The sequence below is a fragment of the Filomicrobium insigne genome (assembly GCF_900104305.1).
Lineage (GTDB): Bacteria > Pseudomonadota > Alphaproteobacteria > Rhizobiales > Hyphomicrobiaceae > Filomicrobium > Filomicrobium insigne.
The window spans coordinates 113,320-169,346 of the sequence record NZ_FNJC01000005.1 but is presented as its reverse complement, the minus strand read 5'-3'; the positions used below and the strand labels follow the sequence as shown (position 1 = coordinate 169,346).

Here is a 56,027-nt window from a genome sequence, read left to right as displayed (position 1 = left end):
GACGGGACATATCGGTGAGGCGATCCAGACCTATGCCGAAGGTGAGCGGTGCAGCGTGGTCCGCGATTTCTGTGGTCACGGTTTGGGGCGGCAGTTCCACGAGCGGCCGAACATTCTGCATTATGGCGAGGCGGGTGAAGGCCCTGTACTTGAGCCGGGCATGCTCTTCACCATCGAACCGATGATCAATCTCGGGCGGGCGAATGTGAAGGTTCTAAATGACGGCTGGACTGCCGTGACCCGAGACCGGGAATTGTCTGCTCAGTTCGAGCACACCATCGGTGTGACCCAAGATGGATGCGAGGTCTTTACGCGGTCGCCCGGTGGATATGATTGCCCGCCTTATGTCACCGCAGGCTAGCATCACGCCTTAAACGCAGCCTTCCGCCTCTTCAGCGGCAGTACGGTGCCCATGACCGATCGACGTAAGGCCGAACGGCCAGAAGCACCCGAGACGGCTTCAGCGCAGGATGGCGGACAGGGGGCTTTTTTCGAATCTTCGACCCCGTCGCACGTTGGCCACCGCAGCAGGCTGCGGGAACGCTTCCGCAAAGGTGGGCCCGAGGCGTTGCCCGATTACGAATTGCTCGAACTGGTTCTGTTCCGTGCCATTCCGCGGCGGGATACCAAGGAGCTGGCAAAGCGGCTGATCGCGCATTTCGGTTCGTTCGCGGAGGTGCTCAACGCGCCGGAGCACCGTCTGAAAGAAGTGAAGGACGTGGGCGATTCTGTTGTAACCGAGTTCAAGCTCATTCGGGCAGCGGCGGTCCGGTTGGTGAAATCGGAGATCGTTGAGCGTCCTGTTTTGTCTTCGTGGAGCCAGGTTCTCGATTACGTTAAAGCCGCGCAGGCTTACGGACACCGTGAACAGTTCCGTATCCTGTTCCTAGATAAGAAGAACCGCTTATTGGGGGATGAAGTCCAGGGGGAAGGAACGGTCGACCATACACCTGTCTATGTGCGGGAGGTCGTAAAGCGCGCTCTTGAGCTATCCGCTACAGCGCTGATACTGGTCCACAATCACCCGTCGGGAGACCCCACGCCGTCGCGCGCGGATATTGACATGACGCGGCTGATACAACAGGCGGCGCGTCCCTTGGGGGTTAGTGTTCACGATCATATTATCGTTGGGCGGGAGGGGCATACGAGCCTGCGCGGGCTAAAGCTGATTTAGTCTGGCTTGTTCTGCCGTGCACTGACTGCTCCACAACCGGGCCTCTGACGTAGATCACTGGCTATCGCATGACGGAACGTTTCGCCTTATATGAGGAAGCGTTTTTGAGGGGTCGAGATATGCCCGGCGAATTCGGAATTTCGGGTTCGTCCAATGGAAAGGAACACCAATGGCAGCAACACGGCACGTAAAGGTCTTGATTCTGGGTTCTGGGCCGGCCGGCTATACCGCAGCCATTTACGCCTCGCGCGCGATGCTGAAGCCGCTCGTTCTCCAGGGCATTCAACCCGGCGGACAATTGACCATTACGACGGATGTCGAGAACTATCCGGGTTTTGCTGAGCCGATCCAGGGGCCATGGCTGATGGAGCAGTTGCAGGCCCAGGCAGAGAACGTCGGAACTGAAATTGTGATGGATCATGTGAATTCCGTAGATCTCAGCAAGCGGCCGTTCCGGCTCGTCTGTGAATCGGAAGATATCTACACATGTGACGTGTTGATTATTGCCACTGGTGCTCAGGCGCGCTGGCTCGGTATTCCTTCCGAAGAGAAATTCAAAGGCTACGGCGTTTCGGCATGCGCCACCTGCGATGGCTTTTTCTATCGTGACAAAGAGGTGGTCGTGATTGGTGGTGGCAACACGGCTGTCGAAGAGGCGATATTCCTGACTAATTTCGCAAAGCGGGTGACGGTAGTGCATCGCCGCGACTCCTTCCGCGCCGAAAAGATTTTGCAGGATCGATTGTTCAAAAATCCAAAGGTCGAGGTCGTATGGGACAGCGCGCTGGAGGAGATAATCGGAACGGAAGAGCCGAAATCGGTGACCGGTGTCCGTCTCAAGAACGTTAAGACGGGTGCGATCGTGGAGCGACCTGCGGATGGTGTGTTCGTTGCCATCGGGCATGCGCCTGCGACGGAGATGTTCAAAGGACAGCTCGAGATGAAGGGCTCAGGTTATTTGATCACGAAGCCAGATTCGACGGCGACCTCGATCCCCGGCGTTTTCGCTGCTGGCGATGTTACGGATGATATCTTCCGGCAGGCCGTGACCGCTGCTGGGATGGGGTGCATGGCCGCTCTTGAGGCTGAGCGCTACCTCGCAGGTCTCGAGGTGGCTGCTGAGGCTGCGGAATAGGCGTTCGTTGAAACGAAGCAGCAGCCCGTTTTGCGTCTGCTCTTACTTGGACAGGCTTGAGCATGGACTGGGATAAGCTGCGCATTTTCCACGCTGCCGCCGAAGCGGGAAGCTTTACTCACGCCAGCGAGGCGCTGCAAATGAGCCAGTCGGCGGTAAGCCGGCAGGTCTCATCGCTGGAAAAGGACCTCGGCATCCCGCTGTTTCACCGGCACGCACGCGGGCTGGTGCTTACGGAACAGGGGGAGCTGCTCTACACGACCGTTGCGGAAGTGATGAACAAGCTGCAAACGGCGGAGGCGCAGCTTTCCGAGACGACGACAAAGCCGGCTGGCGAGTTGCGGATCACCGCACCTGTTGGGTTTGGAACCGTATGGGTTACCCAGAGGATAAGGGAATTCCTTGAGCTTTATCCGGAGATAAATATCGAGCTCATTTTGAATGATGAGCAGATGGATATTGCGATGCGCGAGGCCGATGTGGGCTTGTTTGTGCAGGAGCCTGGGCATGTTGAGCTCATCCGGCGCCCGCTTTTTTCAATGACGGTGCGGGCCTACGCCTCAGTGCAGTACATACGGAAATTTGGGGCGCCGCAAAACCTCGCCGGACTGGGAAAGCACCGGATCGTTTCTTACAGCGGTCCACCTGCTCAGCACCTCAGCGCGATTGCCTGGATTGAAACCGTGGGGTTGACGGGTAAAGAGGTTCGCCATCCGCACTTCCGGGTCAATAGCATTATGGCTATGAAGTACGCCATTCGCACCGGCGTCGGGATCGGTATGCTGCCTGACTATCTCGTGGAAGGTGAAACGGATCTCGTGCCAATTCTGACGGAGATAGATCCGCCAAAGTTGCCGGTCTATTTCGTTTATGCGGAAGAGATGAAGGGTTCGAAGCGCGTTCAGGTTTTTCGCGATTTTCTGGTCGGGAAGGCGCGTCAGTGGCGGCATTGACACCGCTTCTTCCATGGGCCGTTTCGAAAAGGATTGATCAAGTTTAAAATTTTGGAGATTTTACTGGACTTGAGCTCGCGTACATGGCCTTGATCCGCCTGCGCGCGAGTCATCGCGTCACTTTAGCCAACCGGCGTCGCGTGCGGTTTCTTGCCACCACCTCATTCGATACTGGAAGGCTACGACGTTTGCCTCAATGCGCCGGGTCGAGGTTTATTCGATCCGGCATTTTTCTTGCCCTGAGGCGTGTCGGCTGGAATAGCCTATTTGATGCGACGTTCGCAGCGTTTGCGCGCGGCGTTGCCAATCGCTATCTAGTGTGCTGCAAAGAACAAAGTGCCCCGCAAAGATTGGCGATCCTTCGGTGGCGCGACATTTCATATCCGAAAAGAAAGAACGGCAAACCGTTATGGCAAAGACGCTGTACGACAAGATTTTCGATGACCACATTGTAGACCGGCAAGAAGATGGCACGTGCCTGCTCTATATCGATCGTCATCTCGTGCACGAAGTAACGAGCCCGCAGGCGTTTGAAGGCCTGCGTATGAGCGGCCGTAAGGTCCGCGCTCCGGAGAAGACGCTTGCCGTCGTTGATCATAACGTGCCGACTTCTGAGCGTACGAACGGGATCGATGATCCTGAGAGCCGGCTGCAGGTTGAAACTCTAGCGAAGAACGCGGCTGACTTCGGCGTCGAGTACTACAATGAACTCGATATGCGTCAGGGCATTGTTCACGTTGTCGGACCGGAGCAGGGTTTTACGCTTCCTGGTACAACTATTGTTTGCGGTGACAGCCACACGTCCACCCACGGTGCTTTCGGAGCGTTGGCCCACGGCATCGGCACGAGCGAGGTGGAGCATGTTCTGGCGACGCAAACGCTGATCCAGAAGAAGGCCAAGAACATGCGGGTGCTGGTCGACGGCAAGCTGCCCGAGGGTGTGACGGCCAAGGACATCATCCTGGCGATCATCGGTGAGATCGGAACGGCCGGCGGTACGGGCCACGTCATTGAGTATGCCGGTGAGGCGATCCGTGCGCTTTCGATGGAAGGCCGGATGACTGTCTGCAACATGTCAATCGAGGGCGGTGCGCGCGCTGGCATGATCGCGCCGGATCAGGCAACCTTTGATTTTATCAAGGGCCGTCCCAAGGCACCAAAGGGTGCCGCCTGGGATATGGCTATGAAATATTGGGAAACGCTCACGACGGACGAGGGCGCGCATTTCGATACCGAAGTGAAGCTCGATGCCGCGTCGCTTCCGCCGATCATCACCTGGGGTACGTCTCCCGAGGATGTCGTGTCGGTATCCGGCGTCGTTCCTGATCCCAACGCCGTCGCGGATCCCAATAAGAAGGGTTCCATGGAGCGGGCCTTGTCTTACATGGGGCTGACGTCTGGTACGAAGATGACGGATATTCCGCTCGACGTCGTGTGGATCGGATCATGCACCAATGGACGTATCGAGGATCTGCGCGCTGTTGCGAAGATCGTCGAGGGGCGCAAGGTTTCGGAACGTCTGGACTATGCGATGATTGTTCCGGGATCAGGTCTTGTGAAGGCGCAGGCCGAAGCAGAAGGCTTGGATAAGATCTTTGTCGATGCTGGATTCCAGTGGCGCGAACCGGGTTGCTCGATGTGCCTGGGTATGAATCCGGATCAACTTAAGCCAGAACAGCGGTGTGCTTCGACGTCAAACCGTAACTTCGAAGGCCGCCAGGGCTATAAGGGCCGTACGCATCTTGTTTCGCCGGTTATGGCGGCCGCGGCGGCGCTCGAAGGCCATTTCGTCGATATCCGGTCTTGGGCACATTAATCCTGAGAGGACCGGAGATGGATTGATCGGCAAGGCCGCGCGGAATTCGATACGCGCGGCCTTGTTGTTTTTCGGGCTGCTATTTACGCGCGCTGCCCTTAGTTGGCCCCTCTCGTAGAGGAAAAGGCCTCATCCAAATGCGGAGGTTCGCCAATGTCTCAAACGCTTGTTCAGCAGCAGTTCGGACCGAGCGCAAAGCATTATGCAGAGTGTGAAGTGCATCGCTCGGGAGCCAGTCTCAACCGTGTTGTTGAACTCGTCGGTCCGCACCGTAATTGGCGAGTGTTGGACGTGGCGACGGGTGCCGGGCATACGGCAGCGATTTTCGCACCTCACGTCGCTGAGGTTGTCGCCAGCGATATTACGGACGAGATGCTTGGGCAGACGGAAGCGTTGGCGCGAGAGAAGGGCCTCGGCAATTTACGGACGGCGAAAGCCGAAGCCGGAGAGCTGCCGTTTGATGCGGCGTCGTTCGACCTCGTAACATGCCGGTTGGCCGCGCATCATTTTCCCGACATTGCTCAATTCGTCGCCGCGGCACGCCGTGTGCTCAAGCCGGGCGGCCGCATTGCCGTGGTCGACAACGTTACGCCAGATGCGGAACGGCTTGCAGGTCTGACCGACGACCAAATCAGAGAAGCTGGTGTCGCCTACAATGCGTTTGAGAAACTGCGCGATCCCAGCCATGCCAGAGCGCTCTCCGTTGATGAGTGGGTTGGGATCTTGGACAAGGCTGGTTTTACCGTGTTAGCGCGGGAACAGATTGGCAAGGAGATGGGTTTCCAGCCGTGGGTAGACCGCATGCGCTGTGGGCCTCAGACGGTCGCAGAGTTAGAGCAATTGCTATGTGCGACGTCGCCGCTCTCGACGTTTCTGATGCCGCGTGAGATCGATGGGGATCTGCACTTTACGCTACAGGAATTCATCGTCGTGGCTGAGCTTAGCGATTAAGGGGCTTTATGTTGTTAGAAAATCGCAACGACTGACGCCTTATCAATCTAAACGGTATTTCTTGCCCCGCGTGGTTCGGAATCCGTGGGTCTTTGAAGTCCAGGGGTTGAAGACCGGGCTATTTCGGGCAAGGGTTGGATGTGCAGTCATCTCGCAACTGTCGGAGCGGGGATTTTAATGGGGCTTGGAAAAACGGCTGGTTGGATCGCGGTTGCCACTGCCACGTTCCTTTTTGCGGCGGCTGGCGCTAAGGCAGATGGCCCGCCGACACCGGAAGAGTACGTTTCGCACGTTGGCGGAACTGCCAGGATTCTGTCCCCGGGTGAGTTCAAGCTTGACGGCCAGACGCAGTGGTGCGGCCGCCGGCCCGTCGTGGTCGATCCGCAGTTGGATGACTACGGTGCGGCCTATCCGGGCTTTCTCATCATGAACCCGCGGTTGCTCGACAAGGTTTCCATCTCGGTGAAGCAGTGGATCTTTGCACACGAGTGCGGGCATCAGTTTCGCGGCCCAGATGAAGAGACCGCTGATTGTTTTGCGGTCCAACGCGGACGCCGCCAAGGTTGGTTGACCCCTGCCGGTTTGGATGAGGTTTGTACGTTCATTGCGCCGGCGAAGGGCGACATGATGCATTTGTCCGGCTCGCATCGCTGCGAGTACATGCGCAAATGTTACGCCGACCCTAAGGTCCATTAACGTTCATCTCGGCGTCGGGGCAGGAATCTTAGCGTCTGGTTTGTCCCCGCCCCCGCCCACAATTTTAGGATTTGTGGGAAGCGGCGAGGTGATGGGTGACGGCTTACGCAAACAAAATCCTGAATTTGGCGCTGGTTTTGCACCAATGGTTGGGCGATCTCGCCGGGCTAGAACCGGAACGTCGCGCCCGTGTCGCTGATTATGCCGAGGCAATTGCCGAGACGTTGAACCGCGCAGGAGATGCCTTGGCTCGGTTTGAGCGTCGGCGCGGCGATCGATCTGCTCGGCGTCAGGTCATTCGGGAATTCGGGCGGATGCGCGGATATGTCGAGACAATCGTCGACGTTCTGCAGCATCGGCTTGACGGACGTAAGCTGGCTGGCGTTAAAAGGCGTTTGGAAACCATCTGCGCCAGTGAATTGCGGGATTCTGAGGCTTTCGCGGTCAATTCCTTCCGAATCGACCGACTGGCTGATGCTGAAGGCTATTTCCGCGCTTTAGCCGATGGACTACGCGCCTAACGCGATGCATGGCCGTAGGCCAGAACGAGGATTGAATGGATAAGTTCACGACTTTGACCGGTATTGCTGCTCCCTTGCCGCTGCGCAATATCGATACCGACATGATCATTCCCAAGCAGTTTCTTAAGACGATCAAGCGCACCGGGCTTGGTAAGTCGCTGTTTTATGAAATGCGCTATGGGCAAGGTGGCTCGGAAAATCCGGATTTCGTTCTCAACAAGCCTGCATACCGGAGTGCGCAGATCCTCGTTACGGGCGACAACTTCGGTTGCGGTTCGTCGCGCGAGCATGCCCCGTGGGCACTGTTGGACTTCGGTATCCGGTGCGTTATCGCTCCAGATTTCGCGGACATTTTTTATAACAACTGCTTCCAGAACGGGATCTTGCCGATCAAGCTGCCGCAGTCTGAGCTCGACAAGCTCATGGACGATGCATCGCGTGGAGCCAATGCGACGATTACCGTCGATTTGGAAGCCCAGGAAATTCGCGGACCGGATGGCGGTGTGATCCGCTTTGAAATCGACCCGTTCCGCAAGCATTGTCTACTCAACGGTCTCGATAATATTGGGCTCACGCTCGAAAAGGCGGATAAGATCGATTCCTTCGAGTCGCAGATGTCGCAGTCGCGTCCTTGGGCGTGACGCGCAATTAACATTGCCGTTGGCCCGTGCATTTGCCGTTTGCACCTTCGTGGCTACATATGGGGCCATACGCGTAACGCTGCAGGTGATTGATCTATGGTGCTCGTCGTCGACGCGCTTGACCCCAAGGACAAGGCGTCCGTAACCAGACCGGAACCGTTGCCTAGCCTCGCCGGGGCTGGGCGCGGTGAGCTGTGTGCGGCGCTGACGTCGGTTGGGGTGCCGGACAAGCAACTTCGGATGCGGGTCAATCAGCTCTGGAGTTGGATGTACGTACGCGGTGTTCCTTCGTTCGACGCTATGACGGATGTTTCGAAGGATCTGCGCGCGCGGCTGGCTGAACGCTACTCTCTCGACCGTCCGGAGATTGTTAGCGAACAGGTCTCGCAGGACGGCACACGCAAATGGCTTCTCCGTTTGCGGCGCAGTGGTACGGAAGTGGCGGCTCCAGAAATCGAAACCGTTTACATCCCAGAGTCCGATCGCGGTACGTTGTGTATTTCTAGCCAGGTAGGCTGCACGTTGACGTGTACCTTCTGTCATACAGGTACGCAGCGCTTGGTGCGCAATCTGAGCGCGGATGAGATTGTCGCTCAAATTCTAGTGGCGCGCGATAGGATCGGGGATTGGCCGGATGCCGTTGCTCCGGACGATGGGCGGTTGCTACCCTCCACAGAGCGCAAGATCACAAATATCGTGCTTATGGGCATGGGGGAGCCGCTCTACAATTTCGATAACGTCAAAGCGGCTATGGCCATTGCGTCTGATGGTGAAGGACTTTCCGTTTCGAAGCGCCGCATTACGCTCTCGACTTCTGGGGTCGTGCCGGAGATCGCGCGTTGGGGCGGCGAAGCGCAGACAATGCTGGCGATTTCTCTGCACGCAGTGCGCGACGACCTGAGGAACGAACTGGTTCCGATCAACAAAAAATACCCCATCAGCGAATTGCTCGATGCGTGCCGAAGCTATCCTGGTCTGTCCAACGCCCGGCGCATCACGTTCGAATATGTCATGCTGAAGGGCGTGAACGACAGCCTCGCCGATGCCAAAGCCCTGGTGCAGCTGCTCAAGGGCATTCCGGCGAAGATTAATCTTATTCCGTTTAATCCGTGGCCCGGGTCACAATATGAATGCTCGGATTGGGAGCAGATCGAGCGGTTTGCCGAGGTCGTCAACAAGGCGGGATACGCCAGTCCTGTGCGGACGCCGCGCGGACGGGACATTTTCGCAGCTTGTGGTCAGCTGAAATCTGAAAGTCTCAAGATCAGGGCTTCCGCGCGGGGGGGCTCTGTAACCCAATCCGGCACGGCCGGCTCCGGACAGGGAGCTTGACGGGGACGTGGGGCGCGCACTTGGGCGATTGCTGGTTGTACCCTTGTCGTTTCTCATCGCAGCGATGGTGACGATGGCCGTGCTGTTTACGCTAGGGCTAGAGCGCGTGACGCACGTGATGCACCGTTACGGCGATGTCGAGAACCCTGATGTCCTCTTTGGCCTGATGGAAGACGGCATCCTACTGGTCGCGGGAGCCACGATCATTCCGGCGCTTGCCGTTGTCGTGATCGGTGAGGTGGCCCGCATCAGGTCGGTGATTTACTACGTGGTCGGGGGCGGAATCGCGCTGGTCTCCATCCCGTTGTTCTCCGGATTTGCGTCAGGCTTTGGCGCGGCTGACGTCACCTTATGGCAGGTGTTCGCGACCGCAGGTTTTGCCGGGGGATTTGTTTATTGGCTGCTGGCCGGTCGATGGACCTGAAGCCATCTGCTCAATTTTGCGTCCTGCGCCTTTTGGCGTAGGGTCTTCCGCTACGGGTCCAAGAGTTATTTTGCCAGGCAGATTATGATCGCGTCGTTCTTGCGCATTCTATTGGGGTTTGTATTCGCCTGTCTGGCGGCAGCGATGACGAAGGTCGCTTTCGTTATAACGCCGGCCGACATTTTGGCTTTGGGTCCTGACGCTCAATTGGAGCGGCTCGCGCGTGCTGGTGCGTTAATCCTCGCAGTTGCCACTCAATCGGCGATATTTGCGCTCCCCTTCGCGGCGATTGCAATCGGTCTCGCCCATTGGCTCCGTATCCGTGGGTGGCCGTACTATGGTTTTGCTGGTCTGCTTATTTCTCTTTTGGGTTTTGCCGCTTTGTATGCGTCCGAGCCGTCAGGCATCCCGACGATTGCCAATGCGTATGCTGTTGCCGCCTACCTCTTTGCCGGAGTGATCGGTGGTTATGTTTATTGGGTGATTGCCGGCCGTGTTGCGGGACGGCGATCTCCTCCTCCTAAGCCCGATTTTGTGGCGCGCCGAGGCGAAGCTAGGGACGGAAACGGTGAGGGACGGGACGCGACCGGCGAGTCCGCACCTCAGGACGAGCGTTTGGCGCAGGTCAAACTGAATGCTCGGGTCAATGGTACCGGGTCTGCGCCTAGGAGCGGCAGGCAGCTACAAGCCTAAAGCGTGTATGCCGGAAGATCGGCCTCATTTGAGCTCTTGCTGCATTAAAATTCAGCTTCCGCGTCAAGTTCGCCTTGTTGCACTGCAAAAATTGAAGTACTTTTGGTGCGGCACTATTTCGCGATCGGCAAAAATACTCGCCAGGGCGAAGGCAGCCAGATTTATCCGTCGCCTTATTCCGCAGAGGAAAGTTTGATCGCCATGTTTGATGCACAGGCTCAAACCCGCATTAACAAGTGCTGCAGCGATGCGGCCTTTGGCTATCTGACAGCGACGGGGGCTGCTTATGCTGCTTTTGCGGAACAGGCAGCTGGCTATTGGACGGAAATGCTGAAGGCGGCTGTGCCTGCCCCGGCTCCGGAAAAGCCGAAGTCGTGGTATGTGCCGCCGCCTGAGGTTTCATCATCGACAAGCCGCGCGTCGACACCCGCTGGGCCATGGGCCTGCATGATGCCTTGGATGGGGGCCAGTCAGATGTCGGCAATGCCCGGTTCCGCGAATGACAGTCTTTTGGGGTTTCCGACGTGGATGTGGGGGCCCTTCGCTCCATGGGTGGCAATGTCTGATCCGCGCACGGCCATGGCTTGGCCGATGGCCTGCGGAATGATGGCTATAGGTGTTCCACAAACTGTGGCTTGGCCGACGGCGCAGGCCAATGTCGCGGCTATGGATGCGCTGAATACCGCGGCCAAGTCCGTTGAGTCGGCGGTGGTGAGCTACCGCTCGAGCGGTGGTCATGCCGTGGCTCGTATCGTCAACTCGGCTCCTGTTGCTGCGCCATTTGCTTTGCTGTTCTTGATAGCTCCGCTCTCTGCTGAGGGCTTAACGATGCTCTCCGACCTGGGGCGCGTGGGCTTCTGGTAAGGCATAGCGGCCGACGGGTCGGTACGAATCTCTCTTTGACGCAGCCAAATATCTTGGTGTCCCGCTTGTCGGCGTTCGCGCGATGCCTATAGTGCGGCGCGCGATGCGTCATGCGTCGCATGCTTTCATACACGCAGCACTGATGGACGGTGCGCGGTTCAGCGACGGGAAGACACATGGCCTCGGGCAATTCAAACGGCAGCGACAAGGCACAGGCAGGCAAGATCAAAAAGGTCGTGCTCGCTTATTCCGGTGGCCTTGACACCTCAATCATCCTCAAGTGGCTGCAGGAAACGTATGGCGCCGAGGTTGTTACCTTCACTGCTGATCTGGGACAGGGTGAAGAGCTGGAGCCCGCTCGCCGCAAGGCTGAACTGCTGGGCATTAAACCTGAGAACATCTTCATTGAGGATCTGCGCGAGGAATTCGTCGCGGATTATGTTTTCCCGATGCTGCGGGCCAACGCACTCTACGAGGGTATTTACCTGCTTGGAACGTCGATCGCGCGGCCGCTCATCTCCAAGAAGCAGATCGAAATTGCCCGGGCGACTGGGGCTGATGCTGTCTGTCACGGCGCAACCGGGAAGGGCAACGATCAGGTTCGGTTCGAACTTGGCTATTACGCGCTGGAGCCATCTATCCGCATTGTCGCGCCATGGCGGGAGTGGGATTTCAATTCCCGCGAAGACCTGATTGCGTTTGCGGAGAAGCATCAGATCCCCGTGGCGAAGGACAAGCGCGGAGAAGCTCCGTTCTCTGTCGACGCGAACCTTTTGCACTCGTCATCGGAAGGCAAGGTACTCGAAGACCCCAACGTCGAGCCACCAGACTATGTCTACCAGCGGACAATCGCGCCGGAGGATGCACCCGATAAACCGACCGTCATCACGATCGGATTTGCCAAGGGCGATGCCGCTTCCATCAATGGTGAGAAGCTTTCGCCGGCAACGATTTTGGCGCGGTTGAACGATCTCGGCCGCGATAACGGCATTGGGCGCGTCGATCTTGTCGAGAACCGGTTTGTGGGCATCAAATCGCGCGGTGTTTATGAAACGCCGGGTGGAACGATCCTGCTCGCGGCGCATCGGGCAATTGAAAGCCTGACGCTGGATCGCGGCGCAGCGCACTTAAAAGACGAGTTGATGCCGCGTTACGCTGAACTCATTTACAACGGCTTCTGGTTTTCACCCGAGCGGGAGATGCTGCAGGCTCTGATCGACAAGAGCCAAGAGCATGTCGAGGGTGAAGTGAGGCTGAAACTCTACAAGGGCAACGTGATCGTCATTGGACGCAGCAGTCCGCAATCGCTTTATTCGGAAACGCTGGTTACGTTCGAGGACGATAAAGGCGCTTATGATCAGAAGGATGCGGAAGGGTTCATCCGTCTGCAGGCGCTGAGATTGAGGACGCTGGGTTTGCGCAATCGTGGTGGGGCGTAAGACGCCTGTCCGGGGCTAGGCACAAGGCGTCGTCGCTCGAAGGAGTGTGATGCCCGTGCCGCGAGCCGCCCGATGACCCGGACCAGTCTCAATAAGAAGCTGTGGCTGGTTTACGTTTCGATACTCCTAGTGATCGGAGTGTCCTTTCTCGCGACGTTTGCCGATCTCGTTCCGGGGCTTCCTCCAGCATTTCTCGCCGCAGCCGGTAAGATCTACAAGCTCGTGAGTGATATGGCGCTTCTGATCGCCACGTTGGCTGCTGCCTATCTGGCCAACGTCTTTCAGAAGCGCGCCAGCTTCGTCACCGCATTGGAAGACGAATGGCGCAGCATTGTTCGGACGAAGTCGGCGTTGTTCACCTTCTGCGAAAAGCAGAACCCTTCGGCGGATGATTACATCGAGGCTTACTGCCGGGTGTCAGAAGTCATCGATACGATGCGGGTCGTTTATAAGAACGCCGGCGAGACGGATGATCTGATCGGGCTTTATCCTTACGCACCGCTCCACGATATGCGCCGTGCGCTACAATCGGTCGATCCACGCAAGCGTTCCAATATTACTGCAGAAGAGCGCAAACTCGCTGGCGATGCGATCATGCAGTCCTTTTTTGCGCTCCGCGAAAATTTCCTCGAAGAGCTGGATCTGGAAGAGCCGCGCCATCCTTTGCTAATCGCTGCCGGACGCCGCCTAAAACGGCCCGGCGCACGAAGTTATGCTCGCAAACGGCAAAATCGGCAAAGGCGACAACAGGACCGAGATGCGTCTCAGCGGCCGGATATCGATGCCTTCTTGTGGGGGCTTTACGCAGACGAGAACGGTGGTGCGGACAGCCAGGAGAGGTCCCGTGAAAGCGTTCCTCCGACCGTCGCCCGATGACACCGTCAATCGTGACGCGGGCGCTGGAGCTGGACAGGGTTCGAAGTTGTCTTAGTTGATCTGGCGCGTTCTCATTGCCATATAAGCGTCTCTCGTCGCCGCGTCACGAAACCTAGAGCCCCCTTTGCTGAAGCGGAGCAAAGGCGTGGTTAAGACCAACCGTGGCGGCAAATTGCTGAGATTGAGCTTTGGATCGCTCCGGGAGGTTGTGCGGCAAGCCGCTGGCGGTTCAGCCTGCAATATGCTACGTCCCGGCGACAAAATGGTGCGCTGCAAAATTGGGCGGCACCGTATCAATACATTATCCGATGTCGGAGTTTTCATGGAATTGCGAAACATTGCCATCATCGCTCACGTCGATCATGGCAAAACAACCCTCGTGGACGAACTGCTGAAACAGTCAGGTGTGTTCCGAGAAAATCAGCAGGTCGCCGAGCGGGCGATGGATTCTAACGATATTGAGCGCGAGCGCGGCATCACTATTCTTGCCAAGTGCACATCGGTGGTTTGGAAGGACACGCGGATCAACATTATCGATACGCCCGGCCACGCTGATTTCGGTGGTGAGGTTGAGCGTATTCTCAACATGGTTGATGGTGCCATCGTTCTTGTCGACGCTTCAGAAGGTCCTTTGCCTCAAACGAAATTCGTCGTGTCGAAAGCCCTGAAACAAGGGCTGCGGCCGATCGTTGCGATCAACAAGATCGACCGGCCGGACGAGCGTCATCAGGACGTTCTGAACGACATCTTTGATCTGTTCGCTAATTGTGACGCGAATGACGAACAGCTCGATTTTCCGGTTCTCTACGGTTCGGGCCGTAACGGCTGGATGGCTGAAGATCCGGCTGGGCCGCAGGAAAGTCTCGCGCCTCTGTTCGACTTGGTCCTGCGTCATGTGCCGCCCCCGAAGGTTGACACTGGTCCGACGCGGATGCTTGCCACAACGCTTACGGCTGATCCGTTTCTTGGCCGTATTCTGACGGGGCGCATTACGTCCGGGAGTATCAAGCCTAACCAGGCTCTCAAAGCGTTGCATCACGACGGCTCGTTGGTCGAGAATTTCCGGGTGTCGAAAGTGTTAGCCTTCCGCGGCCTTGAGATGACGTCGGTCGATCTGGCCGAGGCTGGTGATATCGTCGCGATTGCTGGGATGAGTGAAGCGACGGTTGCGGACACGCTTTGTGATCCAGAGGTTTCGGAGCCGCTAGCCGCTCAGCCAATCGATCCACCGACTCTCTCGATGCTGTTTCGCATCAACGACGGGCCATTCGCTGGTCAAGAAGGCGATAAGGTTCAGAGCCGCGTCATTCGCGATCGGTTGTTGAAGGAGGCAGAACGCAACATCGCCATTCGGATCACCGAAACGGCTGAGAAGGACTCTTTCGATGTTGCGGGGCGCGGAGAATTACAGCTCGCTATTCTGATCGAGAATATGCGGCGTGAGGGGTTTGAGCTTACGGTGTCGCGGCCGCGTGTTGTCTACAAGAGAGATGAGACAACGGGGCAGCGGCTTGAGCCCATCGAAGAGGTGATTATTGACGTCGATGAGGAACACTCCGGCGTCGTTGTTCAGAAGCTTTCCGAGCGTAAGGGCGAGTTGATTGAGATGCGCCCTTCCGGCGGCGGACGCACACGCATGGTACTTTATGTGCCTACGCGTGGTCTTCTTGGCTATCAGTCCGAGTTGCTTACTGATACGCGCGGTACGGCGGTGATGAACCGAATCTTCCACGAATACGCACCTTATAAGGGTGAGATCTCCGGGCGTCGTACAGGGGTTCTGATCTCAAATGGCAATGGCGAGGCTACGGCCTATTCGCTGTTCAACCTGCAGGATCGCGGGCCATCGATGATCGGACCGCAGACGCGCGTGTACGAAGGGATGATCGTCGGGGAACACACCCGCGACAATGACCTTATCGTCAATGTCATTCAGGGTAAGAAGCTGACCAACGTCCGAGCTTCCGGCAAGGACGATGCGCTGATTCTGACACCGCCGATGCGTTTGTCGCTTGAAAAGGCAATGAGCTACATCATGGACGATGAGCTTGTTGAGGTGACGCCGGAAAACATCAGGTTGCGCAAGCGCTGGCTTGACCCCAACGAACGCAAGAAGCAAGAGCGCAAGAAGGAAGCCGAGGCTGCTGACGCCAACGTCGCTTAAGCGACGTTGGCGCGTCCAACGCAACGACCTCGGCTGGACCTAATTTGCGGTGGTGTCTAACGCATAGGCCAGGCGCAACCCGCCCCAGTGCTTTCCATTGACGTAGATTGGCGACGACAGATCGACCATGGCGGCGAAGTGACCACCACCCATGTCGCGCTGATAGGTCTGAACAAGGCAAGGCTTCTGGTTGCGTCCTGCACCCAAACCTACGCGATCGTTGAAGAAGCGGCGGTTGCGGCTTCGTGCAGCGTTTTCGACGGGATCATCGCCCTGCGGCCGCGAGAACTTTGAATTGTGTGTCGGCAGGTAGCCGTTCTCGTCGATCGCGGCACAGAAGACGCAACGCGGATCGAAACTCAAGGCGCGATCGAAGATTGGCTGCAAGGTGTGGTCGAAGAAATCCAGATAGCGGGTGCGAAACTGCTCCGGGTTGGTGCCGGCGATGGCTTGGTAGCTGCGATCGAAGACCGTGCTGTGATCGAGGGTGCCAGAGTTGACAGCCTGGCTGAGGATTTCCGAGATTTGTGCCGCAACTCGCTGCGTTTCGGTGGCGAAGCGTGAGTCCGCGGTTTCGATACCGCAATCGATGGTGGTCTCAACCAAGGCTTCGGTCGAGATCTGTAGATCCGTCATTCGCTGCTTCGTGCGTACAAGGTTCTGTCCGGTCTTCTCGAAAACAGTGGCCAGCCCATCAATGGTTCCAGCTAAAGCAGCTCCGCGTGTGTCGATGGCGGTTGCCGCTTTCAAGATTCCGGAAGTTTCGTCGACAACTTGTTTCACGCTGGCTTCGACGCCATCGAGTGTGCTGCCAATCACGGACGACGCCGATCTTGTGGTCTCCGCGAGCTTTGAGCTGTTCTCTCCCTGACGCAGCAGTTGCTGGGACTTGCCTTCCAGGTCCGCAACGGTGCCCGCGATGGCTTTTGTGGCGCTCGCTGTCTGGCCTGCGAGCGTTTTCACTTCATTGGCCACTACAGCGAAGCCACGACCAGCTTCCCCGGCTCGTGCGGCTTCGATCGTTGCATTCAGTGCGAGCATGTTGGTTTGACGCGCGATGACTTCGATGCCTTGGGCGGCTCGCGCCACTTCGGTGAGGGCTTCGCGTAGCGAGGCGATCAAAGTCTGCCCCTCTGACACGGTCGTCGCTAGCGCTTCCATGCTGGAGATGGAAGCGCGGACCTGTTGGACAGACTGCGCTATGTTCTCTCTGGCTTGGTCAGCTACGGCCAGGCATTCCTGCGCGCTGGCCGCGATCAGAGAGTTCTCGCCCTGCAACTCCTTCATTTCACAACGCACTTCGTTCAGCAGCACATCCTGCTCGGTCATGTGCTTTGAGAGTTCCTCGATGTTGCATGATACGTGTGCGAGTCGATGAGCTGTCGTCGTGGCGTCCTGAGCAAAGCGATTCAGGAGCGCGTCAGTATTCTTGACCTCCGATGTTGTTGATGAGGATGGAACGAGTTGGGATGTATCTGATTGCAATTGCAGCATGGCTAATATCGCTTCCAAATTAAAATATAAATGCCCGTGCGGGGGTATTCTCTGTTACCTAGCTTGCATGAAGCTAAGCACTCATCTGTTGACAGTCCGGGGGGTGATTTTGACAATTGCCCGTGCACGTCCCAAGCGGAAGAAAGCTCTCGGTGGCGCCTATTTGGCGCTGCTTGCGCCGTTGATTTGCGGGATGTTTGTGTGCGTTGTCCACTCGCCGCGCGAGATCGCTGTTGTGAAGCCAATACCCTTGAAGCAGGCCCTATGACCAACGCCGTCGCCGTCTGGCCGGCCGGGTTGACTCCGACCGAAGAACACCAAGCGGCGCTTGACTACGCGCGGCATGGCGAGGGGCATCTGTTTGTTACGGGGCGCGCCGGTACAGGGAAATCGACCCTTCTTCAAAGCCTAAGGGACATGGTCGAGGGGGAAATGGTCGTGCTGGCGCCAACGGGGCTTGCCGCCGTGAACGTGGGTGGGCAGACGATCCATTCGTTTTTCGGTTTGCCGCCACGTCTGATCCGCACAGAAGACATTCGCAGGAGCCGCAATGGCCGCGTGATGCGACGCCTAAAGCTCGTCATCATCGACGAAGTTTCCATGGTCCGTTCCGATCTTATGGCAGCGATGGACCAATCTCTGCGCATCAATCGTGGTCGTCCGCGCGAACCCTTTGGCGGGTGCCGCCTTCTTATGTTTGGTGATTTACATCAGCTGCCCCCGGTCGTTCAGGAGGCAGAGGTTGCTGAGCATCTCGAGTCGAATTTTGGCGGTCCGTTCTTTTTCTCGGTGCCATCGCTACGGGAGGGTGCGGGTACAGCGCTTATTGAGCTCGCGCAGGTGTTCCGGCAGCGGGATGAAGCGCTTATTCGCGTGCTCAACCGCGTGCGCGACGGTGAGGCGGATGAGGATGATCTTAATGAGCTCAACGAGCGCGTTATGCCGATCCGGACGCTGAGCGAGGGTGATCCTTATGTGATCCTTACGCCGACTAATGCCGCGGCTCAGCGCATCAACATGGCCTATCTCGATGCGCTCCCCTCCCAGTCTCGTTGCTACGATGCGAATATTACGGGCGAGTTTAATCAGAACGCGCATCCGACCGACACTCGGCTTATTTTGAAGGTTGGCGCCAAGGTCATCTTGTTGCGCAACGATGCCGATCGTCGCTGGGTGAATGGTACCGTGGCGCGTATTTCGCGCTTGGAAGAACGCCAGGTGTGGGTCGAGATCGAGGGCAAGGAATACGAGATCGAGCCCGTGGCGTGGGAAGCGCGTCGGTATGCCTACGATCAGACGCAGGACAAGACTGTCGAAACGGTTTCGGGCACCTTCACCCAATTTCCCGTCCGTTTGGCCTGGGCACTGACGATCCATAAATCGCAGGGTCTCACGCTAGATCGCGTTTATATCGATCTCGGACGGGGAACCTTTGCCCACGGTCAAGCATACGTCGCATTGTCACGCTGTCGGACATTGGAAGGGCTCGCGTTAGCGCGTCCGCTCCGGCCAGGGGATATTCTCTTTGACCGTTCTGCTATGGGTTATCGCGATCTTTTCGATAACCTTGCCTGATCGCGGTTTTAACTTTTTGAATTACCTGTAGGATTTGTGAGCATATGCACAATCTCTATAGGACTTGCAATTGGTCGCAGATGCACCAAAATGCTTGGGAGCGGCTTAAACGCTTATGTCTGAGCATGGTGCAGCGCAAAATGTCGCGGCGCCTTTAGTTGCGGGAGTTTCTGTTGCGCCGCACAAAAAATCGCACTATATTGCTTTTCGTCGGATACAGAGAACCGACGAAAGTTTTCGCTGAAACGAGCTCTTATCAGTGCTGTTCAGGCCAGTTCTTACGTGCCGCCGCCCCAAAGCCACCTTCCCCAGGAGATTGTCATGACTGAGCAATTTACACGTCAAGCCCAAGACATGTTTGCCGCCGCCAAAGACGCCCGCATCCCTGAAAATGTTCAGGCCTTCGCTGAAGAAAGCGTCGCAAAGAGCCGCGAGGCCTATGCCAAGTTCAACGCGACCGCTCAAGATGGCGCGAAGGCTATGGAAGAAGTGATGTTGGCTGCGCAGGCTGGCGCCAAAGCTATTGGCGATAAGCTTGTGAACAATACTGCTGTTAACACCGAAGCTGTGTTTGACGCAGCGGAAGCCATCGCCCGCGCCAAGACCCTTCCGGAAGCGGCTCGCCTGCAAGCCAATTTCTTTCAGCAGCAATTTGCTGTTGCTGGTGCTCAGACAAAGGAATTGTTCGAGCTTTCGACGAAGGTCACGCGTCAGACTTTTGAGACGATGAATACGGCGGCCTCTAAGACGTTCGACCAGATCAAGAAGTCGGCTTAAGCCCCTCCGTTCGAGGTCGAAGTCAACGGTCAGAGGCGGTGTGCTCCTTCGGGGTACGCCGCCTTCGCTTTTTCATGGCAGCCAGATTATTTTCTCACGCAAGCGCGTTCACTCTGCTAGTCTTCTCAGTATGCTGGGGTCGAGTGCGACAGTAAGAATTAGGTATGCCGAGCCTAAGGATGCCGGGGCTCTGGAGAATGTCTATCAGCGTTCCTGGCGGCATGCTTACGCGGGCATTATTCCCTACGATAAACTCGACCGAGTCATTTCCCGACGGGGCAGTGGTTGGTGGCGCAGGACACTTAGATCAGGTGATCGTGTGCTGTTGCTCGAAGTGATGGAGCAGGTCGCCGGCTACGCTACGTTCGGCCCTTCGCGCCATGGTGGAGGCGAAGAGGGCGAGATCTATGAGCTTTATCTCGCTCCGCTTTATCAGGGCCTCGGTTTTGGAGAGATCCTGTTTGAGGCTTGCCGATGGCGGATGGACCGGCGCGGCCTTAAAGGGTTGATCATCTGGGTTTTGGCCGAGAACGATGTCGCGCGAGGGTTCTATGACCGTCGCGGTGGCCGGCCCGTTTATCAACGGCTCGACCGTAGTTCCGGATATCCGCTCGAGAAGATCGCGTATCTTTGGGAATAGGTGCGTCGCGCCCAGACTGTTCCAGTTGTTCGAGCCCATGGGAATTCTGTACGAGTGTCCATATGTCGCGTGCGGCTCGGATGCTGTGGCGGTTTAGTTCGTCGTCGGATACACGTCCGCCAAGCACTATTTTCATACGACAAGGAGAGAGAACCGATGCGTATTGAGGCGATCGCCATTGGCAAGAGCCCGCCGCATGACATCAACGTCGTGATCGAGGTGCCGCTCGGCGGTGAGCCGATCAAATACGAGATGGACAAGGCTGCGGGAACCCTCGTTGTCGACCGGTTCTTGTATACGCCGATGCTCTATCCTGGGAATTATGGCTTTGTCCCCCATACGCTATCCGCCGATGGCGATCCTATCGACGTGCTGGTGTGCAATACGCGGGCGATTTTCCCTGGTGCAGTGATGAACTGTCGCCCAATCGGCGTGCTCGTCATGGAAGATGACGGCGGTGGGGATGAGAAGATCATCGCGGTTCCAAGCGCTAAGCTCACGCGCCGCTATGATCGTATTAAGTCGTATACGGACCTCCCTGAGATCACGATGCGCCAGATCGAGCACTTCTTTGCCCATTACAAGGATCTAGAGCCTGGAAAATGGGTGAAAATCAAACATATGGGTGATGTCGACGAGGCTAAGCAACTCATCCTTGAGGCTATTGATCGTGCCGCCAAGGCGTAAGTAGTAACGGCATCGCGATGAGTAGACTTGCGGTGCCGCGTACGTTCAATGCAATCTGTATCGCGGTGATGGCTTCCCCCTAAGACTTTCGCTGGTCTCCGGGGGCTGCTATAGCCATGGCCTCCTCCTGAACAGCAACGGACTTAGCTAGGTTCATGAACGACCTCAGAATCGCGATAATGGGTGCTGAGGGGCGTATGGGCCAACAGCTCGTGCGCGCCGTTGCCGCGTCGGAAGGTTGTGTGGTGGCCGGGGCGACGGAACGCCCTGGATCTGTCGCGGTGGGCAAGGATATCGGCGTGCTGGCCGGCCTCGGACCGATGGGTGTCAATGTTAGTGACAACGCCGAGGCGGTCATTGCAGCGTCAGATGCTATTTTGGATTTTACGGCTCCGGCGGCGACGTTGAAGTTTGCCGATATGGCCGCATGTGGCGGCATTGTCCACGTGATTGGCACAACGGGTTTCAGTCAGGAAGACGAGGCCAAGATCCGCGCGGCCGCCGAGCGTGCGCGGATTATCAAGGCCGGCAACATGAGCCTGGGTGTCAATCTGCTTACTGCGGTTACGCGACGAGTTTCGGCGGCTCTCGACATGGATTTCGATATCGAGATCGTCGAGATGCATCATCGCCATAAAGTTGATGCTCCGTCTGGCACGGCGCTTATGCTCGCGCATGCGGCTGCTGATGGCCGTGGCGTTTCCCTCGAAGATACTGCAGTTCGGGTTCGCGATGGTCACACTGGGCCGCGCGCCAAGGGCGCAATCGGTATGCAGTCGTTACGCGGAGGGAGCGTCGTCGGCGATCATACAGTGATACTCGCTGGTGAGGGAGAACGGATTGAGCTCACTCACCGAGCCGAAGACCGTTCTATTTTTGCCCGCGGTGCCGTAAAAGCGGCGCTTTGGGGTCGTGATAAGGCCCCAGGTCTTTATTCAATGATCGACGTGCTGGGCCTTTAAGGTTGAGTTAGATCGTCGGCTGGGAGGTAAACTTCTCAAGATGGACAACGTCCTCGTGCTCGTCCGACACGGCCAAAGTGAGTGGAATCGCCGTAATCTGTTCACCGGGTGGTGTGACCCGGACTTGACCGAGCAGGGCGTTGCGGAGGCCGTACGCGCGGGGCGACTGCTCAAGGCGCAAGGGTTCCACTTTGATCTAGGGTTTACCAGCGCGCTCTTGCGCGCCAACCGCACGCTATCGCTCATCCTCGATGAGTTGGGACAGCAGGACCTCGAAACCATACGGGATCAGGCCCTTAACGAGCGCAATTACGGTGAACTTTCCGGCCTAAATAAAGATGAAGCGCGCGTGAAGTGGGGCGACGAGAAAGTACTTCTTTGGCGCCGCAGCTACGACATTCCACCGCCAGGCGGCGAGAGCTTGAAGGATACGGCGGCGCGTGTGCTGCCCTTTTACAAGACCCGTATCTGGCCCGCTGTGAAATCCGGCAAGAACGTTATTGTTACGGCTCATGGCAACTCAATCCGCGCGCTTATCATGTACCTTGAGGAATTGTCGGCGCAGCAGATCCTTGAACGTGAAGTCGCTACGGGTGTTCCAGCAGTTTACAGGCTGACGATGCACGGGCATGTCGAAGATCGCAGGGATCTCGTCGCCTAAGGGTACGCACTTTAAAATGCGGGGCGTTGGGGGGATATGTGATGGACGAAGTGGTTGGCGCCGTCGATGACGCGCGGCCGAGCCACCGTGATCGGTGGATCGGTGTTTATATCGGTGTGCTCGCCGTTGTCTTGGCCATCGCGGCTATGGGGGGCGACAATGCGGCGAAGACGGCCACGATCAAAAATATAGAAGCGTCCAACACCTGGGCCTTCTTTCAGGCCAAAAATCTTCGTCGACAGATCGTGCGCACACAGATCGAGAACCTTGAGCTGACGCTTCTTGCGTCGCCCGGTCTGGATGATGCGAGCAAAGCTCAATTGATGGCGCGCATGGCGGAACACAAAGCCAGCGACTCCAAGCTGACCACCGATCCGACAAGTGGCGAGGGGCTCGATGAGCTGTTCGTCAAAGGAAAGGTGCTGGAGCAGGAGCGGGACCGCGCTATGGCCCAAGATCCTTACTTTGACTACGGTCAAGCGCTTTTGCAGATCGCGATTGTGCTCGCCTCCATTGCTATTATTTCCGGAGGCAATGCTCTGCTCGGGTTGAGTGGCGTATTAGGGATTGCCGGCGCCCTGCTGACAATCAACGGATTTACGCTGGCCGTCAGTATTCCGGGCCTAAGCTGAGCTGCCGCTTGCCGGTGTCTACAGGGCGTGTCTCCAGATTCAGAGGCACGGCCCGTTGGCCTGCGTTTCGGTCCGGGCCCATTAATCGGATCGGGCACGCGCATTTACACAGCACAGGTTTCGATTGTGACTACGAGCGTGCGGCGCTTTCGATCGCTCGCGGCAATGGATAAGCTCAGCTTCAACTTTGGAGAAGAAGCATCATGCCCCGAGCATCAGCCCATCCGGACGACCCGCACTACGTGTCTCGCAGCGGCTGGCTGCGCGCTGCAGTCCTGGGCGCGAACGATGGGGTTGTGTCAGTCGCATCGTTGATCGTCGGCGTAGCCGCAGCCGATCCGAACCCAAGTACAGTGGTCATAGCGGGTATTGCGGGTCTCTCGGCGGGTGCAATGTCAATGGCGGCCGGTGAGTATGTATCCGTCTCTTCGCAATCTGATACGGAACGGGCTGACATCGCACGTGAAACCGAGGCACTGAAAGAGCTTCCAGAGGCGGAACTTGCCGAACTCGCCGCCATCTATCAAGAGAAGGGGCTTAGTAAAGAGACGGCGCTCATCGTTGCAAAAGAACTCACCGAGCACGATGCATTGGGCACCCATGTTCGAGACGAGCTTGGGTTGTCGGAGGTACACGCGGCCAATCCGCTTCAGGCCGCATTCACTTCGGGCCTGACGTTCAGTGTCGCCGCGGGAATCCCGTTGTTGGCTGCATTCGCAGCACCCGCAGGTTCGATCATTCCGGTTGTTCTTGTCGTCACGGTCATCACCTTGGCGGCTCTCGGCGCGCTAGGAGCAAAAGCAGGTGCTGCACCGGTATTACGCGCCACCTTTCGTGTGGTGAGTTGGGGAGTGTTCGCAATGGCTGTTACTGCCGGAGTGGGTTGGCTTTTTGGTGTCAGTGTCTGAGTGAATCCCGATAAGCCGGTTGGCGGCGAACTTCCTCGCCGCCGTGTGTATCGCGGCCGCCGTCAGCTCCTAGTTATGAGCCGACGCTAGGGCTTGATGTAGGTGTAGCCCTGTCCTTGCAGGTATGAGAGCTCTGCAACGCCTGAGGGGACGATGTCTTCGTCAAAGACCTCGAACAGATCATTGTCCTTGTCGATCTTGCGGCCCTTGAGGGTATTGTTGCAAACGGCGAAGGCGACATTCTGGAGCTTCAGGTTTGAGACTGTGCCCTGCAGCTGAAGATTATCCTTGGCGACACGTAGCAAGTTGACGCCATCGCCGTGCAGAACGACTTTGACGTCAATATTATCCTTACCTACGGCGTTGATGTGGTTCTGAATGTTGCCCAGGGCGCCTTTGTAGGCTTTTCCGTCTTCCCCACCATCATAGTTAATATGATAGACAACTTTCTGTTTGCTGTAGCGATCGCCTTCCGCCATTGCAATGGGGGCTGCGATGACAGCCAATGTGCCGAACGCTACAAGGCAAGATACTAATTTTCCTAGCATTTTTCTCACCCTTTAATTTGTGTGCGTATTCGTTTGACGGCTTGCTTTGCCGATTTCGCTCGTTGAGTTCGTAGCCCCGGGGTCAACAAGGCCCAACTTATTGTCGAATGCGTCGGGTTCAATCGCCGACTTTATGGCTCTCCATGCGCTGCAACCGCTTGCAAGCTCACGCGCCGGGGGCTAGCAGTACGCACTTCCAATCAGACGAAATCCAGAACAATTTCTTCACAAACTCATCAAATCGCGGGGGAACCCAGACTATGGCAACGCACAAGCTGCTCCTTTTGCCAGGCGATGGCATCGGCACGGAAATCATGGCTGAGGTCGAAAAGATCATTGACTTCCTTGGCTCGCAGGACAGCTCGGTGACATTCGAGGTCGAGCGCGATCTCGTTGGCGGCGCAGCTTACGACGCACATGGTGAAGCAATCACCGATGCTGCGATGGCGAAGGCTGATGCCGCTGATGCCGTGATCTTCGGTGCTGTTGGCGGGCAGAAGTGGGATGACGTTCCCTACGAACACCGTCCCGAGGCCGGTTTGCTACGTTTGCGCAAGGATCTTGATCTGTTTGCGAACCTGCGGCCCGCGATTTGCTATCCCGCTCTGGCGGACGCTTCGAGTCTTAAGCGCTCGCTCGTTGAAGGTCTCGATATTCTCATTGTGCGCGAGTTGACAGGCGGCACCTACTTTGGAGAGCCCAAAGAGATCGTGGACCTTGCCGACGGCGAGCAACGTGGTGTCGATACGACGGTCTACACGACGCGCGAAATTGATCGCGTTGTGCGCGTGGCGCTGGATCTTGCGAAGGTCCGCACCAACAAGCTGCACATGGCGGCCAAGTGGAACGTGATGAAGACCGGTGTGCTTTGGCAGAAGGTAACGACGGCTACGCATAAGGCGTATGCGCCGGATGTCGAACTCAACCTCATCCTCGCTGACAACTGCGCGATGCAGCTCATCCGTAACCCGCGGCAGTTCGACGTGATCGTGACCGACAATCTGTTCGGTGACATCCTGTCGGATGAAGCTGCGATGATGACCGGTTCGTTGGGTATGCTCCCATCTGCCTCGTTGGGTGCTCCTGATGGGTCAACTGGCCGGCGCAAGGCGCTCTATGAGCCGGTTCACGGCTCAGCGCCCGACATCTCCGGACAAGGTCTTGCGAACCCAATCGCGATGATCGCGAGCTTTGCCATGGCGTTGCGCTACTCCTTCGGCATGGGCCAGCAAGCCGATGCGATCGAGCAAGCGATTGCGAAGGTCTTGGACAGTGGGCTTCGCACGGCGGACATCATGCAGGACGGCAAGACGAAGGTCGGTACCGAGCAGATGGGCACGGCGATCCTGCAAGAGCTTCAAGCGACCCTATCGTAAAACTTCGTAGGGTCGTGGTGACAAGGTCGCTGCAGCCGGAGGTCCGATGGCCAGTAATTTTGACTGCATTGGGCTCGGTGTCACGAACGCCGCCGAACTCGGAGATCTTGTTGTCCGGTTGGCGGGAGAGGCTGGCGAGCGCCTTGTCACAGATGCTGGTGAGTACGCGATCTGGCGATCGCGTACCGGAGCCGAGCTTTGGATACATCTCGGGGCAGCAGAAGACGGAGAGCGCGAGATCATTGGTCTGACGCCCTTTTTTGAGGGGCGCTCAGAAATGTCGCTTGACGTTGAGCGAGCTATCACGCGTCCGCACGATAATGCCTATGAGGGTGCGTTCCTTGGCGCGGTTCGTACGCACGCGGGTGGGCAGTCTCCTCTGATTTTTGACGCGGTTGATTTTGCTGCCCACAGCACGCGGCCTCTGCCAGCACGCTGGCTCGTCCGGCTTACGGGATTTGCGCGTCGGGTGGACCTTCTGGAGGAGGTGGGCGATCACGCTCGAGGTGAGCTGGCGGCGACCGGTGCAGCCACGGAGGGTGAGGCCACTGCGCGCGTTGTGGGGCAGATCGCAGGCTGCGAGACGCTGATCAACGAAGCCACGGGACACTCATTTTGCTGGCTTTTCATCGATGGAGCTGATGTGTCTATCGATGTTGTCGCGCCTCTTGACCTCTTGCACGGCGACATCAAGTTGGGTGGGACGGTCAAGGTTGATTGCGCGTTGTTCGGCCGGATCATCGACTGACGGGGGCTCGCGTTAAGTAACCGGTTTCGTTTTTTTGCCAATTTCGTGTAAGGAAGGCCCGAATTGCCGACGGGCCATCACTAAGGATTGTCGCGAGACGCCTTGAAACGCGCGTCAACCCCGAGTATGGGACGCCGTCGCCATTTAATCGCGCCACCGGAAACATGCTTCCCGCCGTGGCGGCATGAACTTCGAGGATTCCTTTATGGGCTATAAGGTCGCCGTTGTCGGTGCCACGGGTAACGTGGGCCGCGAAATGCTGAATGTGCTTGCCGAGCGTGAGTTTCCTGCTGACGAAGTGATCGCTCTTGCCTCGCGGCGTTCGCTTGGCAAGGAAGTATCCTTTGGTGACAGCGTTTTGAAATGCCGCGACCTTGAGACTTACGATTTTTCCCAGACAGACCTTTGCCTAATGTCGGCTGGCTCTTCCGTTTCGAAGGAATGGAGCCCCAAGATTGGCGCGCAAGGCTGTGTCGTAATCGATAATTCGTCGTGCTGGCGCTACGACGTCGATGTTCCTCTGATCGTGCCGGAGGTCAATGCGGATGCCGTTGCCGGCTTCACGAAGAAGAACATCATCGCCAATCCCAACTGTTCGACGGCTCAGCTCGTTGTTGCGTTGAAGCCCCTTCATGATGTGGCCGGCATCAAGCGAGTGGTTGTTTCGACGTATCAGTCCGTTTCCGGTGCGGGCAAGGATGCGATGGACGAGCTTTGGGCGCAGACCAAGGGTAAGTTCGTTCCGGGGCAAGAAGTCGAACCGACCAAGTTTCCGAAGGAGATCGCTTTCAACTGCATTCCTCACATCGACGTCTTCATGGAAGACGGCTACACGAAAGAGGAATGGAAGATGATGGTTGAGACGAAGAAGATCATTGATAAGAAGATCAAGCTTACGGCGACGTGTGTGCGCGTGCCGGTCTTTGTCGGCCATTCGGAAGCGGTGAACATCGAGTTTGAACGCCCTATCACCGTTGAAGAGGCGCGGGAGATTCTGCGCACGAGCCCGGGGATCATGGTCGTCGATAAGCGCGAGCCTGGTGGCTATGTCACGCCGTGCGAAGCCGCGGGGGAGTACGCGACCTACGTTTCGCGTATCCGCGAGGATGCGACGGTCGAAAACGGTCTGGCGCTTTGGATCGTTTCAGACAATCTTCTCAAAGGTGCGGCGCTGAACACCGTTCAGATTGCAGAGACGCTCATCAATCGCGGGCTTCTGAAGGATCGTGCCGCCGCGTAAGGATTGCTTGCAAAAACCGGCCGCAAAACGTGCGGCCGGTTTTTTGTGTTTCGGGACGTAAGACGTGAAACGCTAGGTTTTGCGTTTTCCCTTTGGTGCCTCTGCGATCATCGTCGTTTCCATACTGCCCAGGGCAGAGACGATCGTCAGCAAGTCCGCTATGAACCGCTCCCGCTGTTCCTGGTTTGGAAGTGCGGTGAGAATCCGTTGGTCGACGCGACGGGCCAGCGGTTCGCATGCCTGCAGGGAGCGCCGCCCCAGCTCGGTGAGCTTTACGGCGTAAGCCCGCGCATCCTCCCGGGTCCGACGACGTTGTACGAGACCCTTCTTCAACATGCGGCGAATGACGTCGGCCAGGGTTGACCGATCAATTCCAGTACGTTGAACGAGATCGGTTTGGCTGAGCCCTTCATTCTGCGCGATTGCAACGAGCAGCGCATATTGGCGGGGGGTCAAATCTTCTGTACCCATCTCGGCCTGAAATATGTTGCCCGCACATTGGCTTGCACGATGCAGGAGATGGATGGGTGAACGTTCCAGTACGTCGCTTGGCGAGGAGCCGGAGGTGAGTTTAGGCGAAGCGCTTTTTGCTTTTTTGGCCATCTGAAGTCAGCTGTTGTTGGAAATAGGCGCAGAACAGAATGTCAACGCTGCAGAACGAGTTTCGTTTCATAAAAAATTAGCAATGACGTAGATATGCGGATGGTTCCATAGGTCTGCATAAATATTATATTAGGGCCGACCAATAATCGGCCTTACCCTGACAAGTCAGGTGTCTCGGAAATGATGAGTTTTTCCGTCAACAATTTGGCGAGCAGCTATGGTGTTTTCGGACTTGCATCATATTTCTTGAGTAATCCGACCTGAGACATCGCGAAGACGAGTGTCAAAGGCATGATGCCGAATAGCTTGAAGCTGATCCAGAACTCGTCGGAAAAGTTACGCCACACGATCTCGTTGAGAGCTGCGAGCAAAAAGAAAAACATAGCCCAGCGGATCGTCAGTAACTTCCACCCTTCATCCCTCAGACGGAAGACTTCTCCAAACACGTACTTCAGCAAATATTGATTGAAGAACAGGCCTGCTGCCAGGATCGACCCAAATAGGGTATTCACCAGGGTTGGTTTGATCTTGATGAAGAGATCGTCGTGCAGCCAAAGCGTCAATGCGCCGAATACAAGAATGAATACCCCCGAGATGAGGGGCATGATGGGAATTTTTTTATAGATTATGAAAGACAGGGACAGTGCGACGAGCGTTGCTGCCATAAAGCACCCCGTCCCCCAAAATATGCCGCCTTGCGAATTCGCAAAGAAAAAGACCCCAAGTGGGCCAACCTCAAGCAACATTTTTCCGAGTTGAGCTCCCCCTACCGCCGGTTCTGCGTCGCTTTGGACAGGCTTGGTATTGTTTCTGCTGTCCGGTGCGGCGGAATTGGTCATCGCGTCCTTCGTCCTTGCCGTTTTCTTGCGCAGAGATGGCGAGCTTCGGTTGATTATTTTGGCAGGCGCCTAGCCATTAGGGAACCCCTCATGGCCGGATCCGTGTGCACGTTTTCGACGACGTTTAAGGCTTGAGATCGGCGCCAGCTTGCCGCAGCGTTGAGGATGGTTTTTTTTGCTCGTTCGGCTTGGCGAACTCCATGCCCTTGCCTGCGGTCGCAACTCCGCCGGGACCGACTTCTGCGGGCGCCTTCTTATCCTCAATACGGTACTTTTGCATCAGGCGCGTCAGATACCAAGCATACAGACCCGACAACGGCATGATGAAAGCAACTTTGAACAGGATCCAGATGTTGACGCCGTCCATCTGAAAGCCCAGCACGTCATAGACGTGTGTGTCGATAAATGTTTGACGCACCACCTCATTCAGGATCGCAGTCAAAACGAAGAACCAAGCAAAGCTCCAGGTGAAGCGGTCCCAGCCTTCCTTTGTGTAGTGGAAGGTCTGTTCAAAAATGTACTTGAAGAAATTTTTTCCGGCCATCAAGCCGCCGAACAAGAACACGGCGAACATGATGTTGAAGATCGTTACCTTGATCTGAATCCACATCGGATCGCCAGTCAGCAGTGTCATGGCGCCAAAGGCGACGGTGACGCTTGAGGCTATAAGTGGAAAGATCGGCAGTCGCCCGAGGACTCGGAGCATGGCAACCATCGCCAAGCCGGTCGTGATCATCAGTGCCCATGTTCCGGCGTTGATGCCGGCAATGGCGTTGACGATAAACATCGCCACGAGGGGGCCGAACTCGCTCAAAATATTGACGGTTTGTTCGGCGGTGAACGGATAGAAACGCCGGCGCTGGGTCATCAGTCCCACAGTTCCTTTTTGTTCGGCATGGCCCTCGAGTTGAGCACCACTGTTTGCCCCCCAGGTCTTCTTCTCGTCACATGGACGCTATCGCTTTCGCGAACTGTGCGGCGTCGAAAGGTTGGAGGTCTTCAACTCCTTCCCCGACGCCAATGGCATATACGGGAATGGCGAATTTGGACGCGATCGAGACAAGAATTCCACCCCGGGCGGTCCCATCCAATTTCGTCATTATCAAGGCCGTAACACCGGCCCGTTCGCGGAATACTTCGACCTGCTGCATGGCGTTTTGACCTGTGGTCGCGTCAAGGACCAGCGTCACGTCATGGGGGGCGTCCGGGTCCAGCTTTCGGAGCACGCGAACAACCTTCACCAGTTCGTCCATTAAAGCTTGTTTATTCTGTAGTCGGCCAGCCGTATCGACAATAAGCACGTCATATTGGCCCTCGCGCGCCGCTTTCAAGGCATCGTAAGCCAAGCCTGAAGAATCGGCACCCACGTCACGGGCGATCACAGGCGAACCGGTGCGTTCACCCCAGATCTTGAGCTGGTCTATTGCAGCAGCGCGAAATGTATCTCCAGCCGCGAGCATCACCTTTTTGCCATCTGCAGCGAATTTTGCGGCGAGCTTGCCGATTGTCGTGGTTTTACCAGCTCCGTTGACTCCAACGACCAGGATGACGTGGGGGCGAGCTGAGGCGTTCAGCTCCAAAGTTTGGGCGACGGGGGCCAGAACACGTTCGACCTCCTCTGCGAGCACGCGGCGTACGTCTTCGGGGGCAATGCCTTTTTCGTAGCGCCCCTTTGAGAGTGTATCGGTAATGCGCATTGCCGTGTCGACGCCCAGGTCGGCTTGAATCAGCAGGTCTTCAAGATCCTCTAGCGTTGTCGCATCGAGTTTCTTTTTAGTGAAGATACCGGTGATTCCATCAGAAAGGCGTGATGACGTTTTCGTCAGGCCGGATCTGAGTTTTTGGAACCAGCTTTGCTGAGTGGGTTTTTCGGGCTCTGTTGGGGCTTCTGACGCGACAACGGGGGAGAACTCTTCCACCGCCGTCACGGCGACCTCTGTCCCGGACCGAGGATGCGTGTCCGTAACAGCGCCTTCGCTCAAGTCGTTAGTGACGGTGCCGGCTTCAACGTCAGACGTGTGTTCAGCGCTCTCGTGGCTTTGGATCTCATCCGGTGTTTTGGGCGCATCCTCGGGCCCTGTTTCTTCGACGCTTGTCTCGCGTCCGAAGAGGCGGCCAAACATCCCGCGCCGTTTGCCTTTTTGCTCGCTCAAACTACTGCCTCGCCAACGAGCCTGCGGCCGTCGTGGCCGATGACCTTTGCTTGCATCAGAACGCCAGGTTCGGCGTTTATATCCTCGATCAGGATCTCGGTGAATTGCTCGGTGCGCCCGAACGTCGGCTTTTCCATCAATGTCTCAAAGGTCCGGCCGGTCTGACTATTCAAATAAGTGGTCAGGAGCCGATCGCCCAGTTCGCGAAGCTGTGCTGCGCGCTGCTTGATAACGGGCTTGGCGACCTGCGGCATCCGCGCGGCGGGTGTGCCTGTTCGAGGGGAGAACGGAAACACGTGAAGATAGGTGAGGCCGCAAGCTTCGGCGATACGCATCGTGTTCGCGAACATCTCGTCTGTTTCAGTCGGGAAGCCTGCGATCAAGTCGGCGCCGAATGCAACATCGGGACGCATGGCGCGGACGCGTTCGCAGAACGCAATGGCGTCCGAACTCGTGTGCCGCCGCTTCATACGCTTCAGGATCATGTCGTCGCCCGCCTGCATGGACAAATGTAGGTGCGGCATGAGCCGGTCTTCTTCAGCGATTGCATCCATCAAATCCGGATCGGCTTCCACTTGATCGATGGAGGACAGGCGTAGACGTCGGAGTTCTGGAACGAGATTTAAGACCTTGCGTACGAGCTTGCCCAGAGTCATCTGGCCCGGCAGATCGCGGCCGTAGGCCGTCATGTCGACGCCGGTCAGAACGATTTCGGGATAACCGTTTTCTACGAGCCTGCGAATTTCGTTCACGACCTCTCCGGCCGGGACGGATCGCGACGGTCCGCGGCCGTAAGGGATGATGCAGAACGTGCAGCGATGATCGCAGCCGTTTTGGACTTGAACGTAAGCCCGTGTTCGCGATCCGAAGCTATCGATCATGTGCGCGGCTGTTTCGGTGACGCTCATGATGTCGTTGACGACAACGCGTTCGCTCTCGTCGAGCGACAGCCCTTTGAAGGTGTCTGCTTGCAGTTTTTCGGCGTTGCCGATCACGTGGTCGACCTCCGCCAATTCAGCAAATTTTTCCGGTTCGATCTGCGCTGCGCAGCCCGTGACAATGATGCGCGCGTTGGGCCGATCGCGCCGCATTTTGCGTATGGTCTGCTTGGCTTGGCGCACGGCTTCGGCTGTCACCGCGCATGTATTGATGATGACCGTATCCTCAAGGCCGGCATCATTGGCGTGGCGGCGCATCACCTCGGACTCGTAGGTGTTCAGTCGGCAGCCAAGGGTGATGATGGTCGGTTCGATCATTCGCATTTGCTGTTGATGAGCGGGGTGCCTGAGATGATAGGCACGACGGCCCTGCGTGACGTGACATCTTGGCCTAGTAAAAGCAAGTCTCAGCAGATCCGGCCAGAACTGGGCAGTTAGGTGGCTGGTGCCGGTGCTTCAGGCAAAATTCCAGCATGTTCGTGTGTAGCAGCGCCCGTCATCAGTATTCGGTCGGCCGCGGTCCATTCAATTTCGAGGTTTCCGCCCGGCAGGGTCACTGTAACGCGACGCTCGGTGAGACGCTTGCGCATAGCGCATACGGCTGCGGCGCAGGCGGCGGAGCCACAAGCCTTTGTTAACCCTGCGCCACGCTCCCAGGTTCTCAGGATGATGTGTTCGCGAGAGACAACCTGCGCCAATGATATGTTGGCGCGTTCCGGGAATACAGGATGGTTTTCGAGCAGTGGTCCGAAGCGGGCGAGATCGTACGCGGCGACGTCCTCAACCCAGAAGATCGCATGCGGATTGCCTACGTTCACCACGGAGGGGGAATGGAGGATCGGCGCGTCGATTGGCCCGATCTGCAACTCGATGGCGCGCGTATCACGAAATTCTTCGGCAAGAGGAATGTCCTGCCAGTCGAATTTCGGTACACCCATATCCACGGTTATGCGGTCTGCGCTTTCAACGCGGGCGGCCAGCAGCCCGGCGTCGGTTTCGAATGTCATTTCTGTCTGGCCGGTGTCTTCAGCGACGCTCAGCGCGACGCAGCGTGTTCCGTTTCCGCATGCTGAAACCTGCGATCCGTCCGCATTATAGATCCGGACAAATGCCGTGGTTCCCGGGGTTGAAGGGTCGTGCAGCACCATCATCTGGTCGAAGTGCGTTTCTGCGCGTCCTGCGAGATTTTTCACTTCAGCTTCACTGAAGGATTTGGCGCGGCCGCGTAGATCAACGACGAGAATCTCGTTGCCGAGCCCGTTCATTTTGCGAAATGGGATGTTTTGCGCCGTCTGCATGGTCCCTTATATGGCGGAGGCTTGTGCATTGGCAATTGCGCCCGTGCAAGATGGTTGGTTGATGCAAATTAGGGGCGGCAGCAGGGCTGCCGAAGTGCTTTGTCGAAGGATGCTTCGGAATGGGTGAGACGGTTTCTGCCAGGTGTTCGCCCAGGCGGCCGTGTCCTGGACGTGGCTTGCGGCAGTGGGCGGCATCTCAGCTTGGCGTTGGGTGCAGGCTACGTTGTGACCGGGATCGACAGAGATACGTCACGCGCGCGAGATACGCTCACGGGTGAAGCCGGCCGCTGGCCAGCCAATGTTGATCTGGTTGAGCTGGACCTTGAAGACGGTTCACCATTTCCGGTGCCGGCCGGGACCTGTGATGGGGTGATCGTTACGAATTATCTCTGGCGGCCGCTCTTGCCCGGGATTGTGGCGGCGGCGTCGGATACCGGGCTTCTGATCTATGAGACTTTTGCCACTGGAAACGGCCGGTTTGGAAAGCCTTCGAATCCCGCGTTTCTTTTGCAGCCAGGCGAACTCATCGACGTTGTGGCTGGCCGTTTAACGCCGATTGCCTACGAGCATGTGCATCTGCGCGATCCGGATCGCTATGTGCAACGTATTGCCGCAGTTGGCCTGAAACACGATTGGCTGCGTGATCCTCCCGCGTTTTGAAACCCGTTCCCTTCGGCTAAAGCCTTGAATGTTCAGGCAAGGGCACGAAGTGAGACTCCCCTTGTGGCAGACCAATCAAAACAGATGATCATCAGGAGGAAGAACGGGTGACTAAATGTAAAAGCGATCTCTCTTTTGTCGCGGCTGGCGTCGTGGGCGCTCTTGCTTTGGTGAGCGCGGAGGGGGCGTTAGCTGCGCAGACCAATGCACCGAAGGTTCCGGCGACGTCTGTGACGGTTGAGACAGTGGCCGAAGGGTTGGAAAATCCATGGGGCCTTCAATTCCTCCCCGATGGGCGCATGTTGGTCACCGAGCGTCCGGGGCGGCTGAGGATTGTCTCGAAGGATGGTCAGCTGTCCAAGCCTGTTTCGGAGGTGCCGAAAGTCTACGCGCGTGGACAGGGCGGTCTGCTCGATGTGCGGTTGTCACACAATTTCGCTGATGACGGCATGCTGTTCCTTTCCTACGCAGAACCGCGCGATGGTGGGAAGGCCGCAACAGCAGTCGCGCGGGCGCGTCTTGAACTCACGGACGACGGCGGCCGTTTAAGCGATGTGAAGGTCATCTTTCAGCAGCAGCCGGCCTACAGCACGACCCGGCACTTCGGGTCGCGGATTGTGATCGACAAGAAAGGCGTTCTGTTCATTACGACAGGTGATCGTGGCCAAGGCGAACCTGCGCAGAACCCCGACGAAACGGTCGGCAAAGTCATTCGCATCAACGCCGATGGGTCTATTCCAGACAACAACCCAAAACCTGAGGGCTGGAAGCCAGAGATCTGGTCGATCGGACACCGCAATATTCAAGGGGCGGTGCTCGACGTAGAAACCGGCCAGCTCTGGACCGTGGAGCACGGTGCGCGCGGTGGCGACGAGTTGAACCACCCTGAAAAGGGTAAGAACTACGGTTGGCCGGTCATCACGTATGGGCGCGACTACTCGGGTGCGAAAATCGGAATTGGGACTGAAAAGGCCGGGATGGAGCAACCCGTTTATTACTGGGACCCGTCGATCGCGACATCGGGGCTCGAACTTTACACCGGGGACCTCTTTCCACAGTGGAAAGGGAATTTCCTCGTTGGTGGATTGGCGGGCGCTCAGCTCGCGCGGCTCGTTATGAAAGATGGACAGGTCGTCGGGCAGGAGATCCTTCTCAAGGACGAAGGTCTCCGGATCCGTGATGTGCGACAGGGGCCGGACGGCGCGGTCTATCTGCTCGTTGACGAGAGCGACGGGGCGATCCTTCGTCTCTCGCCGGAAAGCAAATAGCCGGTTGCCCGATGGTTCGTTCCGGACGCCTTAGTAGCGTCCGGGACCGGCGTCGGGCATGTTGGGCTGGCCGCTGCCCTTGTCCTTCATCTGCTGGATCTGCCGTGTCTGCACCATTTCGGTTGGTGCGATCTTGCAGTCCTTGTCGCGATCGAGCATCTCGAAGGCTGGATTACGGGCGCCTGTGAACTCCTGCAACGTCAAACGACCATCGCCGTTGCCATCGAAGTGGGGCATGCCGACGACATCGAACAGGCGATCCTGCGACACGATCTTTTTATATTCTTCCGCTGTCACGATCCCGTCGCCATCCTGGTCTGCAGCCTGGAATAGCTCAGTCGTGTATTGGACCCACTCGTCACATGTGACGGAATTGTCCTTATTGAGATCCCACGTTTGAGCCGCACTGACGAATACCAGATCGGTGGACGGGGCTTTTGAAAAGGGTGACGTGGCGCCGCCGCAGGCCGCGGCAGCGACGGATGCGGCCAGAGCTGCGGATATGGCGAGCGCATTTCGGCTCATTATGGCGATTGCCCCCGTGTTTTTGTTGCCCCCCGGCCTGAGCGGGATAACCTTGAAATATAGCCATGTCCACTATGAGGCTTCACGCTAGGCTTTAAGTGCACGGGAAAGATGGCGATGCTGCTGAAATTGTCACTGCAAGTCTTTTAGGCAGTAATAAGCGAACGTCTTATAGGGGAAGGTTACCGTTTCTGAGTTTGCAAGTTCGGGCGTTGTGGCGATCAGCTCGCGAACCCGCGTTTCGATTTTTTTCCGTTCGAAGGCCGGGAGTGCGGCAACGAAGCTTGTCGATAGTGTTCGCGCAACGATGACATCGTCAGGGGCGCCTGCGTGGCTGTGTGGGAACTGCTTTTCCTGCAATGGGCCGAAACCTTTAGCCGGAAACAATTTTCGCCAGTGGCCCGTTGCATACTGCGGCGTGGCCCCCTGGTAAGGCGCGATAATCTGCATGAGGTTCACGACCCAGGCGACGTTGTCATCCCTGATGTTCCAAACCAGCCCCAGGCGTCCGCCTGGTTTAAGTACGCGCCGTATCTCGTTAAGTGCCTGTTCGTTCGCGAACCAATGGAACGCTTGTGCGCAAACAACCGCGTCCGCCGATGCATCAGGCAATGGGATCGCCATGGCTGAACCGGGCGTGATGCGAATACCCGGGTGGAGCATTGCCAACTGGATACGCATAGCTGCCACGGGCTCTACGGCGGTGACCTCAGCGCCTGTTCTTTTCAGGAAGGTCGTGAATTTACCCGTGCCGGCGCCAAGGTCGACCGCTTGGCTTCCATCGTCTAGGGCGAGCGTATTTGTTAACCATTCGGTTATCTGACGGGGATATTCCGGCCGACCTTTAACATAGGTTTCCGCGCCGGCTGTGAAGCCGTGCTCTGCAGATTGGTGGAGGCTTGTCACGGGGCTTCTTACTCATTTTGCTCAAGCATTTCAGCCATTGGATGTGATTAAACCTCTCGGCGTACATCGGCCAATCACGTGTTTATGCTTGGTGTCGGTGGCAGTTCGGTCTGCCAACCATTGACAAATATTGTCGTTTGCTACAGGTTCGCGGCCTTATCTACGTAGGCCCGTACATCGAGCCACTCCTCGGCACGAGGCGCAGTCACCCTTTCAGGTTGATCGGCGCAGGAGGCAAAGGAGGCAACATCCGCCGGCGAGTTTCGCCCGCGGGTGCTTTTTTGCTTGGCCAGTCGGTGGATCGATAGTTTGGACAGGACGCGAGAGAGGCACAAGTGGTGTTGAGGATTTGGGGACGTGTGACGTCCATCAACGTACAGAAGGTGCTTTGGGCAGCCGATGAAATCGGGCTGTCCTATGAGCGCGTCGACGTTGGTGGTGAGTTCGGCAAAACCGATACGCCGGAATACCTTGCACTCAACCCAAACAAGAAGATTCCCGTTATCCAGGACGGCGATTTCGTCCTTTGGGAGTCAAATGCCATCGTGCGCTATCTTGCGGAAGCCTATGGTGTTCTGGCGCCTGCCGAGTTGGAAGATCGTGCGTTGGCCGGGCAATGGAGCGATTGGTCTCTATCGTCGCTTTACAGCGATCTGATCACGAATTGCTTTCACCAGCACATCAGGGTGACAGCTGAAAATCGCGATCATGCGCTTATCGCGGCGGCGTCGGAGCGGCTGGTGGAGCAGTTCACGATTCTGGACCGCCATCTGGAGGGCAGGAGCTTTATCGTTGGCGATGCGTTGAGTTTTGCGGACATCGTCGTCGGGGCTCTTATGTTCCGTTACTACACGATGCCGATCCAGCATGTTGAAGCTCCCAACGTGGAGGCTTGGTACCAGCGCCTTCAGGAACGCTCGGCCTATCGGGAGCATGTGATGCGCGATTGGCAGCAAATGAAGATTGCGGGCGCTTGAGGCTTCATGCCCGCAGCACGCGAAAAGAGATTGCAGGTCGTTGATGTTTCAAAGTCTTTCTGACCGATTATCCGGCGTTCTCGATAAGCTGACCCGTCGCGGGTCTCTTACCGACAGCGACGTCTCGGAGGCCATGCGTGAAGTCCGCCGGGCGTTGCTCGAAGCTGACGTTGCGCTTGATGTGGTCAAGGACTTCACGGAGAAGGTTAAGGCTAAGGCCATCGGCCAGGACGTCGTCAAGTCGGTGACGCCGGGGCAGATGGTCGTCAAGATCGTTCATGACGAACTCGTCGCGATGCTTGGCTCGACTGCCGAGCCGATCGATCTCAATGCAACGCCTCCCGTTGCTATTCTGATGGTGGGGCTGCAGGGGTCGGGTAAGACGACGACCACCGCTAAAATCGGTTACCGGCTGAAGACGCGCTTCAAGAAGAAAGCGTTGATGGCGTCGCTCGACACGCGGCGCCCCGCGGCGCAGGAACAGCTCCGGGTTCTTGGCGAGCAGACTGAGATCGATACGCTGCCGATCGTTGCCGGACAAACCCCGCTCCAGATTGCGAAGCGCGCGCTAGAGGCGGCACGGCTCGGCGGGTATGACGCAGTGCTTCTGGATACGGCTGGTCGCGTCACGATCGACGAAGAGCTGATGGATGAAGTCGCTGAGGTTCGCGGCGTGACACAGCCGCACGAAGTGCTGCTGGTGGCTGATAGCCTCACTGGCCAGGATGCTGTTAACACCGCGAAAGCGTTTGACGGACGCATCGGCATCTCGGGCATTGTTCTTACGCGTGCGGACGGCGATGGCCGTGGCGGTGCTGCACTGTCCATGCGCGCGGTCACAGGTAAGCCCATCAAGCTGCTCGGTGTGGGTGAAAAGTGGGACGCCCTGGAAGATTTTCATCCAGAGCGGGTCGCCGGCCGTATTCTGGGTATGGGCGACGTCGTCAGTCTTGTCGAAAAGGCGGCGCAGACGATCGATGCGGAAAAAGCCAAATCGATCGCGCAGAAGATGCGCAAGGGCGCATTCGACCTAGAAGACCTCGCGGACCAGCTCAAGCAGATGCAGAAGCTCGGGGGTATGGGCGGCCTGATGGGCATGCTACCCGGCATGGGCAAGATCAAGTCGCAACTCGCTGATGCAAATATTGACGACAAAATCATCAAGCGTCAGCACGCGATCATCACGTCCATGACGCCTAAGGAACGGCGCAATCCGAAGATTCTGGACGGTAAGCGCAAGCGGCGTATCGCGGCTGGTTCCGGCACCAAGGTGGAAGACGTCAACCGGCTCATCAAGATGCACCGGCAGATGGCTGACATGATGAAGGCCATGGGTAAGAAGGGCATGATGGGCCGTATGCTTGGCGGCATGGGTGGCGGTGGATCACCGAGCGAAGCAGAGATGCAGGCAATGCAGGCTGAACTCGGTCGTCTCGATCCCAAGGCGCTTGAACAGCTTCCGTCGGAATTAAAGGAGTCCCTGCCGAAAGGTGGAGGGCTGCCAGGAGTTCCGGGCACAGGCGTGCCACGTCTTCCCGGTTTGGGGGGCGGAGTGCTGCCTGGGCTCGGCGGTGGTTTCCCGGGACTTGGCCGCGGTGCGGCTTCGGGAAATTCCAAAAAGCGAAAGAAGTAACTGAGAAATGTAACGCCACAGGCTGATTGGTGCTTGTGGTGTTAGATCAACGAAACCAACGAACACGACAAAGCAAGGAAGACTTAGATGGCAGTTAAATTGAGATTGGCCCGCGGTGGTGCGAAAAAGCGGCCTTATTATTTCATCGTTGCCGCAAATACGACATCGCCTCGCGATGGCCGTTATATTGAGCGGATCGGTTCTTATAATCCAATGCTTCCGAAAGATTCGGCTGAGCGCGTTAAGATCGACGAGGATCGCGTGAAGTACTGGCTGTCCGTTGGTGCGCAGCCGACGGATCGCGTTGCACGCTTCTTGGATGCGGCCTCGCTCTTGAAGCGTGACGCACGCAACAACCCGGATAAGGCAAAGCCGAAGAAGAAGGCGCAGGAGCGCCTGAAGGCAGCTGAAGAAGCGCGCCTTGAAGCTGAAGAGGCGGCAAAGGCAGCAGCTGAGGGCGGCGAAGCGGCTGTCGAGTAACTCAAGCTTCGCTTGTCATTCCAAGAAAGGCCCGTCTGCGTTTTTCGCGGCGGGTCTTTTTTGTTTCACGAGTGGTCGACAGATCAGGCGGCGATGCCGGTGGCAAGTTCCCGTCCGTGAGGTATCGGGGGGGCTGCCAGGGCTACCGCTGCGCGATTCAAGGGGAGCGGGGTCATATCTAGCCCGGCGACGAGGTTGGGTGCCACGGCGGATAGCTCAAGCTTCAGACGCTGCAGAGCATAGTCAGCGGCATCCAGGCAGTTGGTCGCGCTCGTGTGGAGCTCCTCAAGCCGCAAGGCCTGTTGCGTAGCCATTGAGCTGACTTCATCGAAGTCGACCCAGGGGTTGGTTTCCGTCGCTGCGTTCTCGTCCATTACGATGGCGGGGGGCTTTGCAACGTCGAACTGAAGCCTCGGAGTATCAGGTGCGCGCTTCCACCCGCAGGCCTGCAATAGGCTTTGGGCGCGTTGGCGAATGTCTGAGGGACTAGCGCGCGTTGGGAGGGCGGAAGAGACGATCGCGCGCAGTTGACCGAAAACATCGGTAAAGGCCTCTGCGATCTGGGCAGATAGGCCGTATGTCTCTGGCGCGGTCACGGATCTTGAGGATGTATTCCCCATTGCACTTCCCTATCGGTAGTTCTAGGTGGAGCCGATGCAACCCTGCATTGGAAAATGCATGTATGGCGCATAGGTTCCGTGTGTGCGTGGAAATGCGGTACGAGGATGCCGGCGCAACGATTTGGTAGGATTGGCTTTATTGGTTAATAAACACTTATACTGATTCCTTGCCTAAGCCTTTCGCATTTCAACTTTTAAGGAAGCGCAATTCGATATTTTTCGAAATCAATGCCGTTTTGCAGGGGGATTGGATTCTGGGATTACTGCTCTTCGGTTCGTTTCTCCATGTGTGGTTCTGTTTGGAACCTGTAATGCCCAGTTATTTTGTCCGCGAAAAGCCAGTCTTCTTCCTGCACGCCATAGCCGCGATTGTGAATGACGAGAGGAACGCCATTTATGTTCTCGCGGTTTGAGACTATGGCAATATGCGTTTTTGAAAAGGTGCCATCAGGCACGTAATACGTGACGAGATCGCCGGCGCTATAATCTTTTGGGTTTTTGGTAATAGGGAGTGACACGCCACGGCGTGCGAAGAACTTACCTAAGACGTTGACACGACGGTGGTCGATGTTGCGATCACCAGAGCCAACGTTGGATGTGTGTACCAATTCCTGAAGATCGATTCCGAGTTCGCGGTAGGCGCGTACGATGACGTCGGTACAAACGCCGATGTACCAGGGGACATCGCCAGCAGGGTACGGAATTTTTCGGTAGGTCGGATCGTAGAGTGTGGGCACCGATATTTGTGCACGCGCGGCGTCCACCAGCCGACTCGCAAATGTTTGCGAGCTTTCGTCCGGTTGCGGGGCGTCTTCACCTCTCACACCGATGCTTGAAAGTATTAGTGCGGCCAGCAGTGTCAGCGCGAATGCTGGGGAGGCCGTTGGTCGGAGTGTTCTCAAGCGGGTTAGTCCTTTGGGCAGCGGTGCGGTTTGCGGCTTCGCCAAGCCGTTCTGTTTGAAGCTGGATATGGCGACTACGGTTAATTTAACGACTGCTGACTGGGAAATCGCGTGAATTCTGATGAGTGTCGTTGATGGCTTCAAGGACTTGAGCTGGGGTCCAGCCAGTGTTTCGCAGATCGCGCAAGCTTCGCGCGCCCGAACTTTTAGAAAGTTTATTTCCGTTTGCGTCCACGAGGAGGCGATGATGGTGATAGATTGGTTCAGGGAGGTCGAGGAGGACTTGGAGGAGCCGGTGAATGTCGGTTGCAGCGAACAGGTCCTGACCGCGCGTGACATGTGTGATGCCCTGCCTGGCATCATCGACCACCACGGCAAGGTGATAGCTGGCTGGAAAGTCCTTGCGTTGGATGATGGCGTCACCCCACCGATGCGGCTGGGCTTCAATCGTTTCTATTTCACCGTTGGGATGGAGTTCTCGGAAGGTTAGCGGGCGCCCTCCCAGACGCTTCGTTGCCAGCTCCATGGCGGCATCCATGCGGATGCGCATGGCGGGCTGTTCACCGGCTGTAATGCGGCGCTCTACCTCTTGTTGTTGCATGCCGCGGTGCAGGCCGGGATAAACGATGGCGCCGTCGGGATCGCGTTGTGGGTCGCGCCCTCCGGCGGTTGCCGTGATCGCGATCTCGGAGCGAGTTGCGAAGCAAGGATAGAGAAGGTTGAGTTTATGTAGGTGTGCGGCTGCGCGCCGGTAGATCGGAGTTTCCTGTGATTGGCGAAGTATCCTTGGGTCCCAAGTTAAACCCAACCATTCGAGGTCCTCGAAGATCGCCGACACGAAAGCTTCGCGTGTGCGCCCCTGGTCGATGTCCTCAATACGAACTAAGAACTTTCCGCGAAGCTTTTGCGCTAGCTGGCGTCCAACGCGTGCGGACAGCGCGTGACCTAAATGCAAGTAGCCATTTGGGCTGGGGGCGAAGCGGAGAACGGGAAGTTCGGACATTTGCCTGTGATGTAATGCGTCGGCGTCAAACTACAGAAACTTAAGCGGCGTTGGGAATCGGGTCGAGGTGCGGTTTTGGGCAAGGTAGTTGAACGCGGTGTCATCGAGACTGAAGAAGATATTGCCAAAGGCGTTCGTGCTCTCAGGCGTAAGTGCCCGCATATGCGGCGTGTGCATGATGTGGTTGGTACCCCGCCATTAAGGCGTCGCCCCGGCGGTTTTACGGGACTCGTGCGTATAGTTGTCGGCCAGCAGCTCTCTATTTCAAGTGCGGCGGCGATCTGGTCGCGGGTCGAGGCTGGCGTTGTCCCGTTCGATCCTGCGCAGATTATGAGACTAGATGACGACGCACTGCGCAGCTTTGGTCTGTCGCGTTCGAAAATCGCAACGATTCGGTCGTTAGCGACAGCGGTGCTCGATGGGACGTTCGATGTGGCTGCGCTTGATGGCGCTCAAGATCAAGATATCCACAAAGCACTGACCGGCCTGCGTGGCTTTGGTCCCTGGTCGGCTGACATCTACATCATGTTTTGCCTCGGACGGCGGGATGGGTTTGCTGCCGGCGACCTGGCTCTGCAGGAGGGGGTGCGCTTGGTGATGGGGTTGGAGGCGCGTCCTAACGCGGCTCAACTTCAGGACATCAGTGAGCGATGGCGCCCCTGGCGCGGTGTGGCCGCGCGCCTTCTGTGGGCACACTACGGAATGATGAAGCAGATTTCATCTGCAACGCCGGGATGATTCGCTAAAGTGGCTCGCCTGCTGATAGAAGAGTTTGTGCGGAATACTATCTAAGCGTTTCATCGAGGCCGGCATTTGCCGGTGGGTTGGGTGTTTGTGACGGCTTCACAGAGCTGACATGCAGGTTTAGTATTCCTTCGTCCGGATCGGGGTGCGATACCGATTCTCGTCGGGTAACCGTCAGGAAACAGGATCGTGACCGCTGAAGCGTGCATACCGGACGCCAGTCCGGCCCTGGTTCTCAATGCCGACTTCCGGCCCCTGAGCTACTATCCTTTGTCGCTCTGGAGTTGGCAGGAGGCCGTGAAGGCCGTTTTCCTGGACCGGGTCAATATTGTCTCAGAATATGACCGGTATGTCTCCAGCCCCTCTTTCAAGATGCGGCTGCCGAGCGTCGTCTCGTTGAAGACGTACGTTAAGCCGGCGCTTTACCCTGCTTTCACGCGTTTTAACGTTTTCCTGCGCGACCGGTTTTCTTGCCAGTATTGCGGCGCGCGAGATGATCTGACCTTCGACCATCTGATTCCGCGGGCGCTTGGCGGTCTCACGCGCTGGGATAATGTCGTGACCGCATGTGCTCCTTGCAATCTCGCCAAAGGCAGCGAATTGCCGGAAGACGTAGGCATGCTGCCTATGCAGGAGCCTTATCGGCCGACGGTTTTCGAGCTTCACCGCAATGGGCGGCGTTTTCCGCCCAATTACCTGCACGAAAGCTGGCTCGATTACCTTTATTGGGATTCCGAACTCGAGCCTTAATCGCTTTCGTCGACACAGTTTGGGGGTGATCCGGCCTCAGGCTGCGCGTCGGGAGGGCTGATGCGCGCAGAGTTCCTCGGCGATCACCTCAACGACTTTACTCCAATCGCTGAACTGCTCGCCGGCCGGCTTAGTGATCCCGAAAGCTGCGAGTGCGTCCGCGGGCGTTCCGCCATCGCGGAAGATGCGCGCGCAGGATTGCCGGGCATAGCCGATCGCTTGATGCCACTGTAGCGGGTTGATGTGTTCATGGGACATGTGCTGCCTCCAGCGGTTACGCGTTTGCTGGCTCTTATGCGAGCCTGGTGCAATTGAAACGAACGAGGTCGGCAGATACGACACGTGTCAGCAGTATCACTACGCTGAACCTTGAAACGCGATACCGTTTGCGAGATGAAGTCTCAGACATTTGCCGTATCTGCCATTCCGATTGAGGTGATCTGCAGAGGGCGGTCTCACCTCGAATTCCTCGTATGCCGTGTTCAAAGCGACGCGCCGTATGCGCGCCGTCATTGAACGAGTTACGCCAACGCTTTACTCATCGTCCGTACGCGGGTCCCTTGGCTTCAGGACATCGGACGGAGGGACGTGAGCCCCGATTACGCTACTCAGCAAAGTGCCGATCTGACGCCACGTCTCACTGTTTTCTGTCACGATACGCCTCTACTTCACGCTGAACTGATGTGGACTAAACGCTACGCGGGTGGGGCTGGCTATGAAACGCGGCCAGCGACCGGTTACTGAAAACGCAACAACTCAAACGCAACGCTTACAAGGTGGGCCACTGTCACCGAACCCGGCGAGGGTCAGTCGAGTTCGGAGCTGCGGCTCATAATGTTCTTTATGGGGACGAACCGCTCGGTATTACGCAAACACTTGTTTCGCCGAGCAGTTCGTCTCAATTGCAAGAACACGGTGGATAACGTGCTCTTCAAAGGGTGGTTCGACTCATACGCAACGCGACGCAACAAACACGAACTCAACGCAACAGAACTCGACGCATACGCAACGCTTACTGGGGACGGTTTACGCAGAACACTGAGCTGCGGAACGGAGCTGGGTGAGGACGCGGACGGCGAGTTAGCCAAGTGCTGATACGCGCGACTTAATGACCAAATTCGTCGGGCCGATTTCGACTGCGCGGCTGGAACAAATACTGACATCGCCGCGCCTCCAAACTCACCAACAGTTCGCTTTGTGTTCCGCGAATGAGGGAGAATTAATCGTGCTATTCCGGCGACAAAAAGACCACAATCTGGCTGAGCGATGTTATTTCGCTAGACAAGTGATGAACGGGCCACGGTCGTGCGTTGCGACGTGTTGCAATAGACGAGGGGGCTGCGGATTTATCTAACTTAAGTTTATGATATTATTATTTTTTATAAACGCTGGCGAAGGCTGCTTTAAGTGCCAAAGTGAAGAGAATCAGTGACAGCACGGCGTTCCATCCGGCGAACGAAAGCTGGGCAAAACGCCAAGAAGCTTCGTCGCAACGTATGACTGAGGTCGTCTCGAGGCTGGACAGCAAGTCCTTTGCGTTCGTGACAACGCCGGAGCCACCAGAACAGCTGTCGGGGCCGGGCCACCACCCCCATTCGGCCCCCGACTGGTAGACACCAAGACCCGTGTTGATGAGGAACGCGATAGCGATCACGAGAAAGAGAATTGCAGCTAGTCGGCGCAGGTCTGCGCTGATGGCTACCAAGGCGAAGAATGCCAGCGGAATACCCGCGTAGTAAGCGTAGCGCTGCTGCAGGCAAAGCGGACAGGGGGCGTATCCGCCGATGTGCTCAAATGCCAGTGCGGTGAGGATGATCGCTGTGGCGCCGAACAGCACGAGGCTACCGAGGAAGTAAGCTGGCGACTGGACCACGTTTGGCTGTTCGACACGCATGATGCTGCTCCCGCGCACGCTTTCGTTAGATCAAATATCGGATCGCTACGAAGCCACCGATAAGGCAAACCACAAACACAGTGAAAACGAGACCGAGTCGCTTTTCGATGAAGTCGCGAACCGTTGGCCCCAGCCAATAAAGTAGCGCTGCAACTACAAAGAAGCGCAATCCGCGGGAGGCAATGCTCGCAAGCAGAAATACGCCAATATTCAATGTGGTGGCGCCGCTGGCGATGGTGATTACCTTGTACGGGAAGGGCGTTACGCCGAAGGCGAAGACGATCCACGCGCCGTATTCATTGTACTGACTTGCGAACGTCTCGAATTTGTCGAGCGCCCCATAAAACTCGAGGAGAGGTTTGCCGACTGTATCGAATAGCGCGTAGCCGATCAGATATCCGAAAAGGCCGCCTAGGACTGACCCCATCGTTGCGATTGCTGCAAACCACCAAGCCTTCGCGCGTTCGGCCAACACCATCGGTATGAGCATGACATCCGGCGGTATGGGAAAGAACGAGCTTTCGATGAAGGATACCGCGAACAACGCTTCGGGAGCGCGCTTGTGCGAGGCGGACCGCATGGTCCAATCGTAAAGGCTTTTGAGCATGGATGCCGGTGAGTTGAGGATAAACTGGAAAGATCAAACGCGGTTGTGAGGGTGGGACGGCTCTCAAGGAAACCGCACGGGAACGAAGCTTCGCGACAGATGTAGAACTATTTCATTCAGAATAAAGCGTCCACGGCCTACGGCTCGTACGCGACCTGCGTTTTCGTCGCGTTCGATCACTCCGAGCCCAATGAGTTGTCGTAACGTTTCGGGGTTTGGCCTTACACCGCAAATGCGCGCAAGCCGCGCGAGATCCAAGCCTTCGGTGAGGCGCAATCCCATCATCAGCATTTCGTCTGCGGCTTCTGCATCGCTAATTGATTCTTGTGTGATCACGCCGTGGTTGCTGGCTTCGACCTGAGCCAACCAGGTTTCGGGATGACGTTCCGTGGCCGTAGCCAATCGCTCGCCGTTCGAGAGAACGCGGCCATGCGCTCCGGGGCCAATGCCGGCATATTCGCCATATCGCCAGTAAACGAGGTTGTGACGGCTCTCTTCTCCAGGGTTCGCATGGTTAGACGTTTCGTATGCGGCCAGACCAGAGGCTTTGGTCAATTCCTGGGTCAGTTCGAACAGATCGGATGCGGCTTCGGCGGGCGGAACAGAGAGTTTGCCTGCGTTATAGAGTTTCTCGTAAGCGGTGCCGGGTTCGATGGTCAGTTGATAGAGCGACAGGTGCGTTGGCCCTAGGGCCAACGCTTCGCTGAGTTCGGTTCGCCAGTCATCGCAGGTTTGCTGAGGCCGTGCGTAAATCAGATCGAACGAGATGCGTTCAAAATTCGCGCGCGCGATGTCGAGCGCCGCAAGGGCTTCCCTTGACGTGTGGATGCGGCCCAACCTTTTCAGGTCGGGATCACGTAAGGACTGAAAGCCGAGAGATACGCGATTGGCGCCTGCAGAGCGGTACCCAGAAAAGCGTCCTGCATCTACCGATCCGGGATTGGCCTCGAGAGTGATTTCGGCGCAGGACGCCAAGCCCCACACGTGATCGATATGTTCGATGATGGTCCCAAGTGTCTGGGGCTGCATCAAGGATGGTGTGCCGCCACCGAAGAAGACGCTGGCAACGCTGCGAGAGCCAATTTGTGCGGCGGTGTGATCAAGTTCGCGAAGATACGCTGCGAGAAAGCGCTTTTCGTCCCAGCCGTCGGAGCGGACGTGGCTGTTGAAGTCGCAGTAAGGGCACTTCTGAGCGCAAAACGGCCAATGAACGTATACGGCAAAGCCGGGCTCCGAGCTGTCCGATACGGTCAAAGCTTCGGGGGGCGCTGGGGATGGCATCAGCGGCTTGCTGCGAACAGGGCTTTGGCTAGATACCGCCAACGCGGTTCCTCCTCCTCGCTATCGAGTGCACTGACGCTCTTCTCAAGTGCCGTCAGAAACTCGGTGAGGGTGTGTGTGCCCCAGGTTGCTCCGTGGGTTTCGTGATCTTTGCGCAGGTTGGCAATAAAGGTCACAAGTTCGTCGCGCGTTGAGAGATTGCGGGCTGCGGCTGCAAAGCCTTCCAAATCGCGGCCCGTCGCTTTCGATGGCGGCGCTAATGGAATGCCTTCGAGGCAAGCTTCCTTGAAAAGAGAGAAGGCGCGGGTGCGATGGGAGATCGCGTATTTCTGGGCCGGCTCCATTTCGCCGAAGGTCTGTTCCTTACCGTCGGCGACAAACATTGGATCATAGCCAAAGCCGTTTCCGCCGCGAGCGGGCCAGACCAAGTGGCCAAAAACCTTTCCCTCAAAATTCTGAGCTGTGCCATCTGGCCAGACCAGGCTGAGTGCGCAAGTAAAGTTGGCCCGAGGGGGTGAGCTCCATCCCGTGCGGGCCGAGATCTCATCGGCAAGCCGCTTCATGGCTGCGCCGAAGTCTTTTGATGGGCCTGCCCAGCGGGCCGAATAGATGCCAGGAGCGCCGTCGAGGGCTTCAACTTCGAGGCCGGAGTCATCTGCGAGCGCGGGAAGATTGGCGGCGCGCGCGGCATGGCGCGCCTTGAGTTCGGCATTCCCAACGAAGGTGGTTTCTGTTTCTTCTGGCTCTTCCAGGTTCAAATCGGCGGCGGATATGGCGTCTAGGCCATAAGGAATGATCAACTGTTTGATCTCCCAGACCTTGCCGGGGTTGTGACTGGCCACAACGAGCTTGGTGCCGGGTTCCAGTTTATGGTTCATTTCAGTCCCCAGATCCTGGGCTCGGCGAATTCCAAACAGTTGCCTGCAGGATCGCGGAAGTAGATGGAATGGCCTCCCTGCGGCCATTCGAATTCCGTTTCGATCTCTACGCCGTTTGCTTTCAGCTTCTCTTTCCACGCCATAAGAGTGTCGCGGCTGGCGGGGAAACAGATGTGACCGGGACCATGCGCGCCGTGCGGTGGAACCGGTATATGGGCGTCGGGCGCTGGGTTCGCCGTTACAGTGGGGTTAAACACCAACAGCATCTGGTTGCCGCAGCGATAAAATAAGTGACGCCCTTCCTCCTTGGCTTGAAGTTTGAGGCCAAGGAGGCCGGAATAGAAGGCTTCCGCCCGGTCGAGGTCGTCGGCGTAAAGAACGGTTTCGAGAACGCCGTCGATAGATGAATGTGTTTGGTTCTGCTCGGTCAAGGACACTTAAGCCATCAGCTAACGGTGAGCTTTTGCAATTGCAGGAGTTCGCCGATGCCCTTTCTGGCAAGAGCCATAAGCTCGTCGAAGCTTTCCTGGCTGAACGGGACTGTTTCGGCGGTACCCTGCACCTCAACGATACCACCCGCGCCCGTCATGACGAAGTTGGCGTCGGCCTCCGCATTCGAGTCTTCCGCGTAATCGAGGTCGAGGACCGGTGTCGTACCGTATATGCCACACGAGACGGCTGCGACCTGGTCGCGCAGAACATCGTCTTTGACCATGTCGCGCAGTCTCATCCACTGGATGCACTCGTAAAGAGCAACCCATGCGCCGGTGATAGCTGCCGTGCGGGTGCCGCCGTCGGCCTGGATAACGTCGCAATCGACAGTGATCTGACGCTCGCCAAGACGTGGCAGATCGACGACAGCGCGCAGGGCGCGACCGATTAAGCGCTGTATTTCCTGTGTGCGGCCAGATGGATAGCCTTTCGTGACTTCACGGCGCGTGCGTTCGTGCGTGGCACGAGGCAACATCGAGTATTCGGCGGTGATCCAGCCGCGCTGCTGGCCCTTGAGCCAGGGGGGAACACGTTCCTCCAGAGATGCCGTGCAGAGGACATGGGTGTTGCCGAACTTGATCAGGCAGGAGCCTTCGGCATGCAGGGAGACGGCGCGTTCGATGGAGACGCGTCGTAGCTCGTCGGGCTGGCGTTTTGATGGGCGCATGAAGAAGCTCGGCCTGTTTGTTTTAAGGACTGCGGGATATTTCGGTGGAGCGTGCCAGGACACTCCTGGAACGGCCGATCCGCGCCGGACCCTAGAAGAGGGGCGCGGTGTGTTCAATATGAAATAGGCTCGGAAATGGTATCGTCTGAGATGTTTGCGAGGACATTTGACGAAGAGCCGTTGGTTTACCAATACTTATCGGGCGGGCGGACTTTTCCGGCGGGGCGAGAATAGTCCTTAAATTTTTGGCCCCAATGCCCCCTTGAGCCAGGCACGAGCAATGCAGCGGATTACTGAAATCGCGGAGTTGAATGAACGATCGCGTACCGTCCTTCGTCAAATTGTTGAAACTTATTTGTCGACCGGAGAGCCGGTAGGCTCGCGCAACCTGTCACGTGTGCTTCCGATGACGTTGTCGCCGGCATCGATCCGCAACGTCATGTCGGACCTCGAACATTTAGGCCTCATCGTATCGCCGCACACTTCGGCAGGTCGGCTGCCGACGCAATCCGGTTTGCGGCTTTTCGTTGATGGTTTGCTGGAGGTTGGGGACCTCAATGCCGAGGAGCGGCGTGCCATTGAAGGTCAGCTCAGCATTCGCCACCAAGGCAACTTCGATCAGGTGCTGCACGAAGCCAGCGAGATGATTTCGGGCTTGTCGCATTGCGCTGGCGTTGTTCTTGCCGACAAGCAGACGATCCGGCTTAAGCACATCGAGTTTGTTCCGTTGGATCCGCGCAAAGCGCTTGTCATCCTTGTGGATGAGGGCGGCCGCGTCGAAAATCGGATTATCGAGCTGCCGCCGGGCTTGCCTTCCTCGGCTCTTAGCGAAGCGGCGAACTATTTGAATGCGCACGTCATGGGAAAGACCATTTCGGAGGCGCAATTGCTGATCGAGCACGAGTTAACGACGGCGCGCGCGCAGTTGGACAAACTGACGCAACGGGTCATCAAGGCGGGGCTTGCGGAGTGGTCTGGAGCCCATGACGACCGCCAGAGCCTTATTGTGCGCGGCCAGTCCAACCTTCTGAAAGATGTTTCTGCGGAGGAGGACCTTGAGCGTATCCGTCAGTTGTTCGATGACCTGGAGGCGAAACGTGAGTTGCTGCAACTCCTTGGGCTCGCAGAGACGGCGGAAGGGGTGAAGATTTTCATAGGCTCGGAGAATAAGCTGTTCTCCTTGTCCGGTTCGTCGCTGGTGGTGGCGCCATTTCACGATGAACAGCGCAGAATTGTCGGTGTTATTGGGATAATTGGCCCCACCCGGCTTAACTATGCCCGTATCATTCCTATGGTGGACTACACGGCAAAGCTGGTTAGCCGCTTGCTCACTTGATCTGGCGGCGAACGCCCTGATATCGAAAGCGTTGGAAACGCACAGTGGTAGCGCGACGCAGAGTCTTGCGGCGCGGACCGCTGATTGCGGCACTTGCTAAGTGGAGAGAAGATGGCCGAAGAAACGAAAAAGCCTAGTCAAACCGATAACGGCGCGACTAACGGCAGGTCGCCGGACGTATCAACGGCTGCGGAGGAGATGGCAGAGGGTGCGCAGTCTGCTCCAGGAAAAGAAGGCGCACCGCTGGAAGACGTTAGTGCTCTCGCTACGAAACTCGATGAACTAAACGCGCAGAAGGCGGATCTCACGGACCGGCTGGTTCGCGCGCATGCCGAAATTCAGAACCTACACAAGCGTCTGGAGCGTGAGCGCGAGGAGACGTCGAAATACGCCATCGCAAAGTTTGCGCGCGACACTGTAGCGGTCGCGGATAACTTCGAGCGGGCCATTTTGTCTGTTCCTGAGGAGGCGCTGTCGGACAATCCGGTGCTGAAAAGCTTGCTCGATGGCGTAACCATGACGGAGCGCGAGTTCCTGAATGTTCTGGAAAAACATGGTGTGGTCCGAGTCGACCCGAAGGGCGAGCCGTTTGATCCTCACAAGCACCAGGCGATGATGGAGCAGGAGGATACTTCTGTGCCTGCTGGTACGGTTCTGCAGGTTTTCCAGCAGGGCTACATGATTGGTGACCGCGTTTTGCGTCCGGCCATGGTTGTGGTTGCGAAAGGTGGTCCCAAAGCTGCGCCCGCATCGGTCGAGGCGACGCAGAGATCCGGGACGTCCGATCAGCCGGAAGGGCCTGCGAATGAGGCAAGCCCATCGGATGAGGATGAGTCGGATCGCTGATCACTAAACTTGAGTTGGGTTATAATTCAGGAGCGCTGGTGTAGTTGCGTCAGCGCTCTTTTTTGCTTTCGAGCCCGCCCCCTATTCGAGCAGGGTGACAAAACGGCGATCGGCGCATGTGACTCCGCTTTCCTCAGTGCACGAATAGAAGCTGTAGAGGATAACTTCTGCTCGACCGATGAGATTTTCAGCTGGCACCATACCCATCTGCGGGAATCGGCTGTCCGAAGAGTTGTCGCGGTTGTCACCCAGCATAAAATAGTGGTCCGGCGGTACGGTGACCTCAGCCATATTTCGGCCGGGCATATAACGGGTCCGCTGTAGAACCTTGTGGCTATCTCCAGGAATGAGGGTTTCCTCGAACTCATCGACCTCAACGATGCGCCCTTCGTATTCGCGATAACGGTAGGTCCTCAGGTGGCGGCGCGGCACGGGCTGGCCATTCAGCACCAGTTCGCCATTCACCATCGCGATGCGGTCGCCGGGTAATCCTACAAGACGCTTAATCATGCGTTCACCTGACGTCGGGTGCATAAATACGACGATGTCACCATGCTTGGGCTGGTGGCCAAAGATCCGGCCGGTGAGGCTTACGGGAAGCTTCAAGTCATAGGGCAGCGAGTATCTGCTCCAGCCGTATGCGTATTTGGAGACGGTCAGCCGATCGCCGACCTGCAACGTCGGCAGCATGCTTTCGGACGGAATGAAGTATGTTGCGAAAGCGGTCGCCTGAAAGAGGAAAGCAAAGCCGATTGCTAGGCCGATGATGCCCAGGAAATCACGGATTTGGCGCAGCATATTGTCTCCGGGTAGAGCCCGCCTGACGGTCGGAGCTACCACCTACCATACAACTAAAGGCGGCATCATTACGTAGTGGGACGACAGATAGTTTTTCTTAAGTCCCGCGGGTTCGGTCAAGATCGGGCACGGGATTTTGATATGTGGTGACGCGGCGCAGGGTCAGATTGAAGCGGCCGCCCTCCGTCAGCAGATCGGACGATCCCGGGATGATCCTGTCGATCCCGTGGTAAGCCTTGCGGGCCGAACCACCGAGGACCGCCACGTCTCCGGAACTTAAGACAATGCGCGTTTTGGGATCCGACCTACGAAGTCCTCCGACGTGGAAAATTGCGTCATCACCGAGGGAGACGGATACGACGGGGGCAGAAAAATCGCTCTCATCACGATCGACATGACTGCCCATACGGGTTCCCTGACCGTAGTAGTTAATCAGACAAGCTTCAGGATCACCTGGCCAATCGGCCACGTCTCGCCATAACGCGCGCAGTGTCGCGGGTAAGGGCGGCCATGGCTCGGCCGTCTCGGGATGCCGGTCCTGATACCGGTAGCCTGAAATGTCAGAGACCCAGCCCAAGGCGCCTGCGTTGGTCATTTGTACGGAAAATGGTTTGCCGGTTCTCGGCATAGCGGGGCTGAAAAGCGGGGCCTGGGCGATGATTCGGCGGATTTCCTCGAGAAGTTCGAGTTGCTGAGGGTCCTTGAAATAGCCGCGAATATGACGGAAACCTCTGAGCATGGGACCCACCTGCGACACGACCCCGCCAAGTTGAGGCTTGGGAGGGGAAATATTTCACTTCCGGATCACGTTCGCGTTAGCGCGCACAGTTGCACCCGGAAAAGCCCTGCTTATATAACGCCAAGCTGATCCGTGAACTCCAGGGGACCGTGTCCGACCGCACGGTGGTTTGGGCAATCAGCACCCAAGCCCCAGTGCTGGACAGCAAAGGCGCCAGTCTCTGGGCCTTAACGGTCTGCCGAATTAAGAAGGAAATTAGACTATGGCTAAAGTCATCGGCATTGATCTCGGTACGACCAACTCGTGCGTCGCCGTCATGGAAGGCGGAAAGCCGAGAGTTTTGGATAATGCGGAAGGCGCCAACACGACGCCGTCCATCGTCGCGTTTACTGACGATGGTGAAAAGCTCGTGGGTCTGCCAGCCAAGCGCCAAGCCGTAACGAATCCACTGAATACGTTCTTTGCGATCAAGCGCCTTGTAGGTCGTCGTTACGATGATCCGCTTGTCGAGAAGGACAAGAAGCTTGTTCCCTACAAGATCGTTGAAGGCCCAAATGGCGATGCCTGGGTTGAGGCCAACGGTCAGAAATATTCCCCGCAACAGGTTTCCGCATTCATCCTTCAGAAAATGAAGGAGACCGCCGAAGCGAAGCTTGGCGAGAAGGTGGAGCAGGCGGTTATTACCGTTCCGGCTTACTTCAACGATGCGCAACGTCAGGCAACCAAGGATGCGGGTAAGATCGCAGGCCTTGAAGTTCTGCGCATCATCAACGAACCGACGGCGGCAGCGCTCGCTTATGGTCTTGAGAAGACAAACGATTCCAGCACGATCGCGGTCTACGACCTCGGCGGTGGTACGTTCGATATTTCGATCCTGGAAATCGGTGACGGTGTTTTTGAGGTCAAGTCCACCAACGGCGACACCTTCCTCGGTGGTGAAGACTTCGACATGAAGCTCGTTAGCTATTTCGCCGATGAGTTCAAGAAAGAGAGCGGCATCGATCTTCGTGGTGACAAGCTGGCTCTGCAGCGTTTGAAGGAAGCTGCGGAAAAGGCAAAGATCGAGCTGTCGTCCTCGTCCCAGACCGAGGTCAACTTGCCGTTCATCACGGCCGACCAGTCCGGACCGAAGCACCTGACGATGAAGCTGACGCGCGCCAAGCTCGAAAGCCTCGTCGACGATCTGATTTCGCGTACCAAGGGGCCGTGCGAAGCGGCTTTGAAGGACGCAGGGCTCAAAGCGGCTGACATCAATGAGGTGGTTCTCGTTGGCGGTATGACCCGTATGCCGCGCGTGCAGCAGGTCGTTAAAGAACTGTTCGGCAAAGAGCCGCACAAGGGTGTCAACCCAGACGAGGTTGTGGCTGTCGGTGCCGCTATTCAGGCCGGTGTTCTCAAGGGCGACGTCAAGGACGTCCTGTTGCTTGACGTTACGCCATTGTCGCTCGGTATCGAGACCTTGGGTGGTGTGTTTACGCGCCTCATCGACCGCAATACGACCATTCCGACGAAGAAGAGCCAGGTCTTTTCGACAGCAGAGGATGGTCAGAGCGCGGTTACCATCCGCGTATCTCAGGGCGAGCGCGAAATGGCCGCCGACAACAAGCTGCTCGGTCAGTTCGATCTCGTCGGTATTCCTCCCGCACCTCGTGGTGTGCCGCAGGTCGAGGTGACCTTCGATATCGATGCGAACGGTATTGTGCACGTGTCCGCCAAGGATAAGGCGACAAGCAAAGAGCAATCGATCCGCATCCAGGCGTCTGGCGGTCTGTCCGACACCGAGATTGATCAGATGGTGAAGGACGCAGAGGCGCACGCTGCTGAAGACAAGAAGCGGCGCGAGCTTGTTGAGACCCGCAACCAGGCTGAAGCCTTGATTCACCAGGTCGAGAAGTCACTGGAGGATAACAAGGACAATCCGAAGGTCGATGCCGTCAAGGGCGAGGTCGAGGCTGCTATTGCGTCCGCTAAGGAAGCGATGGGTAAGGACGACGTGGAAGCGATCACTACCGCTGTGGCAGCTCTCACGCAGGCGTCGATGAAGATCGGTGAAGCCGTTTACGCCGGCCAAGGCGGTGATACGGCGGCTGGCGGACCTGCTGCCGGTGATGGGGCTGAGGGAGGTGCCCAGGCTTCCTCGGAAGGCCGCGACGACGTCGTTGATGCTGATTTCGAAGAGATCAACGACGACAAGAAGTCGGCTTAATCTCAAGTCCACTGGTGCGCGAAAGTCTCTTTCGCGCACCAGTACGTCACGGGGCGG

59 protein-coding genes (1 of these 59 running past the window's edge) are annotated in these 56,027 nt (G+C 57.1%); 37 read left to right on the top strand and 22 right to left on the bottom strand.

Annotated elements, in window-relative coordinates; genetic code table 11:
• From map to typA, 16 genes are all read left to right on the top strand, one after another.
• On the top strand, nt 1–361 hold the end of the coding sequence (map, locus tag BLS30_RS16725) for a type I methionyl aminopeptidase (protein WP_090230526.1). It extends 467 nt beyond the left edge of the window; 361 of the gene's 828 nt are visible here — the last part of the coding sequence; the start codon falls outside the window, past its left edge; its stop codon occupies nt 359–361.
• 51 nt (nt 362–412) lie between these two features.
• Nucleotides 413–1,174: a RadC family protein gene (radC, locus tag BLS30_RS16720; protein WP_046476923.1), complete on the top strand. Its 762-nt coding sequence runs from the start codon at nt 413–415 to the stop codon at nt 1,172–1,174.
• 169 nt (nt 1,175–1,343) lie between these two features.
• Nucleotides 1,344–2,309, top strand: a complete 966-nt coding sequence (gene trxB / locus BLS30_RS16715) for a thioredoxin-disulfide reductase (RefSeq protein ID WP_046476921.1) — start codon at nt 1,344–1,346, stop codon at nt 2,307–2,309.
• 62 nt (nt 2,310–2,371) lie between these two features.
• Nucleotides 2,372–3,262 carry a LysR family transcriptional regulator gene (locus BLS30_RS16710; RefSeq protein WP_046476919.1) on the top strand — a complete coding sequence of 297 codons (891 nt, stop codon included), beginning with the start codon at nt 2,372–2,374 and terminating at the stop codon, nt 3,260–3,262.
• A gap of 409 nt (nt 3,263–3,671) precedes the next feature.
• Nucleotides 3,672–5,078 (top strand): 3-isopropylmalate dehydratase large subunit, encoded by a 1,407-nt coding sequence (gene leuC / locus BLS30_RS16705; RefSeq protein ID WP_046479941.1) that lies wholly within the window; start codon nt 3,672–3,674, stop codon nt 5,076–5,078.
• 153 nt (nt 5,079–5,231) lie between these two features.
• Complete coding sequence (locus BLS30_RS16700; RefSeq protein ID WP_046476917.1) at nt 5,232–6,029, top strand: class I SAM-dependent methyltransferase; 798 nt, start codon at nt 5,232–5,234, stop codon at nt 6,027–6,029.
• Nucleotides 6,030–6,206: 177 nt separating this feature from the next.
• Nucleotides 6,207–6,725 carry a hypothetical protein gene (locus BLS30_RS16695; RefSeq protein ID WP_090230524.1) on the top strand — a complete coding sequence of 173 codons (519 nt, stop codon included), beginning with the start codon at nt 6,207–6,209 and terminating at the stop codon, nt 6,723–6,725.
• A gap of 95 nt (nt 6,726–6,820) precedes the next feature.
• Nucleotides 6,821–7,246, top strand: a complete 426-nt coding sequence (locus tag BLS30_RS16690) for a hypothetical protein (protein ID WP_046476914.1) — start codon at nt 6,821–6,823, stop codon at nt 7,244–7,246.
• 35 nt (nt 7,247–7,281) lie between these two features.
• A complete protein-coding gene (gene leuD, locus BLS30_RS16685; RefSeq protein ID WP_090230522.1) occupies nt 7,282–7,887 on the top strand; it encodes a 3-isopropylmalate dehydratase small subunit in 606 nt (201 codons plus the stop codon).
• A 96-nt stretch (nt 7,888–7,983) separates the two neighbouring features.
• On the top strand, nt 7,984–9,219 hold the full coding sequence (gene rlmN / locus BLS30_RS16680; protein WP_090230519.1) for a dual-specificity RNA methyltransferase RlmN: 1,236 nt from the start codon (nt 7,984–7,986) through the stop codon (nt 9,217–9,219).
• 7 nt (nt 9,220–9,226) lie between these two features.
• Complete coding sequence (locus tag BLS30_RS16675) at nt 9,227–9,643, top strand: hypothetical protein (protein ID WP_090230516.1); 417 nt, start codon at nt 9,227–9,229, stop codon at nt 9,641–9,643.
• A 144-nt stretch (nt 9,644–9,787) separates the two neighbouring features.
• The gene (locus BLS30_RS16670) at nt 9,788–10,336 is read left to right on the top strand and encodes a hypothetical protein (RefSeq protein ID WP_139165390.1); all 549 of its coding nucleotides are present in this window, start codon (nt 9,788–9,790) and stop codon (nt 10,334–10,336) included.
• A gap of 105 nt (nt 10,337–10,441) precedes the next feature.
• Nucleotides 10,442–11,200, top strand: coding sequence for a hypothetical protein (locus BLS30_RS16665; protein WP_090230510.1), 759 nt, complete (start codon nt 10,442–10,444; stop codon nt 11,198–11,200).
• Between the two features lie 176 nt (nt 11,201–11,376).
• Nucleotides 11,377–12,639 carry an argininosuccinate synthase gene (locus BLS30_RS16660; protein WP_090230507.1) on the top strand — a complete coding sequence of 421 codons (1,263 nt, stop codon included), beginning with the start codon at nt 11,377–11,379 and terminating at the stop codon, nt 12,637–12,639.
• Nucleotides 12,640–12,711: 72 nt separating this feature from the next.
• Nucleotides 12,712–13,515 (top strand): hypothetical protein, encoded by an 804-nt coding sequence (locus BLS30_RS16655; protein WP_046476903.1) that lies wholly within the window; start codon nt 12,712–12,714, stop codon nt 13,513–13,515.
• A gap of 322 nt (nt 13,516–13,837) precedes the next feature.
• Complete coding sequence (gene typA, locus BLS30_RS16650; protein ID WP_046479938.1) at nt 13,838–15,679, top strand: translational GTPase TypA; 1,842 nt, start codon at nt 13,838–13,840, stop codon at nt 15,677–15,679.
• Between the two features lie 39 nt (nt 15,680–15,718).
• On the opposite strand, the gene BLS30_RS16645 is transcribed toward typA, so the two are convergent.
• Nucleotides 15,719–17,173: a methyl-accepting chemotaxis protein gene (locus BLS30_RS16645; protein ID WP_090230505.1), complete on the bottom strand. Its 1,455-nt coding sequence runs from the start codon at nt 17,171–17,173 to the stop codon at nt 15,719–15,721.
• 264 nt (nt 17,174–17,437) lie between these two features.
• Here BLS30_RS16645 and BLS30_RS16640 point away from each other — a divergent pair, with 264 nt between their 5' ends.
• The 8 genes from BLS30_RS16640 (at nt 17,438) to BLS30_RS16605 (ending at nt 24,015) form a co-directional block, all read left to right on the top strand.
• Nucleotides 17,438–18,748, top strand: coding sequence for an ATP-dependent DNA helicase (locus BLS30_RS16640; RefSeq protein WP_090230502.1), 1,311 nt, complete (start codon nt 17,438–17,440; stop codon nt 18,746–18,748).
• Between the two features lie 321 nt (nt 18,749–19,069).
• Nucleotides 19,070–19,525: a phasin family protein gene (locus tag BLS30_RS16635; RefSeq protein WP_052743681.1), complete on the top strand. Its 456-nt coding sequence runs from the start codon at nt 19,070–19,072 to the stop codon at nt 19,523–19,525.
• Nucleotides 19,526–19,565: 40 nt separating this feature from the next.
• Nucleotides 19,566–20,165 (top strand): GNAT family N-acetyltransferase, encoded by a 600-nt coding sequence (locus BLS30_RS16630; protein WP_244466792.1) that lies wholly within the window; start codon nt 19,566–19,568, stop codon nt 20,163–20,165.
• Nucleotides 20,166–20,321: 156 nt separating this feature from the next.
• On the top strand, nt 20,322–20,852 hold the full coding sequence (ppa, locus tag BLS30_RS16625; protein ID WP_046476895.1) for an inorganic diphosphatase: 531 nt from the start codon (nt 20,322–20,324) through the stop codon (nt 20,850–20,852).
• Nucleotides 20,853–21,007: 155 nt separating this feature from the next.
• Nucleotides 21,008–21,814, top strand: a complete 807-nt coding sequence (gene dapB / locus BLS30_RS16620; RefSeq protein ID WP_090230499.1) for a 4-hydroxy-tetrahydrodipicolinate reductase — start codon at nt 21,008–21,010, stop codon at nt 21,812–21,814.
• Nucleotides 21,815–21,854: 40 nt separating this feature from the next.
• Nucleotides 21,855–22,475: a 2,3-bisphosphoglycerate-dependent phosphoglycerate mutase gene (locus BLS30_RS16615; protein WP_046476890.1), complete on the top strand. Its 621-nt coding sequence runs from the start codon at nt 21,855–21,857 to the stop codon at nt 22,473–22,475.
• A 41-nt stretch (nt 22,476–22,516) separates the two neighbouring features.
• Nucleotides 22,517–23,107 carry a DUF4337 domain-containing protein gene (locus BLS30_RS16610; RefSeq protein WP_046476887.1) on the top strand — a complete coding sequence of 197 codons (591 nt, stop codon included), beginning with the start codon at nt 22,517–22,519 and terminating at the stop codon, nt 23,105–23,107.
• A 203-nt stretch (nt 23,108–23,310) separates the two neighbouring features.
• The gene (locus BLS30_RS16605) at nt 23,311–24,015 is read left to right on the top strand and encodes a VIT1/CCC1 transporter family protein (RefSeq protein ID WP_046476884.1); all 705 of its coding nucleotides are present in this window, start codon (nt 23,311–23,313) and stop codon (nt 24,013–24,015) included.
• A gap of 86 nt (nt 24,016–24,101) precedes the next feature.
• Here the strand turns inward: BLS30_RS16605 and BLS30_RS16600 are convergent, their stop codons facing one another.
• Complete coding sequence (locus BLS30_RS16600; RefSeq protein ID WP_046476881.1) at nt 24,102–24,563, bottom strand: DsrE family protein; 462 nt, start codon at nt 24,561–24,563, stop codon at nt 24,102–24,104.
• 260 nt (nt 24,564–24,823) lie between these two features.
• On the opposite strand from BLS30_RS16600, the gene leuB reads away from it, so the two are divergent.
• From leuB to BLS30_RS16585, 3 genes are all read left to right on the top strand, one after another.
• Entirely contained in the window at nt 24,824–25,939 is a 1,116-nt protein-coding gene (gene leuB / locus BLS30_RS16595) for a 3-isopropylmalate dehydrogenase (protein WP_046476878.1), read from the top strand.
• 46 nt (nt 25,940–25,985) lie between these two features.
• A complete protein-coding gene (locus BLS30_RS16590; RefSeq protein ID WP_090230498.1) occupies nt 25,986–26,687 on the top strand; it encodes a hypothetical protein in 702 nt (233 codons plus the stop codon).
• 205 nt (nt 26,688–26,892) lie between these two features.
• Nucleotides 26,893–27,927 carry an aspartate-semialdehyde dehydrogenase gene (locus BLS30_RS16585; RefSeq protein WP_090230606.1) on the top strand — a complete coding sequence of 345 codons (1,035 nt, stop codon included), beginning with the start codon at nt 26,893–26,895 and terminating at the stop codon, nt 27,925–27,927.
• A gap of 72 nt (nt 27,928–27,999) precedes the next feature.
• Here BLS30_RS16585 and BLS30_RS16580 read toward each other — a convergent pair whose 3' ends face one another.
• The 6 genes from BLS30_RS16580 to dapF form a co-directional block, all read right to left on the bottom strand.
• Nucleotides 28,000–28,398: a MarR family winged helix-turn-helix transcriptional regulator gene (locus BLS30_RS16580; RefSeq protein ID WP_244512506.1), complete on the bottom strand. Its 399-nt coding sequence runs from the start codon at nt 28,396–28,398 to the stop codon at nt 28,000–28,002.
• 347 nt (nt 28,399–28,745) lie between these two features.
• Nucleotides 28,746–29,369, bottom strand: coding sequence for a septation protein A (locus BLS30_RS16575; RefSeq protein WP_090230495.1), 624 nt, complete (start codon nt 29,367–29,369; stop codon nt 28,746–28,748).
• A 124-nt stretch (nt 29,370–29,493) separates the two neighbouring features.
• Nucleotides 29,494–30,237 (bottom strand): inner membrane-spanning protein YciB, encoded by a 744-nt coding sequence (locus tag BLS30_RS16570; protein ID WP_076605280.1) that lies wholly within the window; start codon nt 30,235–30,237, stop codon nt 29,494–29,496.
• Between the two features lie 76 nt (nt 30,238–30,313).
• On the bottom strand, nt 30,314–31,522 hold the full coding sequence (gene ftsY / locus BLS30_RS16565) for a signal recognition particle-docking protein FtsY (protein WP_244512504.1): 1,209 nt from the start codon (nt 31,520–31,522) through the stop codon (nt 30,314–30,316).
• Entirely contained in the window at nt 31,519–32,778 is a 1,260-nt protein-coding gene (gene mtaB / locus BLS30_RS16560; protein WP_090230492.1) for a tRNA (N(6)-L-threonylcarbamoyladenosine(37)-C(2))-methylthiotransferase MtaB, read from the bottom strand. The genes ftsY and mtaB overlap by 4 nt, the downstream gene beginning before the upstream one ends.
• A gap of 116 nt (nt 32,779–32,894) precedes the next feature.
• Complete coding sequence (dapF, locus tag BLS30_RS16555; RefSeq protein ID WP_090230490.1) at nt 32,895–33,758, bottom strand: diaminopimelate epimerase; 864 nt, start codon at nt 33,756–33,758, stop codon at nt 32,895–32,897.
• Between the two features lie 123 nt (nt 33,759–33,881).
• Here dapF and BLS30_RS16550 point away from each other — a divergent pair, with 123 nt between their 5' ends.
• The gene (locus tag BLS30_RS16550; RefSeq protein ID WP_210184060.1) at nt 33,882–34,418 is read left to right on the top strand and encodes a class I SAM-dependent methyltransferase; all 537 of its coding nucleotides are present in this window, start codon (nt 33,882–33,884) and stop codon (nt 34,416–34,418) included.
• 107 nt (nt 34,419–34,525) lie between these two features.
• Complete coding sequence (locus tag BLS30_RS16545) at nt 34,526–35,686, top strand: PQQ-dependent sugar dehydrogenase (RefSeq protein WP_244512502.1); 1,161 nt, start codon at nt 34,526–34,528, stop codon at nt 35,684–35,686.
• A gap of 30 nt (nt 35,687–35,716) precedes the next feature.
• On the opposite strand, the gene BLS30_RS16540 is transcribed toward BLS30_RS16545, so the two are convergent.
• Together BLS30_RS16540 and BLS30_RS16535 are read right to left on the bottom strand one after the other, a co-directional pair.
• Entirely contained in the window at nt 35,717–36,211 is a 495-nt protein-coding gene (locus BLS30_RS16540; protein WP_046476857.1) for an EF-hand domain-containing protein, read from the bottom strand.
• A 132-nt stretch (nt 36,212–36,343) separates the two neighbouring features.
• Nucleotides 36,344–37,117: a class I SAM-dependent methyltransferase gene (locus BLS30_RS16535; RefSeq protein ID WP_090230485.1), complete on the bottom strand. Its 774-nt coding sequence runs from the start codon at nt 37,115–37,117 to the stop codon at nt 36,344–36,346.
• A gap of 335 nt (nt 37,118–37,452) precedes the next feature.
• On the opposite strand from BLS30_RS16535, the gene BLS30_RS16530 reads away from it, so the two are divergent.
• The 3 genes from BLS30_RS16530 to rpsP all read left to right on the top strand — a co-directional run bounded on the left by BLS30_RS16530 (nt 37,453) and on the right by rpsP (nt 40,207).
• A complete protein-coding gene (locus BLS30_RS16530) occupies nt 37,453–38,094 on the top strand; it encodes a glutathione S-transferase family protein (RefSeq protein ID WP_197540879.1) in 642 nt (213 codons plus the stop codon).
• 43 nt (nt 38,095–38,137) lie between these two features.
• Nucleotides 38,138–39,727 (top strand): signal recognition particle protein, encoded by a 1,590-nt coding sequence (ffh, locus tag BLS30_RS16525; protein ID WP_090230483.1) that lies wholly within the window; start codon nt 38,138–38,140, stop codon nt 39,725–39,727.
• Between the two features lie 87 nt (nt 39,728–39,814).
• Nucleotides 39,815–40,207, top strand: coding sequence for a 30S ribosomal protein S16 (gene rpsP, locus BLS30_RS16520; RefSeq protein WP_090230481.1), 393 nt, complete (start codon nt 39,815–39,817; stop codon nt 40,205–40,207).
• 83 nt (nt 40,208–40,290) lie between these two features.
• Here rpsP and BLS30_RS16515 read toward each other — a convergent pair whose 3' ends face one another.
• From BLS30_RS16515 to gluQRS, 3 genes are all read right to left on the bottom strand, one after another.
• Nucleotides 40,291–40,827: a protein kinase family protein gene (locus BLS30_RS16515; protein ID WP_046476848.1), complete on the bottom strand. Its 537-nt coding sequence runs from the start codon at nt 40,825–40,827 to the stop codon at nt 40,291–40,293.
• A gap of 260 nt (nt 40,828–41,087) precedes the next feature.
• Nucleotides 41,088–41,729 carry a DUF1287 domain-containing protein gene (locus BLS30_RS16510; RefSeq protein WP_197540878.1) on the bottom strand — a complete coding sequence of 214 codons (642 nt, stop codon included), beginning with the start codon at nt 41,727–41,729 and terminating at the stop codon, nt 41,088–41,090.
• 85 nt (nt 41,730–41,814) lie between these two features.
• Entirely contained in the window at nt 41,815–42,732 is a 918-nt protein-coding gene (gluQRS, locus tag BLS30_RS16505) for a tRNA glutamyl-Q(34) synthetase GluQRS (RefSeq protein ID WP_090230479.1), read from the bottom strand.
• A 75-nt stretch (nt 42,733–42,807) separates the two neighbouring features.
• Between gluQRS and BLS30_RS16500 the strand changes: the two genes are divergently transcribed.
• Nucleotides 42,808–43,470, top strand: coding sequence for a DNA-3-methyladenine glycosylase family protein (locus BLS30_RS16500; protein WP_090230477.1), 663 nt, complete (start codon nt 42,808–42,810; stop codon nt 43,468–43,470).
• A gap of 195 nt (nt 43,471–43,665) precedes the next feature.
• Complete coding sequence (locus BLS30_RS16495; protein WP_046476842.1) at nt 43,666–44,226, top strand: HNH endonuclease; 561 nt, start codon at nt 43,666–43,668, stop codon at nt 44,224–44,226.
• A 36-nt stretch (nt 44,227–44,262) separates the two neighbouring features.
• Here the strand turns inward: BLS30_RS16495 and BLS30_RS16490 are convergent, their stop codons facing one another.
• From BLS30_RS16490 to rph, 7 genes are all read right to left on the bottom strand, one after another.
• Entirely contained in the window at nt 44,263–44,484 is a 222-nt protein-coding gene (locus tag BLS30_RS16490; protein WP_046476840.1) for a hypothetical protein, read from the bottom strand.
• Nucleotides 44,485–45,598: 1,114 nt separating this feature from the next.
• On the bottom strand, nt 45,599–46,120 hold the full coding sequence (locus BLS30_RS16480; RefSeq protein WP_090230472.1) for a disulfide bond formation protein B: 522 nt from the start codon (nt 46,118–46,120) through the stop codon (nt 45,599–45,601).
• 25 nt (nt 46,121–46,145) lie between these two features.
• Nucleotides 46,146–46,727, bottom strand: coding sequence for a YqaA family protein (locus BLS30_RS16475; protein ID WP_090230470.1), 582 nt, complete (start codon nt 46,725–46,727; stop codon nt 46,146–46,148).
• 63 nt (nt 46,728–46,790) lie between these two features.
• Nucleotides 46,791–48,008 (bottom strand): radical SAM family heme chaperone HemW, encoded by a 1,218-nt coding sequence (gene hemW, locus BLS30_RS16470; protein ID WP_090230467.1) that lies wholly within the window; start codon nt 48,006–48,008, stop codon nt 46,791–46,793.
• Nucleotides 48,008–48,886 (bottom strand): RdgB/HAM1 family non-canonical purine NTP pyrophosphatase, encoded by an 879-nt coding sequence (gene rdgB / locus BLS30_RS16465; RefSeq protein WP_046476830.1) that lies wholly within the window; start codon nt 48,884–48,886, stop codon nt 48,008–48,010. Before rdgB ends, hemW begins: the two co-directional genes overlap by 1 nt.
• Nucleotides 48,883–49,323: a VOC family protein gene (locus BLS30_RS16460; protein ID WP_244465002.1), complete on the bottom strand. Its 441-nt coding sequence runs from the start codon at nt 49,321–49,323 to the stop codon at nt 48,883–48,885. Before BLS30_RS16460 ends, rdgB begins: the two co-directional genes overlap by 4 nt.
• A gap of 8 nt (nt 49,324–49,331) precedes the next feature.
• The gene (gene rph, locus BLS30_RS16455; RefSeq protein WP_090230465.1) at nt 49,332–50,045 is read right to left on the bottom strand and encodes a ribonuclease PH; all 714 of its coding nucleotides are present in this window, start codon (nt 50,043–50,045) and stop codon (nt 49,332–49,334) included.
• 280 nt (nt 50,046–50,325) lie between these two features.
• Between rph and hrcA the strand changes: the two genes are divergently transcribed.
• Nucleotides 50,326–51,381, top strand: coding sequence for a heat-inducible transcriptional repressor HrcA (hrcA, locus tag BLS30_RS16450; protein WP_046476825.1), 1,056 nt, complete (start codon nt 50,326–50,328; stop codon nt 51,379–51,381).
• A 111-nt stretch (nt 51,382–51,492) separates the two neighbouring features.
• On the top strand, nt 51,493–52,227 hold the full coding sequence (gene grpE, locus BLS30_RS16445; RefSeq protein ID WP_090230462.1) for a nucleotide exchange factor GrpE: 735 nt from the start codon (nt 51,493–51,495) through the stop codon (nt 52,225–52,227).
• 81 nt (nt 52,228–52,308) lie between these two features.
• Here the strand turns inward: grpE and lepB are convergent, their stop codons facing one another.
• Both lepB and BLS30_RS16435 read right to left on the bottom strand, forming a co-directional pair.
• Nucleotides 52,309–53,025, bottom strand: a complete 717-nt coding sequence (gene lepB, locus BLS30_RS16440) for a signal peptidase I (protein ID WP_046476823.1) — start codon at nt 53,023–53,025, stop codon at nt 52,309–52,311.
• Nucleotides 53,026–53,122: 97 nt separating this feature from the next.
• Complete coding sequence (locus BLS30_RS16435) at nt 53,123–53,764, bottom strand: alpha-ketoglutarate-dependent dioxygenase AlkB family protein (protein ID WP_046476821.1); 642 nt, start codon at nt 53,762–53,764, stop codon at nt 53,123–53,125.
• Between the two features lie 262 nt (nt 53,765–54,026).
• On the opposite strand from BLS30_RS16435, the gene dnaK reads away from it, so the two are divergent.
• Nucleotides 54,027–55,970 (top strand): molecular chaperone DnaK, encoded by a 1,944-nt coding sequence (gene dnaK, locus BLS30_RS16430; protein WP_090230460.1) that lies wholly within the window; start codon nt 54,027–54,029, stop codon nt 55,968–55,970.
• The last annotated feature ends 57 nt before the right edge of the window (nt 55,971–56,027 follow it).

Excerpts from the sequence above, each read along its gene's own strand:
- BLS30_RS16710 (WP_046476919.1), top strand. The coding sequence starts at position 2,372 with ATGGACTGGGATAAGCTGCGCATTTTCCACGCTGCCGCCGAAGCGGGA.
- BLS30_RS16590 (WP_090230498.1), top strand. The coding sequence starts at position 25,986 with ATGGCCAGTAATTTTGACTGCATTGGGCTCGGTGTCACGAACGCCGCC.
- BLS30_RS16575 (WP_090230495.1), bottom strand. The coding sequence starts at position 29,369 with ATGACCAATTCCGCCGCACCGGACAGCAGAAACAATACCAAGCCTGTC.
- BLS30_RS16615 (WP_046476890.1), top strand. The coding sequence starts at position 21,855 with ATGGACAACGTCCTCGTGCTCGTCCGACACGGCCAAAGTGAGTGGAAT.
- leuB (WP_046476878.1), top strand. The coding sequence starts at position 24,824 with ATGGCAACGCACAAGCTGCTCCTTTTGCCAGGCGATGGCATCGGCACG.
- rpsP (WP_090230481.1), top strand. The coding sequence starts at position 39,815 with ATGGCAGTTAAATTGAGATTGGCCCGCGGTGGTGCGAAAAAGCGGCCT.
- BLS30_RS16540 (WP_046476857.1), bottom strand. The coding sequence starts at position 36,211 with ATGAGCCGAAATGCGCTCGCCATATCCGCAGCTCTGGCCGCATCCGTC.
- trxB (WP_046476921.1), top strand. The coding sequence starts at position 1,344 with ATGGCAGCAACACGGCACGTAAAGGTCTTGATTCTGGGTTCTGGGCCG.
- BLS30_RS16645 (WP_090230505.1), bottom strand. The coding sequence starts at position 17,173 with ATGCTGCAATTGCAATCAGATACATCCCAACTCGTTCCATCCTCATCA.
- hrcA (WP_046476825.1), top strand. The coding sequence starts at position 50,326 with ATGCAGCGGATTACTGAAATCGCGGAGTTGAATGAACGATCGCGTACC.
- BLS30_RS16480 (WP_090230472.1), bottom strand. The coding sequence starts at position 46,120 with ATGCGTGTCGAACAGCCAAACGTGGTCCAGTCGCCAGCTTACTTCCTC.
- BLS30_RS16570 (WP_076605280.1), bottom strand. The coding sequence starts at position 30,237 with ATGACCCAGCGCCGGCGTTTCTATCCGTTCACCGCCGAACAAACCGTC.
- BLS30_RS16435 (WP_046476821.1), bottom strand. The coding sequence starts at position 53,764 with ATGCTCAGAGGTTTCCGTCATATTCGCGGCTATTTCAAGGACCCTCAG.
- BLS30_RS16655 (WP_046476903.1), top strand. The coding sequence starts at position 12,712 with ATGACCCGGACCAGTCTCAATAAGAAGCTGTGGCTGGTTTACGTTTCG.
- dapF (WP_090230490.1), bottom strand. The coding sequence starts at position 33,758 with ATGCAGACGGCGCAAAACATCCCATTTCGCAAAATGAACGGGCTCGGC.
- leuD (WP_090230522.1), top strand. The coding sequence starts at position 7,282 with ATGGATAAGTTCACGACTTTGACCGGTATTGCTGCTCCCTTGCCGCTG.
- BLS30_RS16635 (WP_052743681.1), top strand. The coding sequence starts at position 19,070 with ATGACTGAGCAATTTACACGTCAAGCCCAAGACATGTTTGCCGCCGCC.
- ppa (WP_046476895.1), top strand. The coding sequence starts at position 20,322 with ATGCGTATTGAGGCGATCGCCATTGGCAAGAGCCCGCCGCATGACATC.
- typA (WP_046479938.1), top strand. The coding sequence starts at position 13,838 with ATGGAATTGCGAAACATTGCCATCATCGCTCACGTCGATCATGGCAAA.
- BLS30_RS16640 (WP_090230502.1), top strand. The coding sequence starts at position 17,438 with ATGACCAACGCCGTCGCCGTCTGGCCGGCCGGGTTGACTCCGACCGAA.
- BLS30_RS16600 (WP_046476881.1), bottom strand. The coding sequence starts at position 24,563 with ATGCTAGGAAAATTAGTATCTTGCCTTGTAGCGTTCGGCACATTGGCT.
- BLS30_RS16490 (WP_046476840.1), bottom strand. The coding sequence starts at position 44,484 with ATGTCCCATGAACACATCAACCCGCTACAGTGGCATCAAGCGATCGGC.
- BLS30_RS16580 (WP_244512506.1), bottom strand. The coding sequence starts at position 28,398 with ATGGGTACAGAAGATTTGACCCCCCGCCAATATGCGCTGCTCGTTGCA.
- radC (WP_046476923.1), top strand. The coding sequence starts at position 413 with ATGACCGATCGACGTAAGGCCGAACGGCCAGAAGCACCCGAGACGGCT.
- dapB (WP_090230499.1), top strand. The coding sequence starts at position 21,008 with ATGAACGACCTCAGAATCGCGATAATGGGTGCTGAGGGGCGTATGGGC.
- gluQRS (WP_090230479.1), bottom strand. The coding sequence starts at position 42,732 with ATGTCCGAACTTCCCGTTCTCCGCTTCGCCCCCAGCCCAAATGGCTAC.
- rph (WP_090230465.1), bottom strand. The coding sequence starts at position 50,045 with ATGCGCCCATCAAAACGCCAGCCCGACGAGCTACGACGCGTCTCCATC.
- mtaB (WP_090230492.1), bottom strand. The coding sequence starts at position 32,778 with ATGATCGAACCGACCATCATCACCCTTGGCTGCCGACTGAACACCTAC.
- leuC (WP_046479941.1), top strand. The coding sequence starts at position 3,672 with ATGGCAAAGACGCTGTACGACAAGATTTTCGATGACCACATTGTAGAC.
- BLS30_RS16695 (WP_090230524.1), top strand. The coding sequence starts at position 6,207 with ATGGGGCTTGGAAAAACGGCTGGTTGGATCGCGGTTGCCACTGCCACG.
- BLS30_RS16610 (WP_046476887.1), top strand. The coding sequence starts at position 22,517 with ATGGACGAAGTGGTTGGCGCCGTCGATGACGCGCGGCCGAGCCACCGT.
- lepB (WP_046476823.1), bottom strand. The coding sequence starts at position 53,025 with ATGCTGCGCCAAATCCGTGATTTCCTGGGCATCATCGGCCTAGCAATC.
- BLS30_RS16585 (WP_090230606.1), top strand. The coding sequence starts at position 26,893 with ATGGGCTATAAGGTCGCCGTTGTCGGTGCCACGGGTAACGTGGGCCGC.
- ffh (WP_090230483.1), top strand. The coding sequence starts at position 38,138 with ATGTTTCAAAGTCTTTCTGACCGATTATCCGGCGTTCTCGATAAGCTG.
- BLS30_RS16670 (WP_139165390.1), top strand. The coding sequence starts at position 9,788 with ATGACGAAGGTCGCTTTCGTTATAACGCCGGCCGACATTTTGGCTTTG.
- BLS30_RS16660 (WP_090230507.1), top strand. The coding sequence starts at position 11,377 with ATGGCCTCGGGCAATTCAAACGGCAGCGACAAGGCACAGGCAGGCAAG.
- rdgB (WP_046476830.1), bottom strand. The coding sequence starts at position 48,886 with ATGAACCATAAACTGGAACCCGGCACCAAGCTCGTTGTGGCCAGTCAC.
- rlmN (WP_090230519.1), top strand. The coding sequence starts at position 7,984 with ATGGTGCTCGTCGTCGACGCGCTTGACCCCAAGGACAAGGCGTCCGTA.
- dnaK (WP_090230460.1), top strand. The coding sequence starts at position 54,027 with ATGGCTAAAGTCATCGGCATTGATCTCGGTACGACCAACTCGTGCGTC.
- grpE (WP_090230462.1), top strand. The coding sequence starts at position 51,493 with ATGGCCGAAGAAACGAAAAAGCCTAGTCAAACCGATAACGGCGCGACT.
- BLS30_RS16475 (WP_090230470.1), bottom strand. The coding sequence starts at position 46,727 with ATGCTCAAAAGCCTTTACGATTGGACCATGCGGTCCGCCTCGCACAAG.
- BLS30_RS16700 (WP_046476917.1), top strand. The coding sequence starts at position 5,232 with ATGTCTCAAACGCTTGTTCAGCAGCAGTTCGGACCGAGCGCAAAGCAT.
- BLS30_RS16515 (WP_046476848.1), bottom strand. The coding sequence starts at position 40,827 with ATGGGGAATACATCCTCAAGATCCGTGACCGCGCCAGAGACATACGGC.
- hemW (WP_090230467.1), bottom strand. The coding sequence starts at position 48,008 with ATGCCATCCCCAGCGCCCCCCGAAGCTTTGACCGTATCGGACAGCTCG.
- BLS30_RS16605 (WP_046476884.1), top strand. The coding sequence starts at position 23,311 with ATGCCCCGAGCATCAGCCCATCCGGACGACCCGCACTACGTGTCTCGC.